53 protein-coding genes and 2 pseudogenes (2 of these 55 cut by a window edge) are annotated in these 56,490 nt (G+C 62.1%); 37 read left to right on the forward strand and 18 right to left on the reverse strand.

Annotation, left to right across the window (positions count from 1 at the left end):
* On the forward strand, positions 1-568 hold the 3' portion of the coding sequence (locus tag A9K68_RS17870) for a hypothetical protein (protein ID WP_065009566.1). Its footprint begins 11 nt before the window's first position; the window shows 568 of its 579 coding nt (coding positions 12-579); the start codon falls outside the window, past its left edge; its stop codon occupies positions 566-568.
* A complete protein-coding gene (locus A9K68_RS17875) occupies positions 568-879 on the forward strand; it encodes a DUF6105 family protein (protein WP_029352823.1) in 312 nt (103 codons plus the stop codon). The genes A9K68_RS17870 and A9K68_RS17875 overlap by 1 nt, the downstream gene beginning before the upstream one ends.
* Here the strand turns inward: A9K68_RS17875 and ruvX are convergent.
* A complete protein-coding gene (gene ruvX / locus A9K68_RS17880; RefSeq protein ID WP_065009567.1) occupies positions 846-1,331 on the reverse strand; it encodes a Holliday junction resolvase RuvX in 486 nt (161 codons plus the stop codon). The two genes, A9K68_RS17875 and ruvX, sit on opposite strands and share 34 nt — an antisense overlap.
* 101 nt (positions 1,332-1,432) lie before the next feature.
* Here ruvX and A9K68_RS17885 point away from each other — a divergent pair, with 101 nt between their 5' ends.
* The 5 genes from A9K68_RS17885 (at position 1,433) to A9K68_RS17905 (ending at position 5,630) form a co-directional block, all read left to right on the forward strand.
* Positions 1,433-2,140: a metal-dependent hydrolase gene (locus A9K68_RS17885; protein ID WP_065009645.1), complete on the forward strand. Its 708-nt coding sequence runs from the start codon at positions 1,433-1,435 to the stop codon at positions 2,138-2,140.
* 144 nt (positions 2,141-2,284) lie between these two features.
* The gene (gatC, locus tag A9K68_RS17890) at positions 2,285-2,572 is read left to right on the forward strand and encodes an Asp-tRNA(Asn)/Glu-tRNA(Gln) amidotransferase subunit GatC (RefSeq protein WP_065009568.1); all 288 of its coding nucleotides are present in this window, start codon (positions 2,285-2,287) and stop codon (positions 2,570-2,572) included.
* 7 nt (positions 2,573-2,579) lie between these two features.
* Positions 2,580-3,038: a GNAT family N-acetyltransferase gene (locus A9K68_RS17895; protein ID WP_065009569.1), complete on the forward strand. Its 459-nt coding sequence runs from the start codon at positions 2,580-2,582 to the stop codon at positions 3,036-3,038.
* Positions 3,038-4,603, forward strand: a complete 1,566-nt coding sequence (locus A9K68_RS17900; protein WP_065009570.1) for an amidase family protein — start codon at positions 3,038-3,040, stop codon at positions 4,601-4,603. Before A9K68_RS17895 ends, A9K68_RS17900 begins: the two co-directional genes overlap by 1 nt.
* A gap of 223 nt (positions 4,604-4,826) precedes the next feature.
* Positions 4,827-5,630 carry a YdcF family protein gene (locus A9K68_RS17905; protein ID WP_065009571.1) on the forward strand — a complete coding sequence of 268 codons (804 nt, stop codon included), beginning with the start codon at positions 4,827-4,829 and terminating at the stop codon, positions 5,628-5,630.
* Here the strand turns inward: A9K68_RS17905 and A9K68_RS17910 are convergent.
* The gene (locus tag A9K68_RS17910; RefSeq protein WP_065009572.1) at positions 5,567-6,322 is read right to left on the reverse strand and encodes a DUF599 domain-containing protein; all 756 of its coding nucleotides are present in this window, start codon (positions 6,320-6,322) and stop codon (positions 5,567-5,569) included. The two genes, A9K68_RS17905 and A9K68_RS17910, sit on opposite strands and share 64 nt — an antisense overlap.
* Positions 6,323-6,483: 161 nt before the next feature.
* Here A9K68_RS17910 and A9K68_RS17915 point away from each other — a divergent pair, with 161 nt between their 5' ends.
* From A9K68_RS17915 to A9K68_RS17930, 4 genes are all read left to right on the forward strand, one after another.
* Positions 6,484-7,887, forward strand: coding sequence for an L-serine ammonia-lyase (locus A9K68_RS17915; RefSeq protein ID WP_065009646.1), 1,404 nt, complete (start codon positions 6,484-6,486; stop codon positions 7,885-7,887).
* A gap of 115 nt (positions 7,888-8,002) precedes the next feature.
* Positions 8,003-8,440 (forward strand): DUF1489 family protein, encoded by a 438-nt coding sequence (locus A9K68_RS17920; RefSeq protein ID WP_065009573.1) that lies wholly within the window; start codon positions 8,003-8,005, stop codon positions 8,438-8,440.
* A 98-nt stretch (positions 8,441-8,538) separates the two neighbouring features.
* Positions 8,539-9,270 carry a hypothetical protein gene (locus tag A9K68_RS17925; RefSeq protein WP_065009647.1) on the forward strand — a complete coding sequence of 244 codons (732 nt, stop codon included), beginning with the start codon at positions 8,539-8,541 and terminating at the stop codon, positions 9,268-9,270.
* Positions 9,270-9,968, forward strand: coding sequence for a DnaJ domain-containing protein (locus A9K68_RS17930; RefSeq protein ID WP_029352799.1), 699 nt, complete (start codon positions 9,270-9,272; stop codon positions 9,966-9,968). The genes A9K68_RS17925 and A9K68_RS17930 overlap by 1 nt, the downstream gene beginning before the upstream one ends.
* Before the next feature lie 45 nt (positions 9,969-10,013).
* On the opposite strand, the gene A9K68_RS17935 is transcribed toward A9K68_RS17930, so the two are convergent.
* Positions 10,014-11,429, reverse strand: a complete 1,416-nt coding sequence (locus A9K68_RS17935) for a D-alanyl-D-alanine carboxypeptidase (RefSeq protein ID WP_065009574.1) — start codon at positions 11,427-11,429, stop codon at positions 10,014-10,016.
* A gap of 316 nt (positions 11,430-11,745) precedes the next feature.
* Between A9K68_RS17935 and A9K68_RS17940 the strand changes: the two genes are divergently transcribed.
* The 3 genes from A9K68_RS17940 to clpA all read left to right on the forward strand — a co-directional run bounded on the left by A9K68_RS17940 (position 11,746) and on the right by clpA (position 15,148).
* A complete protein-coding gene (locus A9K68_RS17940) occupies positions 11,746-12,075 on the forward strand; it encodes a phasin family protein (RefSeq protein ID WP_065009575.1) in 330 nt (109 codons plus the stop codon).
* Positions 12,076-12,346: 271 nt separating this feature from the next.
* Positions 12,347-12,673: an ATP-dependent Clp protease adapter ClpS gene (clpS, locus tag A9K68_RS17945; RefSeq protein ID WP_029352795.1), complete on the forward strand. Its 327-nt coding sequence runs from the start codon at positions 12,347-12,349 to the stop codon at positions 12,671-12,673.
* Between the two features lie 6 nt (positions 12,674-12,679).
* The gene (gene clpA, locus A9K68_RS17950; protein ID WP_029352793.1) at positions 12,680-15,148 is read left to right on the forward strand and encodes an ATP-dependent Clp protease ATP-binding subunit ClpA; all 2,469 of its coding nucleotides are present in this window, start codon (positions 12,680-12,682) and stop codon (positions 15,146-15,148) included.
* Positions 15,149-15,240: 92 nt separating this feature from the next.
* On the opposite strand, the gene A9K68_RS17955 is transcribed toward clpA, so the two are convergent.
* The 4 genes from A9K68_RS17955 to A9K68_RS17970 form a co-directional block, all read right to left on the reverse strand.
* Positions 15,241-15,672, reverse strand: a complete 432-nt coding sequence (locus tag A9K68_RS17955; protein WP_065009576.1) for an HIT family protein — start codon at positions 15,670-15,672, stop codon at positions 15,241-15,243.
* A gap of 129 nt (positions 15,673-15,801) precedes the next feature.
* Positions 15,802-17,019 (reverse strand): GNAT family N-acetyltransferase, encoded by a 1,218-nt coding sequence (locus A9K68_RS17960; RefSeq protein WP_065009577.1) that lies wholly within the window; start codon positions 17,017-17,019, stop codon positions 15,802-15,804.
* 42 nt (positions 17,020-17,061) lie between these two features.
* The gene (locus A9K68_RS17965; RefSeq protein ID WP_029352787.1) at positions 17,062-17,790 is read right to left on the reverse strand and encodes a glycerophosphodiester phosphodiesterase; all 729 of its coding nucleotides are present in this window, start codon (positions 17,788-17,790) and stop codon (positions 17,062-17,064) included.
* 7 nt (positions 17,791-17,797) lie between these two features.
* A complete protein-coding gene (locus A9K68_RS17970) occupies positions 17,798-18,262 on the reverse strand; it encodes a RidA family protein (protein ID WP_065009578.1) in 465 nt (154 codons plus the stop codon).
* 137 nt (positions 18,263-18,399) lie between these two features.
* Between A9K68_RS17970 and A9K68_RS17975 the strand changes: the two genes are divergently transcribed.
* The 16 genes from A9K68_RS17975 (at position 18,400) to lpxB (ending at position 34,832) form a co-directional block, all read left to right on the forward strand.
* The gene (locus tag A9K68_RS17975; protein WP_065009579.1) at positions 18,400-19,230 is read left to right on the forward strand and encodes a cell envelope integrity EipB family protein; all 831 of its coding nucleotides are present in this window, start codon (positions 18,400-18,402) and stop codon (positions 19,228-19,230) included.
* Between the two features lie 197 nt (positions 19,231-19,427).
* Complete coding sequence (locus A9K68_RS17980; RefSeq protein WP_065009580.1) at positions 19,428-20,726, forward strand: hypothetical protein; 1,299 nt, start codon at positions 19,428-19,430, stop codon at positions 20,724-20,726.
* A gap of 72 nt (positions 20,727-20,798) precedes the next feature.
* Positions 20,799-21,077: a DUF4031 domain-containing protein gene (locus A9K68_RS17985; protein ID WP_029352779.1), complete on the forward strand. Its 279-nt coding sequence runs from the start codon at positions 20,799-20,801 to the stop codon at positions 21,075-21,077.
* Positions 21,078-21,283: 206 nt separating this feature from the next.
* Positions 21,284-22,081: a 30S ribosomal protein S2 gene (gene rpsB, locus A9K68_RS17990; RefSeq protein ID WP_065009581.1), complete on the forward strand. Its 798-nt coding sequence runs from the start codon at positions 21,284-21,286 to the stop codon at positions 22,079-22,081.
* A 117-nt stretch (positions 22,082-22,198) separates the two neighbouring features.
* Positions 22,199-23,122, forward strand: coding sequence for a translation elongation factor Ts (tsf, locus tag A9K68_RS17995; RefSeq protein WP_065009582.1), 924 nt, complete (start codon positions 22,199-22,201; stop codon positions 23,120-23,122).
* A gap of 297 nt (positions 23,123-23,419) precedes the next feature.
* Positions 23,420-24,142: a UMP kinase gene (gene pyrH, locus A9K68_RS18000; RefSeq protein ID WP_065009583.1), complete on the forward strand. Its 723-nt coding sequence runs from the start codon at positions 23,420-23,422 to the stop codon at positions 24,140-24,142.
* Positions 24,143-24,265: 123 nt separating this feature from the next.
* Complete coding sequence (frr, locus tag A9K68_RS18005; RefSeq protein WP_036267909.1) at positions 24,266-24,820, forward strand: ribosome recycling factor; 555 nt, start codon at positions 24,266-24,268, stop codon at positions 24,818-24,820.
* Positions 24,821-24,852: 32 nt separating this feature from the next.
* A complete protein-coding gene (locus tag A9K68_RS18010; RefSeq protein ID WP_029352770.1) occupies positions 24,853-25,584 on the forward strand; it encodes an isoprenyl transferase in 732 nt (243 codons plus the stop codon).
* Positions 25,581-26,411 carry a phosphatidate cytidylyltransferase gene (locus tag A9K68_RS18015; RefSeq protein ID WP_065009584.1) on the forward strand — a complete coding sequence of 277 codons (831 nt, stop codon included), beginning with the start codon at positions 25,581-25,583 and terminating at the stop codon, positions 26,409-26,411. Before A9K68_RS18010 ends, A9K68_RS18015 begins: the two co-directional genes overlap by 4 nt.
* A 115-nt stretch (positions 26,412-26,526) precedes the next feature.
* A complete protein-coding gene (gene rseP, locus A9K68_RS18020) occupies positions 26,527-27,669 on the forward strand; it encodes an RIP metalloprotease RseP (protein WP_029352766.1) in 1,143 nt (380 codons plus the stop codon).
* A gap of 217 nt (positions 27,670-27,886) precedes the next feature.
* On the forward strand, positions 27,887-30,241 hold the full coding sequence (bamA, locus tag A9K68_RS18025; protein ID WP_065009585.1) for an outer membrane protein assembly factor BamA: 2,355 nt from the start codon (positions 27,887-27,889) through the stop codon (positions 30,239-30,241).
* Between the two features lie 180 nt (positions 30,242-30,421).
* Positions 30,422-31,480: a UDP-3-O-(3-hydroxymyristoyl)glucosamine N-acyltransferase gene (lpxD, locus tag A9K68_RS18030; protein WP_065009586.1), complete on the forward strand. Its 1,059-nt coding sequence runs from the start codon at positions 30,422-30,424 to the stop codon at positions 31,478-31,480.
* Between the two features lies 1 nt (position 31,481).
* Positions 31,482-31,940: a 3-hydroxyacyl-ACP dehydratase FabZ gene (fabZ, locus tag A9K68_RS18035; RefSeq protein ID WP_065009587.1), complete on the forward strand. Its 459-nt coding sequence runs from the start codon at positions 31,482-31,484 to the stop codon at positions 31,938-31,940.
* Positions 31,941-31,953: 13 nt separating this feature from the next.
* Positions 31,954-32,787: an acyl-ACP--UDP-N-acetylglucosamine O-acyltransferase gene (lpxA, locus tag A9K68_RS18040; RefSeq protein ID WP_065009648.1), complete on the forward strand. Its 834-nt coding sequence runs from the start codon at positions 31,954-31,956 to the stop codon at positions 32,785-32,787.
* The gene (gene lpxI / locus A9K68_RS18045; RefSeq protein WP_065009588.1) at positions 32,774-33,676 is read left to right on the forward strand and encodes a UDP-2,3-diacylglucosamine diphosphatase LpxI; all 903 of its coding nucleotides are present in this window, start codon (positions 32,774-32,776) and stop codon (positions 33,674-33,676) included. Before lpxA ends, lpxI begins: the two co-directional genes overlap by 14 nt.
* Positions 33,666-34,832 (forward strand): lipid-A-disaccharide synthase, encoded by a 1,167-nt coding sequence (gene lpxB / locus A9K68_RS18050; protein WP_065009589.1) that lies wholly within the window; start codon positions 33,666-33,668, stop codon positions 34,830-34,832. Before lpxI ends, lpxB begins: the two co-directional genes overlap by 11 nt.
* 78 nt (positions 34,833-34,910) lie before the next feature.
* On the opposite strand, the gene gltA is transcribed toward lpxB, so the two are convergent.
* Together gltA and gltX are read right to left on the reverse strand one after the other, a co-directional pair.
* Complete coding sequence (gene gltA / locus A9K68_RS18055) at positions 34,911-36,239, reverse strand: citrate synthase (RefSeq protein WP_065009590.1); 1,329 nt, start codon at positions 36,237-36,239, stop codon at positions 34,911-34,913.
* 182 nt (positions 36,240-36,421) lie between these two features.
* On the reverse strand, positions 36,422-37,846 hold the full coding sequence (gene gltX / locus A9K68_RS18060) for a glutamate--tRNA ligase (RefSeq protein ID WP_065009591.1): 1,425 nt from the start codon (positions 37,844-37,846) through the stop codon (positions 36,422-36,424).
* A 102-nt stretch (positions 37,847-37,948) separates the two neighbouring features.
* Here gltX and A9K68_RS18065 point away from each other — a divergent pair.
* Positions 37,949-40,404 (forward strand): annotated as a pseudogene (locus A9K68_RS18065) (ComEC/Rec2 family competence protein).
* Here the strand turns inward: A9K68_RS18065 and lexA are convergent.
* The 6 genes from lexA to A9K68_RS18095 form a co-directional block, all read right to left on the reverse strand.
* Positions 40,398-41,135, reverse strand: coding sequence for a transcriptional repressor LexA (lexA, locus tag A9K68_RS18070; RefSeq protein WP_065009592.1), 738 nt, complete (start codon positions 41,133-41,135; stop codon positions 40,398-40,400). The pseudogene A9K68_RS18065 and the gene lexA overlap by 7 nt on opposite strands.
* Before the next feature lie 104 nt (positions 41,136-41,239).
* On the reverse strand, positions 41,240-42,445 hold the full coding sequence (glp, locus tag A9K68_RS18075; protein ID WP_065009593.1) for a gephyrin-like molybdotransferase Glp: 1,206 nt from the start codon (positions 42,443-42,445) through the stop codon (positions 41,240-41,242).
* Positions 42,445-42,942: a cyclic pyranopterin monophosphate synthase MoaC gene (moaC, locus tag A9K68_RS18080; RefSeq protein WP_065009594.1), complete on the reverse strand. Its 498-nt coding sequence runs from the start codon at positions 42,940-42,942 to the stop codon at positions 42,445-42,447. The genes glp and moaC overlap by 1 nt, the downstream gene beginning before the upstream one ends.
* A 66-nt stretch (positions 42,943-43,008) precedes the next feature.
* Positions 43,009-43,860, reverse strand: a complete 852-nt coding sequence (gene trpC, locus A9K68_RS18085) for an indole-3-glycerol phosphate synthase TrpC (protein WP_065009650.1) — start codon at positions 43,858-43,860, stop codon at positions 43,009-43,011.
* 4 nt (positions 43,861-43,864) lie between these two features.
* On the reverse strand, positions 43,865-44,875 hold the full coding sequence (gene trpD / locus A9K68_RS18090) for an anthranilate phosphoribosyltransferase (RefSeq protein WP_065009595.1): 1,011 nt from the start codon (positions 44,873-44,875) through the stop codon (positions 43,865-43,867).
* Positions 44,872-46,764 (reverse strand): SurA N-terminal domain-containing protein, encoded by a 1,893-nt coding sequence (locus A9K68_RS18095; RefSeq protein ID WP_065009649.1) that lies wholly within the window; start codon positions 46,762-46,764, stop codon positions 44,872-44,874. Before A9K68_RS18095 ends, trpD begins: the two co-directional genes overlap by 4 nt.
* Before the next feature lie 145 nt (positions 46,765-46,909).
* On the opposite strand from A9K68_RS18095, the gene tpiA reads away from it, so the two are divergent.
* From tpiA to A9K68_RS18125, 6 genes are all read left to right on the forward strand, one after another.
* A complete protein-coding gene (tpiA, locus tag A9K68_RS18100; RefSeq protein WP_065009596.1) occupies positions 46,910-47,677 on the forward strand; it encodes a triose-phosphate isomerase in 768 nt (255 codons plus the stop codon).
* A 180-nt stretch (positions 47,678-47,857) separates the two neighbouring features.
* Positions 47,858-48,316, forward strand: coding sequence for a preprotein translocase subunit SecG (gene secG / locus A9K68_RS18105; RefSeq protein WP_065009597.1), 459 nt, complete (start codon positions 47,858-47,860; stop codon positions 48,314-48,316).
* Between the two features lie 212 nt (positions 48,317-48,528).
* Complete coding sequence (locus tag A9K68_RS18110; RefSeq protein ID WP_065009651.1) at positions 48,529-49,644, forward strand: L,D-transpeptidase; 1,116 nt, start codon at positions 48,529-48,531, stop codon at positions 49,642-49,644.
* Between the two features lie 146 nt (positions 49,645-49,790).
* On the forward strand, positions 49,791-51,419 hold the full coding sequence (locus A9K68_RS18115; protein WP_065009598.1) for a CTP synthase: 1,629 nt from the start codon (positions 49,791-49,793) through the stop codon (positions 51,417-51,419).
* Between the two features lie 16 nt (positions 51,420-51,435).
* Positions 51,436-51,975 carry a DUF1697 domain-containing protein gene (locus tag A9K68_RS18120; protein ID WP_065009599.1) on the forward strand — a complete coding sequence of 180 codons (540 nt, stop codon included), beginning with the start codon at positions 51,436-51,438 and terminating at the stop codon, positions 51,973-51,975.
* A 357-nt stretch (positions 51,976-52,332) separates the two neighbouring features.
* Positions 52,333-52,635, forward strand: a complete 303-nt coding sequence (locus A9K68_RS18125; protein WP_065009600.1) for a DUF982 domain-containing protein — start codon at positions 52,333-52,335, stop codon at positions 52,633-52,635.
* Between the two features lie 45 nt (positions 52,636-52,680).
* Here the strand turns inward: A9K68_RS18125 and A9K68_RS32320 are convergent, their stop codons facing one another.
* The 3 genes and pseudogenes from A9K68_RS32320 to A9K68_RS18140 all read right to left on the reverse strand — a co-directional run.
* Positions 52,681-52,815 (reverse strand): winged helix-turn-helix domain-containing protein, encoded by a 135-nt coding sequence (locus tag A9K68_RS32320; RefSeq protein WP_281409480.1) that lies wholly within the window; start codon positions 52,813-52,815, stop codon positions 52,681-52,683.
* A gap of 146 nt (positions 52,816-52,961) precedes the next feature.
* Positions 52,962-54,731, reverse strand: a complete 1,770-nt coding sequence (locus A9K68_RS18135) for a trehalose-6-phosphate synthase (protein WP_065009601.1) — start codon at positions 54,729-54,731, stop codon at positions 52,962-52,964.
* A 154-nt stretch (positions 54,732-54,885) separates the two neighbouring features.
* A pseudogene (locus tag A9K68_RS18140) lies at positions 54,886-56,490 on the reverse strand (amylo-alpha-1,6-glucosidase); it runs 508 nt beyond the window's last position.

Here is a 56,490-nt window from a genome sequence, read left to right on the forward strand (position 1 = left end):
ATTGAGCTCCTTTCTGGCCTTGCACTGGGCGGTCGTTTTCGCCCTGCTGGCGTTCCTCTGCATCGACGGGAATCGCGGTGTTTCGGCAGCGCTTGGCGTGCTCGGCGTCGCCGTCCAGAACACCCGCTTCGCCGACCTCGAAAGCGCCGTTGTCGTGGCACCGCTTGCTGTAGCGCTGCTGGTCGTAGCGGTGCTGTTCTGCTGGGCCTTTGTCGAGACTCTGTTTAGCGATCCGACAAATCCGGTCGCCACCGACAGCGTCGTGCGGGTCGCCTTCATCTCCGCCTCCGGCGTATTGTCGCTGATTGTCGTCGGTGGCGCCGCGCAGGGCATCAGCGGGCTGTTCATGGTTGTCGCGGTGCAACTGGCGGCGCTGCTGGCGTCCTATGTCGCCATGCTCGCAGAGTGGCGGTCGGCCCTCGCCGCAGCGGTTCCGGGCACCGGTGAAATCCGTGCCGCCGCGCATGTGATGGCGAAGGCGGCGGCGCACAACTCGGCGCTCTCGCGCATTTCCGGCCGGCTGGACACGAACTTTAGGCCGGACACGAACTTGAGGGATGGCCGCTGATGCGTACCTTGTTCGCGCTATGGGCGGCGCCGCTCGCCCTGTTCTGGGGGTGGTTCTTCCTGTCGCTCAACGACATCAATTTCGGTTATGTCATGCTGAGCCGCCAATTGCATGACCTCGTCTTCCAGCTTTATGGGGAGATGCTCGGCATTGATCCGGTGCTCATTCCCGGCATGGTGGCAAAGGCCTGCATCTTCGACAGTCTGCTGCTCATGGCATTTTGGGCGTTCCGCCGCCGCCGGGTGATCGGCGGCTGGATCAGGATAATGCGCGACCGCTATTTCGGCCAGGCATCGACGCCGAGCGCCTGAAGCCGGTCGAGAACGCCCTGCAGAATAAAGGCCGCCGCGGCCGAATCGATCTTGCCGGCGCGTTTGCGGCGCGAAAAATCCATCTCGATCAATGTCCGCTCAGCCGCCACCGTCGACAGTCGCTCGTCCCACAAAACGAAGGGCAGGTCGGTCACACCAGCCATGTTGCGGGCGAAGGCGCGGGATTTCTGGGCGCGCGGGCCTTCCGACCCGTCCATGTTGATCGGCAGGCCGAGCACCACGGCGCCGACGTTCTCTTTCTGCAGCAAGGCGAGCAGCACAGCTGCATCCAGCGAGAATTTCCTGCGCATGATGACCGGACGCGGATGGGCGAAGGCAAAGGCCCTGTCGGAAACCGCCACGCCGATGGTCTTGTCGCCGAGGTCGAGCCCGGCCAGCGTCTTGCCGCCGCTGAGCCGCGCCGGCAACTCTTCGATGGTGATGATGCTCAACGGCCTTCCTTGGACCACACGCCGCGAAGGGACGCTGTGGGACTTTAATTTCACTGCCGGCGTTCTATCCTTTGGCGAAGCAAAAATCGAGGAAGGCATTCATGAAACTGACCTGGTACGGACATTCCGCATTCCGCATCGAAACCACCGACGCGAAAATCCTCATCGATCCCTATCTGATCGGCAATCCGTCATGGACGAGCGGCTGGGAAGGACCGGCGGAAGGGGTCACGCATGTTCTTTTGACCCATGGCCATAGCGATCACATCAGCGGTGCGCTCGAAGTGCTTGGGAAAAGCGGCGCTATGCTGGTCGCCAATTTCGAGGTCTGCATGTACCTGGTCGGCAGGGGCGCCAGCGACAAGAAGATCAATCCCGGCAATATCGGCGGCACCGTGGATTGCGGCGGTTTCACCACCACCTTCGTCCAGGCGCTGCATTCATCGTCGTTGCCGGGTGACAATGGCCTGAACACCTATCTCGGCAATCCAGGCGGCCTCGTCCTGCATTTTCCGGAAGACAAGACGCTCTATCACATGGGCGACACCGACATCTTTTCCGACATGGCGCTGATCAACGAATTGCATGAACCGAAGATCGGTATTGTGCCGATTGGCGACCGCTTCACCATGGGTGGCGCGGTGGCAGCCCTTGCCTGCCGACGCTTCTTTCAGTTTGAGACGGTCATCCCCAGTCACTTCGGCACGTTCCCGATCATCGACCAGACCGCCGACAAGTTTGTCGCAGGGTTGGAGGGATCCGGCGTGAAGGTCGCGTTGCCGGAGATCGGTGGGACGATTGCGTTGTAGAGAATGCCCAAGGCGGCAGCTACCTCCGCTGCGACGGCGTGGCCTGCCAAAGACCTTCTGGGCCGGTTCTCAGCACGATGCATGTTGCGCGGCACGCGCCGCGCCGCTATAGCGCGGACTGGTTTTCCAGAGGCACAAACAACCATGTCCGTTAATCTTCAGACTGTGAAGCGCGTCGCGCGTCTCGCCCGTATTGCGGTGAGCGAGGAGGATGCCGAGCGCATGACCGGCGAGTTGAACGCCATTCTGGGCTTTGTCGAGCAATTGAACGAGGTCGACGTCTCCGGCATCGAACCGATGACTTCGGTGATTCCGATGGAAATGAAGAAGCGCCCGGACGTCGTCACCGACGGCAGCAAGGCGGCCGACATCGTCGCCAACGCACCGGCCACCGAAGAGAATTTCTTCCTCGTTCCGAAGGTGGTGGAGTAGCGGGCCGATGGCAATCGAGATCGCCATCGAAACGCCGGTGCAGGACGATGTGCGCGGGCTGGTTAAGGAGCTCAACGACACGCTGCTGGAACTGACGCCGCCGGAGCACTGCTACCACATGACGGTCGAACAAATGGCCGACAACGACACAACTGTCTTCGTCGCTCGCGACAACGGCCTTGCCGTCGGTTGCGGCGCGCTGAAGCGCCACGATGGCACCGTCGGCGAGGTCAAGCGCATGTACACGCGGCCTTCGCATCGTGGACAGAAGATCGGCGCCAGGATCGTCGAGCGGATCGAAGCGCTGGCGCGCAATGAAGGGCTGAAGCGTTTGGTGCTGGAAACCGGCGACCGCCATCCGGCAGCGTGGACCGTCTATGAAGGCGCCGGATTTTCGCGCTGCGGCCCGGTGCTGGACTATCCCGATACCGAGTGGTCGGTGTTTTACGAAAAGAGCCTTGCCTGATGAGCGACCTGACCCACCTGACGATTTCGCAGGCCCGCACCAAGCTGCGCGCCAAGGAAATCACCGCAACCGAGATCACCGAAGCCTATCTCCAGGCGATCGAGCGGGCCAATCCGACGCTCAACGCCTATGTCGTCGTTACCGACGACAAGGCGCGCGACATGGCCAAGGCCTCGGACGCGAAGCTGGCGAAGGGCGAGGGCGGGACGCTCGAAGGCATACCGCTCGGGATCAAGGACCTGTTCGGCACCGAAGGCATCCACACCCAGGCCTGCAGCCATGTGCTGGATGGGTTCAAGCCACATTACGAATCGACTGTCACTGCCAATCTGTGGGCCGACGGCGCCGTGATGCTCGGCAAGCTCAACATGGACGAGTTCGCCATGGGCTCGTCCAACGAGACCTCCCACTACGGCCCCGTCGTCAATCCGTGGCGGCGTTCGCGCCTCGACACGGTGGTGATGCCAACCACGCATCAGGGCGATGGCGGTTTCGTCTCGGCCGGCGGCACCAGGACCGCGCGCACGCTGGACAACGCCCAGCTGGTGCCGGGCGGTTCGTCAGGCGGCTCGGCCTCCGCCGTTTCAGCGCTCCTATGTGCCGGCGCCACCGCCACCGACACCGGCGGTTCGATCCGCCAGCCCGCCGCCTTCACCGGCACGGTCGGCATCAAGCCGACCTACGGCCGCTGCTCGCGCTGGGGTATCGTCGCCTTCGCTTCGTCGCTCGACCAGGCCGGACCGATCGCCCGCGATGTGCGCGACGCCGCGATCCTCTTGAAATCGATGGCCTCGGTCGATCCGAGGGACACCACCTCGGTCGACCGGCCGGTGCCGGATTACGAGGCGGCGATCGGCAAGCCGATCAAGGGCATGAAGGTCGGCATCCCCAAGGAATACCGCGTCGACGGCATGCCCGACGAGATCGAGGCGCTGTGGCAGAAAGGCATTGCCTGGCTGAAAGATGCCGGCGCCGAGATCGTCGACATTTCGCTTCCGCATACCAAATATGCGCTGCCGGCCTATTACATCGTCGCGCCCGCCGAAGCCTCTTCGAACCTCGCCCGCTATGACGGCGTCCGCTATGGGTTGCGCGTGCCGGGCAAGGACATTGTTGACATGTACGAGAAGACCCGCGCCGCCGGCTTCGGCCGCGAGGTCAAGCGCCGCATCATGATCGGCACCTATGTCCTCTCCGCAGGCTACTACGACGCTTACTATCTGCAGGCGCAGAAGGTGCGGAATCTCATCAAGCGGGATTTCGAAAACGCATTCGCCGCCGGCGTCGACGTCATCCTGACACCGGCAACGCCGTCGGCGGCCTTCGGCATCGCCGACGAGGACATGGCCGCCGATCCGGTCAAGATGTACCTCAATGACATCTTTACGGTGACCGTGAACATGGCCGGACTGCCAGGCATCGCGGTACCCGCGGGGCTTGACGCCAAGGGCCTTCCGCTCGGCCTGCAGCTCATCGGCCGGCCCTTCGACGAGGAAACTTTGTTCCAGACCGCCCATGTCATCGAACAGGCGGCGGGTACGTTCCAGCCGGAAAAGTGGTGGTAGGATCGTTTCTAATCCAAGGCGTCGCATTTGAATGATGCGAGGCACTTTAGTCCTGGCTTATGAATGTCGTTGCCCCAAAACTGTTACGCGCTTTGGAGCGGCATGCGTTAGAGCGACGAGCATCCACTTGGACGCACAAAGGACACTCTAACACTTTGAATCTACGCATCGTGCTTTCCTAAAATCGGTACCGATCTTTGGGCCGATGCGGTGAGGGTGAGGGATGTTCTTCTATCTTTCCAAATTTCTCTGGTTCTTTGTCCAGCCGTTGAATGGTGCGATCTTCCTGCTGCTGGCGGGGCTGTTGGCGTCGAGGTTCGGGTGGCAACGATTGGCGACCGCCGGCAGCTTCCTTGCCCTCGTTATTTTAGCGCTTTCGACATTGACCTCACTCGGGGCAATGATGCTCATTCCGCTGGAGCAACGCTTCCCCAGGCCGCCGCTGCCAGAAAAGGTGGACGGTATCATTGTGCTGGGCGGCGGTTTGGAGGGCGCCACCAATGCCGTGCGTGGCGGCTATGAATTGAATGGCGCCGGCGACCGGATCGTCGAGGCGGCCGTACTGGCACGGCGTTTTCCGACAGCGAAAATCGTTATCTCCGGTGGCACTGTCCAGATGCTCGCCGAAGGTGAGGGCGATGCAGATACGGGACCGCGTCTGCTCACTGCGCTTGGCGTGACGGCCGATCGGCTGGTCCTCGAGAACAAATCCCGCAACACTTACGAGAATGCAGTCTTCACCAGAGAACTGGTGACGCCAAAAGCGGGTGAGACCTGGTTGCTGGTGACATCAGCCTTCCACATGCCACGCGCCACGGCGCTGTTCGACAAGGCCGGCTTTCCGACCATTCCGTGGCCGGTCGACTACATGACCACTGGCAAGGAAAGCATCGGTGCGTTCTTCCCCTATAGCGGGTTGGAGGTCACCACCACCGCAATCCGTGAATGGATCGGGCTCGTCGCCTACTGGCTGTCGGGCCGCATCGATCGGCTCTTCCCTGGACCGGGTGTTGGTTCGGGCGGCTGACCGATCACGGCTTGCCGCGCCGCCGAGAAGAACTGGCGACGCACCAGGACCGCCACCAAAAGCAGCGTCGACAGCACGAACACTTTTGGGTCGACGAACCAGCCGAGATAACCGATCGAGAAAAACACGCCGCGAAGGCCGGAATTGAAGTGTTTCCCGGCCAGCATGTTCATGCTCGCCGCACGCCATACCGCCGTCTCGCTAACCGGGTTTCGTGAAGCCTCGCCATGCGGAATCGGCACAGCTCCGATCAGAATCGAGCAGTAGTTGAACAGCCGGTAGGCCCAGCCGAACTTGAAAAAGGAATAGGCAAGGATCAGCACCAATCCGAACACCTTCATCTGAAAGGCGGAGCGGGATGATGTCGCGCCGAGCGGCAGATCGCTCAGCATCGAAACAACCTGATCGGAGGCGCCGACCAAGGCAAAACAGCCGCCGATCGCAATCAGCGAACTGGAGGCGAAGAAGGCGGTTCCCTGTTGAAGACCTGCCATAATGGCGGTGTCGACGATGCGGATCTCGCGTTCGGCCATGGTCCGCATCCAGGCTTCGCGCTGGACGTTCATCGCTATCGTCAGCGACATGCGGCTGACCAGCTTCCCGTCGGATGCGAGCGTATGCAGCACCCATACGAAAAGGAAGAAGGCCAGCGCCACGAGGTCGGCCGTCGACAAATGAAAGGAATCGCCCATGCGACCCTTTTACCACAAGCGGTGGCGCCGCTTCGATGGCGGAACGCAACGATGTCGCTGCCGGAGCAAACAAGGTCGGCAGGTGCAGCGCCGCGATCTTCGAAAGAGCGGAAACATCACAGGAATTCCTATATGTAAATTCCAATAGGAGAGAGCGGCGCGTGTTCCTTTCGGTTTTCGACCTGTTCAAGATCGGCATTGGACCATCGAGTTCGCACACGATGGGACCGATGACGGCTGCGCGGCGTTTTCTCGACGAGATCGCGGGAGATGACTGGCCACGCCCGGCCGGCGCCAAGGTCGACCGCGTCGCCGCCAGCCTGCACGGCTCGCTTGCCTATACCGGCGTCGGCCATGGTTCAGATCGCGCCGTCGTGCTCGGGCTTGCCGGCCAGACGCCGCAGACGGTGGACCCCGATCAGGCGGACAGCATCGTCGACCGTATCGCCGCCGACAAGCGAATTTCGCCGCCCGGCCATCCGTCCTATCGCTTCGACCCGGCCACGGATCTGGTGCTGGACCGCAAAACGCCGCTACCCGGTCACGCCAACGGCATGGCTTTCTCAGCCTATGATGCCGACGACCGCCTGCTGCTCAAGCGCATCTATTATTCGATCGGCGGCGGCTTCGTGGTTTCCGAGGAAGAATTGCAGCGGATGAAGGTGAAGGGTTCGGTGACGACGGAAGGCAAGAAGGTTCCATACCCCTTCAAGAACGCCGTCGAGATGCTGTCGATGGCGGCGAAAAGCGGCCTTTCCATCGCCGACATGAAGCGCGTCAACGAAGAGACGCAGATGCCGCGCGAGGAACTCGACGCCGGCCTCGACGGCATCTGGAGCGCCATGAAGAGCTGCATCGAGCGTGGCCTGTCGCAGGACGGCATCATGCCGGGCGGGCTGAAGGTGCGCCGCCGCGCGCGGCAATTGCATGACAAGCTGCAGGACCAGTGGCGGCAGAACCGGCCCAATCCGCTGCTCGCCAACGACTGGCTGTCGATCTATGCCATGGCGGTGAATGAGGAGAACGCCGCCGGCGGGCGCGTCGTCACCGCGCCGACCAACGGTGCTGCAGGCACGCTGCCCGCGGTGCTGCGCTACTGGCTGCATTTCCATCCCGAGGCCGACCAGCCAAGCATCCGCGATTTCCTGCTGACCGCGGCAGCGATCGGCGGCATCATCAAGACCAACGCTTCGATCTCGGGCGCCGAAGTCGGCTGCCAGGGCGAGGTCGGTTCGGCCTCGGCGATGGCGGCAGCGGGGCTGTGCGCCGTGATGGGCGGCACGCCCGAGCAAGTCGAGAACGCCGCCGAGATCGCGCTTGAACATCATCTCGGCATGACCTGCGATCCGGTCGGCGGGCTGGTGCAGGTGCCTTGCATCGAGCGTAACGCACTCGGCGCCGTCAAGGCGGTGACTGCTGCTTCGCTGGCCATCAAGGGCGACGGCGTTCACTTCGTGCCGCTCGATGCCGCAATCGAGACCATGCGCCAGACCGGCCTCGACATGAACGAGAAATACAAGGAAACCAGCCTCGGCGGACTGGCCGTCAATATCGTGGAATGCTGAGCCAAACTTTGCACTGGGGATTGGCACTGTGGAGAACAGCACTGCGAAGACTGGCACTGTGGAGAAAGTCGACCAGGCCGTTGACGCCTTCGCACGCCGGACTAAACCTTAATTCATGTCTCTTAATCTGATAAAGCTCTGCGTCGGCTGCGACAGCGTTGAAGATCTCGAAGAGTGGATTGCCTTCCGCCTCGACGAACGGCGGCGCGCCGGTGAACCGGTCGAGCAATACCACACCACCCGCATGATGCCGACGCGCGGCGCCGAGGTCACCGATGGCGGTTCCCTCTACTGGGTGATCAAGGGCAATGTGCAATGCCGCCAGTTGATCACGGAAATCCGTCCTTTCACCGATGACGAGGGCATCGGCCGCTGTCATCTGATGCTCGATCCCGCGGTGGTGCGCACCGAATGGCAGCCGCGCCGCGCCTTTCAAGGCTGGCGCTACCTGAAACCGTCGGACGCACCGGCCGATCTCGGCAAGGGTAAAGCGGGATCGGTCGAGATGCCGCCGAAACTCAGGCGCGAGCTTGCCGATCTCGGCCTTCTCTAGGAAGGTCCCCCAAATTCAAAGCTGCCGTGATCGCTGGCCCTCCAGATCGCCTCATGCTGGGCTTGCAAGCTGTGCGACAACGCCACATCTTGAATGTCATGAGCGACAAGAAGCAGCCCGTGCCCGCAAAGGCCAATCCTGCGCCGGTCGAGTCCCAATCTAGCACTGGCGAGATCGACGCCTTTATCCGTCAGGCAAGGACGCTCGCTGCGTCCGCGACCGGTTCTGGCAGGCTGATACTCTCGCTCGACGCGACGATGAGCCGCCAGCCGACCTGGGACCTTGCCTGTGCGCTGCAGTGCGAGATGTTCGACGCCGTCGGCAAGGCCGGAGCGCTGAAGGTTCAATTGATTTATTTTCGTGGTCTTGGCGAGTGCCGCTCATCTGGATTCGTCACCGATACGGACGCGCTGAAGCAGCTGATGACGCGGATCGAATGCCGCAGCGGCCAAACCCAGATCGGCAAGGTTCTCACCCATGCGCTGAAACAGACGGCGGCGGCCAGGGTGAATGCGCTGGTCTATATCGGCGACGCGATGGAAGAAAACATAGACGATCTGGCCGAAAAGGCCGGCAGCCTTGGCCTGCACGGCGTTCCTGTCTTCGTCTTTCAGGAGGGCCATGATGCCGGCGCAGAAAAGGCATTTAAGGAGATTGCGCGGCTGTCCAAAGGTGCTTGGTTCCGATTTGATCGGCGGGCCGCCGCAACCTTGGCCAGCCTGCTTTCGGCGGTCGCCGTGTTTGCAACCGGCGGGCTGAAGGCACTGGAGGCCAGGGGCAGGCCGGAAGACCGGCTGATGATCGAGCATCTGCGGAGCGGCAGGAAATAATGGGCGCGATTATCGCATTCGTGGCGTTGCTTTTGGTGCTGCTCGGCGTGGCCACGATCTTTCTCCGCGCCGACCCCGCGAGACTCGCAAGCGGGATGAGGACACTTGGGCCCGTCCTGCTGGCGCTGATCGGCGTCGCCGTGCTTCTGGTCGGACGCGAAGGTATCGGCGGCTTGATCCTGTCGACGGCGCTCGCCTGGTATGGCTCCATGCGGATGAAGCGGCCGACGGCGAAACTGGAGCCGGGCAAGCATTCGACGGTGCGCACCGCGGCACTCGAAATGGAGCTTGATCACGATACCGGCAATCTGGAGGGGCTCGTGCTCGCCGGCCGCCATGAAGGCAAGATGCTTGGCACGATGAGCCTTTCGGAGTTGCAGCAACTTTATCGCGAGCTCCCCGGCGACCCGGAGAGCCGCCAGTTGCTAGAGACGTATCTTGACGGCAGATTTCCCATCTGGCGCAAAGACGCTGAGGCGAATGGTGGCGAAGGGCTGGGTGTTTCGCCAGGTTCGGGCGCCATGACTAAGGAGGAGGCCTACAAGATCCTTGGTCTTGAAGCGGGGGCCGCCGCGGCGGATGTCCGCAAGGCGCACCGCCGCCTGATGCAGCGCCTGCACCCCGATATCGGCGGCACGTCTTTTCTGGCGGCGCGGATCAATGAAGCCAAGGACGTCTTGCTCTCCAATCACAACTAGTCTCCTTCGACGCAGAATTTTTCCGGGAGATGTTTTCGACGCCGTCTACTGCTGGACGGCGTAGCACTCGATTTTCTTTTTCTTCAGGGCGTTGCAGGCTTTCCAGGCAGCAGTCTTCGAACCAAAGCCGAACCGGGCGCGGTAATAGGTCATGCCGTCCTTTTCGAAGGCGACGGTGAAACCTGTGGCATCGGCGAGGATCGAAGGCGCCTGCTTGCTCGTCTCGTCCAGGAGAGCCTGGGCTTCGGATTGTTTTGGCGAAGAGGCGACCTGGACTGCCCAGCCGGACGGCACCGATGCCGTGTTGACGGGATCGACCGCCGCCGGTTCGGCGTAGGCTGCTGCGACCCTTGCCGTCGCGACATCGTCCGCCGTGGCCGCGGCCACTGTGTCAACCTTCTTGATCTGAGAGACGGGCATGGTCTGGACGACGGGGGTGGCTTCTTCAACGGCGGGGTCGGTTTCCTCAACTAGCGAGGCAATGGCATCATCGTCCCGGGCATCGTCGTCCGGCCGGCTGTCCGGCGTCGGCGCGCCGCGCTTGGGCAGGAACACTTTTGCCAGGGCGCTGATCGGGTTGCCGCCGCCGGCCTTGGCGACCAGCATGCCGCTGCCGCGCGACGACGCCTTCGGCATGTAGGTTTTGATCAATGCGGCCATCTGGTTGTCGCGGCTGCCGCCGGATTTGCCGCCTATCACCACCGCCACGATGCGGCGATCGCCGTCGTCGACCGACGAAACGAGATTGTAGCCGGACGCGCGGGTGTAACCGGTCTTGATGCCGTCGACGCCCTTGATGCGCCCAAGCAGGCGGTTATGGCCGTTGATGCGCCTCCGGCCGTAGAGAAAGGAACGCTGCGAGAAATAGCCGTAATACTGGGGAAAATGCTCCCGCAGCGCGATGCCGAGCACCGCCATGTCGCGCGCGGTCGTGAACTGACCGGGGTTTGGCAAGCCGTGGGCGTTGCGGAAAACGGTCCCCTTCATGCCCAGCGCCCGCGCCTTGGCTGTCATCATATGGGCGAAATTGGCTTCATTGCCGCCGAGAAGCTCGCCGAGCGCCGTCGCCGAGTCGTTTGCCGACTTGGTCACCATCGACAGGATCGCGGTCTCGACCGTGATCGCGCCGCCCCGTCTGACGCCGAGTTTCGTCGGCGGTTCAGCAGCAGCATTGGCCGAAAAGACGACCCGGGAGTTCTTGCTGATCTTGCCGTTCGCCATGGCCTCGAAGGCCAGGTAAAGCGTCATCATCTTGGTGAGCGAGGCCGGATAGCGCCGACCATCGGCATTCGAAGAATAAAGCACCCTGCCGGTCTTGGCATCGATTACGATGGCCGCCGACCTCGCTGCCATGGACGAAGCAGCGTCGGCAACGACGAATGTCATCGCCAAAGCGAGGATCATGATCGTTTTTAGAGAGGACGCGGATTTGGAGAGAATGCCCGACAACGCCTGACGCACCGATAGTTCCTTTGAATTTTTTGTTGCTGGAGGCGGCAAAGGTCCTGCCTCACTTTGAGCCAAGCTATCGCGGTCAGCGTTACCAATCCGTTTATGGTAACCATCGTGTTCACCATTTTCTTCGGGCTTGAGCTTCCTTTTATTCGAATTTTAGCGATTGCCGGTGGCTGGGCCTGCACGCCGGGCCGGTCGCCTGGAACCGCGCTCGGCGAAACATTGACTTTTTGTGCAGTGCACAATATATAACTTGCATTGCACAACGCGGCCCGGACAGGGCGCGTCCACCGTTCAACGGTAACTGTCAAGGGAGCGTGAAATGACCCAGACCTATGAAGATTTCAGCAAATACGGCAAGGAGATTGCCGACACCGGCTTGAAGAGCTTCGCATCCCTTTCCAAGGGTGCGCAGGCCATCGCCACCGAGGCGGGCGAGTACACCAAGAAAAGCTTCGAGGCCGGCAGCGCAGCAGCCGAGAAACTTTTGTCGGCCAAGTCGTTGGAGAAGGCGATCGAGATCCAGTCCGATTTTGCCAAGCAGTCGTACGAAGCCTTCGTCGCCGAAGCGACCAAGATAGGCGATCTCTATGCCGAACTCGCCAAAGAAGCCTACAAGCCGTTCGAAACAATCGTCGCAAAAGCGAAATAATCTCGCTATAATGTGAAGATGGCCCTCGGGCTGAAGACAGACCCGGTCGCGAAGGCGCGGCCGGGTTTTTTCATGGCAATTTGAAATCAGGGGGCTCTGCCGCCTTCACGATTTCGAAAATCGGCCAAGTTTGGCCACCTAGCCATATTGTCAGCTAAACAGAAGGGCTTAAAATCGTTCATCGAAGACCTACATGTCGAACTCATATGGGGATTCGAAAAGGCAGGGCTACGTGACGATTGGTTTGACTGCCACGAGAGATGTGGTGCGGATGCAAAACGGCAACGACGGCAATGAGGCCGGTCGCGGCACGGCTGTCATCACGCGCACCAAAACCAAGACCAAGAAACCTAGCCTTTATCGGGTCCTCATTCTCAACGACGACTATACGCCCATGGAATTCGTGGTTCACGTACTGGAGCGTTTTTTCCAGAAGGACCGTGAAGCCGCCACACGCATCATGCTACATGTTCACAATCATGGAGTGGGCGAGTGCGGGGTCTATACATTCGAGGTGGCCGAGACCAAAGTGTCTCAGGTCATGGATTTCGCCCGACAGAATCAGCATCCGCTGCAATGCGTGATGGAGAAGAAGTGAGGTAACATGCCGGCTTTCTCCCAAGGCCTGGAAAAGGCGCTTCACCAGGCGCTGACGCTCGCCAACGAGCGGCACCACGAATACGCAACCCTTGAACATTTGCTGCTCGCTCTCATCGACGACACCGAGGCGGCCGCGGTCATGCGCGCCTGCAACGTCGATCTCGACGAGCTGAAGCACACGGTTCTCACCTATATCGACACCGAGCTCGACAATCTCGTCACCGGCTACGACGAGGATTCCAAGCCGACGGCCGGTTTCCAGCGCGTCATCCAGCGCGCGGTGATCCATGTGCAGTCGTCCGGCCGCGAGGAAGTCTCCGGCGCCAACGTGCTCGTTGCGATCTTCGCCGAGCGTGAGAGCCATGCCGCCTATTTCCTGCAGGAACAGCAGATGACCCGCTACGACGCGGTCAACTACATTTCGCATGGCATCGCCAAGCGTCCTGGCGCATCCGAGACGCGGTCGCCGCGCGGCGCCGACGACGAGCAGGGCGGCCAGAGCGGCGCCGAGCCGCAAGAGGACGGCGGCAAGAAAAAGCAGCAGCAGGACGCGCTCACCGCCTATTGCATCAATCTGAACAACAAGGCCAAGGCCGGCAAGATCGATCCGCTGATCGGCCGCGGGTCCGAGATCAACCGCACCATCCAGGTGCTGTGCCGCCGCTCCAAGAACAATCCGCTCTATGTCGGCGACCCCGGCGTCGGCAAGACGGCGATCGCCGAGGGCCTTGCCAAGCGCATCGTCGAGGGTGACGTGCCGGAAGTGCTGCACAACGCCACCATCTTTGCGCTCGACATGGGAACATTGCTGGCCGGCACCCGCTATCGCGGCGATTTCGAGGAGCGGCTGAAGCAGGTCGTCAAGGAACTCGAGGACTATCCGGGCGCGGTTCTGTTCATCGACGAGATCCACACCGTGATCGGGGCAGGGGCGACGTCGGGCGGCGCCATGGATGCGTCGAACCTGTTGAAGCCGGCGCTGTCGTCCGGAACGATCCGCTGCATCGGCTCGACCACCTACAAGGAGTTCCGCCAGTTTTTCGAGAAGGACCGCGCTTTGGTGCGGCGCTTCCAGAAGATCGACGTCAACGAGCCGACCATCGAGGACGCCATCGAGATCATGAAGGGTCTGAAGCCGTATTTCGAGGAGTTCCACAAGGTTCGCTACACGGCCGAGGCGATCAAGGCTTCGGTCGAACTGTCGGCGCGCTACATCAACGACCGCAAGCTGCCGGACAAGGCAATCGACGTGATCGACGAGACCGGCGCCTCGCAGATGCTGGTGCCGGAGGCCAAGCGAAAGAAGACTATCGGCATCAAGGAGATCGAAGCGACGATCGCCACCATCGCCCGCATTCCGCCGAAGACGGTTTCCGCCGACGACGAGAAGGTGCTGGCCGGTCTCGACGTTGAGTTGAAACGTGTCGTCTACGGTCAGGACACCGCGATCACGGCATTGACCTCGGCGATCAAACTGGCGCGGGCCGGCCTGCGCGAACCGGAGAAGCCAATCGGCTCCTACCTGTTCTCGGGACCGACCGGCGTCGGCAAGACCGAAGTGGCAAAGCAACTCGCCGCCTCGCTCGGTGTCGAGCTGATCCGCTTCGACATGTCGGAATATATGGAACGCCACACCGTCTCGCGGCTGATCGGCGCGCCTCCCGGCTATGTCGGCTTCGACCAGGGTGGCCTGTTGACCGACGGCGTCGACCAGCATCCGCATTGCGTGCTGTTGCTGGACGAGGTCGAGAAGGCGCATCCGGACCTGTTCAACATCCTGCTGCAGGTCATGGACCACGGCAAGTTGACCGACCACAACGGCAAGCAGATCGACTTCCGCAACGTCATCCTGATCATGACCACCAATGCGGGCGCCTCGGATGCGCAACGCGCGGCGATCGGGTTCGGCTCGACCAAACGCGAAGGCGACGATGTCGAGGCGATCAACCGGCTGTTCACGCCGGAATTCCGCAACCGTCTCGATGCGATCATCCCGTTCGGCTCGCTGCCGGTTCCGGTCATCCACCAGGTGGTGCAGAAGTTCGTCATGCAGCTCGAGGCCCAGCTCTCCGAGCGTGGCGTCACCTTCGACCTGTCGCAGGAAGCGATCGCCTGGCTGGCCGAGAAGGGCTACGACGAGCGCATGGGAGCACGGCCGCTCGGCCGCGTCATCCAGGAGCACATCAAAAAGCCGCTGGCCGACGAGGTGCTGTTCGGTAAGCTCAAAAAGGGCGGCACGGTGCGTGTCACCGTCGAGAAGAAGGAGACCGGCGAGACCGGCCTGAAGCTCGAGTCGCTCGCCGACGAGGCGCCGGTCAAGCCGAAGAAGGAAGAACCCGACGACACGCCGAAACTCAAGAAAGCTGCCAGCAAGAAGCCCGTCGCGAAAAAGGCGATCGCGCAGAAGGCGGAGCCCAAGGGCAAAGATGGCGGCAAGCGCAGCTTGGTGCCGCAACTGCCCCGCAAAGGGTGATGGCCTGAAAACAAAAAAAGCCCCGGAAACGGGGCTTTTTTATTGGATAAAGACGTAGTGGATGCTGGAGGCGTTGTGCGCGACGCCCGGCTTCAGCTTCCCAGCTCTGTTCGTATCTTGTCAGCGTTCTCAGTCAACACTTCCGGTTTCTCCATCTGCCCGCTATGCGGCTTCAAAGGGATTCCCTGGAAGCGCGGAATGACATGGACATGGAGGTGGTAGACGGTCTGGCCCGAAGCAGGCTCGTTGAACTGCAGGATGGTGATGCCATCGGCGCCGAAGGCCTTCTTCACCGCCAACGCCACCTTCTGCACGACGGCGAAGAGCGGGCCGAATACTGCCGGGTCCGCGTCAAGCAGGTTGCGCGACTGCGCCTTCGGCACAACCAGCGTATGACCCGGCCCTTGCGGCATTACATCCATGAAGGCAACGATCGCGTCATCTTCATAGACGCGATGCGAGGGTATTTCACCGCGCAGGATTTTCGCGAAGATATTGTTGCTGTCGTAGGTGGGGTCAGCCATGGCGTGCGCTCCGGATTGTGCCTTGCTCTACCGCATCAAACCCGAAAATCGGAATCGATTTTCGGAAAGTACGATGCGGAGATGCAAAGTGTTAGAGCATGCTTTGTGCGTCCAATTGGACGCGTCGCCCTAACCGTCCGCCAGATCCTTGCGGAACGGCGTGTGCTCTTCAAGATAGTCGCCCATCCGCTCCACTTCGCGCCGCTCGCGCCTGAGATAGTCGGCGACCGCGTTGCGCAAGCCGGGATGCGCGATGTAATGCGCCGAATGCATGGTCACCGGCCTATAGCCGCGCGCTAGCTTGTGCTCGCCTTGCGCGCCGGCTTCGACCACTTTCAGCTTACGGTCGATCGCGAAGTCGATCGCCTGGTGATAGCAGACCTCGAAATGCAGGAACCGATGGTCTTCGATGCAGCCCCAGTTGCGGCCGTAGAGCGCATCGGAACCGATGAAATTGATAGCGCCGGCAATGTAGCGTCCATGGCGCTTGGCCATCACCAGCAGGATGTCGCCGGCCATGCGCTCGCCGATCATCGAGAAAAACTCGCGGTTGAGGTAGGGCCGCCCCCATTTCCTGCTGCCGGTATCCATGTAGAAGGCAAAGAAGTCGTCCCAGATCCTTTCGGTGAGATCCCTGCCGGTCAGCCAGTCGATCGAGATGCCGTGGGCGAGCGCCTCGCGCCGCTCCTTCTTCATTGCCTTGCGCTTGCGCGACGCCAGAGTGGCGAGAAAATCGTCGTAGGTCGAAAAACCTTCGTTGAAGAAGTGGAACTGCTGGTCGGTGCGGTGCAGGAAACCCGCCGCTTCCAGCGCCCCGACATCCTTCTGCTGCGCGAAGGTTACGTGCGCGGAAGAGACGCCGAGCTTGTCCGTCACCGCCTTCAGGCCTGCTGCCAAGCCGGCTTTCACGGCGCGACTGTCCTCGCCCTTGTTGACCAGCAGGCGAGGACCGGTGACCGGCGTGAACGGCACGGCGCATTGCAGTTTTGGGTAGTAACGCCCGCCGACGCGCTCGAACGCGTCGGACCAGCCGTGATCGAAAACATACTCGCCCTGGCTGTGCGATTTCAGGTAGCAGGGAACGGCACCGAGCAGTTTTCCCTGCGCTGTCTCCAGCCTGAGATGATGGCCCCGCCAGCCGGTGCGCTGCACGGCGCAGCCCGAATCTTCAAGCGCACTCAGAAAAGCGAACGAAACTAGGGGGTTGTAGCCGTTTTCTGTATCGCCGCGTGCCGTACCGCCGAGGCCATCCCATTCCGCGCAGGTGAAGGCTCCGATGCCGGAGGCAACCCGGATCGCATACGCTCCATTCGCCGTTTGCCCGTCGCCTTCATCGCCTTGATCCATGAGGCTTATTTAAGCTCCGTACCGGTCCATGCAAGCTCGGTTTCAAGCGACCTGTACAAGATCGGGTTCGAATCCTTCGAATGTCATTTGGTCGGCATATCTAAAGGTCAGGTCGACCGCCGGTTGGTCGAGCACGGTCCAGGTGATGACCGGCATTTTGAGCCTTTCGCGCACGAAACTGACAAACCGGTTCGGCAAGTCGCCGGCGGCGTAGGAGGCGAAGGCGATGTCGTGCGCCAGCATGGCGAAATGCGCCTCGATCAGCTTGACGTCATTGCCGTAAGCGGTCAGCCCGCCCGGAATGCCGGGCGCGTGTTTCGGGAAATCGCGGATCAGCCAGTGGTCGAACGACATGATCGCCGCCTTGCCCTTGTAGTGCTTGAGCATTTCGCCGACGCTTTCCACCAGACCTTCGTCCCGGCCGGGGACCCCTTTCAGCTCGACGACCATCGGCACACGACCATCGACCAGGTCGAGTGCCTGCTGCAGAGTCGGTAGATGGTCTGATGTGCCGCCAACCCTGAGCGCCGTCATCTCCGCTGCCGTTCGCTGCCAGACGAAGCCGTCCTGGCCGGTCAGCCGCTTCAGATCGCTGTCGTGAATCACGACCGGGATGCGGTCAGACGACAGATGCACATCGCATTCGATCGCATAGCCGCGTTCGGCTGCCGCGGCAAAGGCGGAAAGCGTGTTCTCCCAACGCGTCTTGTTCATGTCGTGGAGGCCGCGATGGGCAACGGGTCGGGCGGTCAGCCAGGAAAGATCGGTCATGACTGGCTCATTCGACTTCGAAGATGGCTTCGATTTCCACTGCGGCATTAAGCGGCAGGGAGGCGGCGCCGACGGCGGAGCGGGCATGTTTGCCGTGATCGCCGAGCACTGCAACCAGAAAATCCGAGGCGCCGTTGGCAACCAGGTGCTGTTCGACAAATTCCGGTGCCGAGGCGACGAAGACGGTGATCTTCACCAGGCGGCGGATTTTCTCAAGATCGCCAAGGGCTGCCTTGGCCTGCGCCAATATGTTGATTGCGCAGTATTTTGCCGCTTCCTTGCCGCTTGCGGTGTCGACATCGCGGCCGAGCAGTCCGCTCACCTGCAGCTTGCCCTCGCTGAGCGGCAGCTGTCCGGCGGTGAACAGCAGATTGCCTGACCTGGAATAGGGCACGTAATTGGCGGCGGGCGCGGCTGCGACCGGAACCGTCACGCCGAGATCGCTTAGCCGCTTTTCGATTGTTTCGCTCATGGTATTTCCCTATTGCTTGATGACGCCGGGCAGGCCGGGCCGAAATTGCTATTTTTGCCTCGCTTCCGCCACGACTTTTTTTAAGCTGGACCCTCTTTCCTGCGGCCTGCCATCAGGCGCGATGATCGGAGCCCCTCATGCGCGCAACACGCCTCGCATTCCACGCTGTCCTGCTGCCAGCGGTGTTCTCGATGGCGCCGGCTTTTGCCGTACCGGCGCTGCAAGCGCATCGCGCGGTTTACGATCTGAGCCTGGACAAAGCCTCCGATCGCTCCGGCATTACCGGCATTTCCGGCCGCATGGTCTATGAGTTCAACGGCTCACCTTGCGAAGGCTACACGGTGAAGTTCCGCTTCGTCACCCAGATTGCCACTAACGACAATGCAACAAAGCTGACCGACCAGCAGACGACCACTTTCGAGGACGCCGAAGGCAAGACGTTCTCGTTCGTGACAAAATCCTTCGTCGACCAGAACCTCGACAAGGAGGTGAAGGGCACCGCGACGAAGGAGACGAAGGGCCTCAAGGTCGACATCGACAAGCCGGAGAAGAGCAGCCTCGAACTCGCTGCCACCCAGTTTCCGACCCAGCATCTGGCCGAACTGATCGACAAGGCCGAAAAGGGCGAAAATTTCTACGAAACCAATCTGTTCGACGGCTCGGAAGATGCCGACAAAGTGATGACCACCACCGTCGTAGTCGGCAAGAAAGCCGATGCCGACAAAGCTGATCCGGAAGCGCCGGCATTGGCGAAACTCGCCACCGACAAATACTGGCCAGTCGACATTGCCTATTTCGACGGCACCGACAAGTCAGGCGAGGAGGTGCCGGAGTACCGGATCAGCTTCAAGCTGCATGACAACGGCATCACGCGCGACCTCGTCATGGACTATGGCGAGTTCTCGATGACCGGCAAGCTGGTCAATCTGTCGTTGTTCGATCAGTCGAAAGTCTGTCCGCCGAAATAGGCTTCAGGTTAACCACGCCCGCAAGGCGGCGCCTACAGCGCCGCGCGTTCTTGGCCGCGCAAAGGACGCTGTAGCACTTTGATTTGCGCATGATCCTTTCCGAAAATCGATTCCGATTTTCGGGGTCATGCGCCATGACTTGAACACGCCGCAATTGCATCTCAACTTCTACGCCGATGGGTCGATCGGGGGGTGGGTTGAGCAGAATCGATGTGTTCGTGGCGCCGAGGCCCAATCCGGCGCTGATCAGGATCATGACTGTAGTCAACCGGGTTGTCATGCTGCATGGCATTCCCGGGTTTCGCGACCTGTTGCCGTTCAACCGCCTGGCCGGATTGCGCGGCGTCGCCAATGTCCGTCATATCGACTTTCCCGACGACGACCGGCAGCGGCTGAAGGCCTGTTGCGGCGCCGGCAAGGCGACGTTCATCACGCCCAACCATCCGGAATTCTTTACCGACTGGATGATCGACAAGGAGATCGTCTCGCAGGTCAGCCCGCTCGCGGCATCCTGGGCCACGCATGGCGTCGTCAACGGCCTCGGCCGGATCATGCAGAAATTCTGGCTGGCCAACAATCTGATCGCCCAGATTCCTGGCAACAGTGGGGCCGCCAAGGAACACTCGATCGCCTGGGCGCTGAAAGGGCATGGTGTTCTCTTGCATCCCGAAGGCGGCGTCGGCTGGCATGCAAATGTCGTCGGTTCGCTCCTTCCGGGGGCGGTCGAGATGGGGTTCGAAGCGCTTAAGCGCGGTCGCGCCACGGATCAGGATTGTAGGATTTGGATCGCGCCGGTTGTCTGGAAGCTCGCCTTCACCAAAAATGTCGAGCCGGCGCTGGCGCAGGAATGCGCGTATGTCGAGAAGAGCCTGAAGATCGAACGCCGTGCCGCCGATACGCTGCCGGAGCGCGTCCACCATGTCTATGCGACGTTGCTGTCGCGCGATGAGATTGCCTGTGGCATGGCGCCCGACGAACGGGCTTCGTATGCAGCGCGTCAGACGCAACTGCTGCTCGAATTGAGTCGGCGCCTGGGGGAGGGCATTTCGTTCGATCCCGGCGCCAACGAGATCGCCGAGCTTTTGCGCCGGTCGCGCCGCTGGCTGCGGGAAAACACCGGCGACGCTGAGAGACAAAAACAGGTCCGCACGCTGGCGGACACCATCCAGCGTCTCCAGCGCGTCGGACCGTGGGCCTCAGTTAACTCGCGCATCACGCAAGAGGAGATCGCCGAGCATCTGAAGCGCGTCCGCAACGACTATTGCAAGGGCACGCTGCGCGACACGATCAACCGCTTCGTGCCGCAGCCGGCCGGGCCGCGCTGCGCGCATATCCGGGTGCCGGAACCGTTGGGATTGCATGCCTTTCGGGGCTCGATCGACGATGCGCTCGCCGAACTTCACAGCCGTATGCAGGCGGCTGTCACCACGTCAGTAGCCGAACTCGAAGCCGCCGGCGGCTTCATTTTCTATCCGAATCCCTTCTATCATCGCTAACGTTTGGATCTTGGCCCCAGGTGAACTGCGGCTCCGCTGGTCGGCGCAAGATGAAGGAGTGCGGCAAACCTCATGGCGGTGTATGTCGACGCGGCGATCTGGAAATGGGTCGGCCACCGCTGGTGTCATCTGCTGGCCGACGACACCGACGAGCTGCATCGTTTTGCAGCACAGCTCGGCGTCAAGCGCTCGTCCTATCAGGGGCCGCCGAAGACATCGGCGCCGCATTATGACATCACCGGCTTCGAGCGCGACCGCGCGGTGCGGCTAGGCGCCATCGAATGCAGCCGCGAAGAGATCGTTGCTGTTTTCCGGCGTGTCCGCGTGCCGAAGGGGAAGATACGACCATAGCCCGGGTGCGCTGATCGCCGCATGCTGAGCCGCAAGACACCGCAGCGCTTGCGTTTGTCGCGCATCCCCTCTATATGCGCGCTCATTCCACACACGGACTTTGGTGTCTGCCCGGGAGAAATCCGGCTGAAACCTCCGGTGGCGTTCGAGGACAAAGTCCAGAAATGCCTGTGTCCGTGGAGGCTAACCGGAAAGGATACTCAAGAATGGCTCTGCCTGATTTCAGCATGCGCCAGCTTTTGGAAGCTGGCATTCACTTCGGCCACCAGACTCACCGCTGGAACCCGAAGATGGCGCCCTATATCTATGGCGCCCGCAACAACATCCACATCATCGACCTCTCGCAGACGGTGCCGCTGCTGCACCAGGCGCTGAAGCAGGTTTCCGACACCGTCGCCAAGGGTGGCCGCGTACTGTTCGTCGGCACCAAGCGCCAGGCGTCCGACATCGTCGCCGACGCCGCGCAGCGCTCGGCCCAGTACTATGTCAACTCCCGCTGGCTCGGCGGCATGATGACCAACTGGAAGACGATCTCGAATTCCATCCAGCGCCTGCGCAAGCTCGACGAGATGCTGGCTGGCGAGGCCCAGGGGCTCACCAAGAAGGAGCGCCTCAACCTCGATCGCGAGCGCGAGAAGCTCGACAAGGCGCTGGGCGGCATCAAGGACATGGGCTCGACGCCCGACCTGATGTTCGTGATCGACACCAACAAGGAAGCGATCGCCATCCTCGAGGCCAAGCGCCTCGGCATCCCGGTCGTCGCCATCATCGATTCCAACTGCGACCCGGACAAGATCGATTTCCCGATCCCTGGCAATGATGACGCGGCCCGCGCCATCCAGCTCTATTGCGATCTGATCGCCAAGGCTGCAATCGACGGCATTGCTCGCCAGCAGGGCGCGCTTGGCGTCGACGTTGGCGCTTTGGCCGAGGCCCCGATCGAGCCGGCACTCGAGCCGACGCAGACCGCCGAGACACCGGCTGCCCGGACACCGGAAGCATAACAGGGAAGGCCGGTTTCGGCCTTCATCTTTCTCATATTCTGGCGCGCTAAGCGCTGGCGTCAGGCGCATCATCGAGGACCGGTGGTGCGTCGGTGCATTTTAAACAAAGAGGCGACAATGAGTATTTCGGCTGCACAGGTCAAAGAACTCCGCGACTTGACCGGCGCGGGCATGATGGACTGCAAGGCGGCGTTGAACGAGACCAACGGCAACATGGAAGAGGCCGTCGACTGGCTGCGCAAGAAGGGCATTTCCAAGGCCGACAAGAAGGCCGGCCGTACCGCGGCCGAAGGCCTGATCGGCGTCGATTCCGGTATCCGCGAGGCGGCGGTCGTCGAGGTCAATTCTGAGACCGATTTCGTTGCCCGCAACGCCGCCTTCCAGGAGATCGTCGCCAAGGTCGCCAAGGTCGCGCTCGCCTATGGCGGCAAGACCGAGGCCGTCGCAGCCGCCCCCTATCCGGGTTCCGACAAGTCGGTTGCCGACACCATCAAGGACGCTGTCGGCACTATCGGTGAGAATCTTGGCTTCCGCCGTTCGGCCAAGCTCACGGTCGAGCACGGCGCTGTCGCGACCTACGTCCACAATGCGGTTGCCGACGGCCTTGGCAAGCTCGGCGTGCTGGTCGCCATCGAGACGACAGGCAACGCGCAGGCCGCCAACGCCTTTGCCCGTCAGGTCGCCATGCATGTCGCCGCCACCAACCCGATGGCGCTGACGACGGAGCAGCTCGATGCGGCCGCGGTCGAGCGCGAGAAGGCGATCTTTGCCGACCAGGCGCGCCAGTCCGGCAAGCCGGAGGCGATCATCGAGAAGATGGTCGAGGGCCGTCTGCGCAAGTTCTACGAAGAGGTCGTGCTGCTCAAGCAGGCTTTCGTGCTCAATCCCGACATCACCGTCGAGAAGGCGCTGCAGGATGCCGAGAAGGAAATCGGCGCACCGGCCAAGATCACTGCCTATCTGCGCTTCGCGCTCGGCGAGGGCATCGAGAAGGAAGAGACCGATTTTGCGGCGGAAGTCGCGGCGGCGGTCAAGAAGTAAACCGCACCCTATCTTTCTGAAATGGCTTTATGGCCGGGTGTCCGCGAGGATGCCCGGCCGATTTCTTGCGCGGTGCGGCCGGCGACAGGCCGGTTGGCTATCTGCCGGATCTGCTCATGCCCGGATCTGCTCATGCAAGGTGCATTTGCCGGCGTAAGCTAAGGCTGGAAGAGAGTTTTCCGGTTCGGGCGCCGCGTGACATCGCGGCGCCCTTCGTGTATCGGAACCCAATGTTTCGGGGCAGCGCCTGCGCGGCGGCAGCCCGCGGCGCGTCACACGCATGATAATGAGGACCAGATGACGGTGAAGCCCCTCTACCAACGTGTCTTGCTGAAAGCATCTGGCGAAGCGTTGATGGGCGAGCAGCATTTCGGCATCGACGTGTCGGTAGTCGATCGCATCGCCGCCGACATCGCCGAGGCCCGCGCCCTGGGCATCGAGGTCGGCATCGTCATCGGCGGCGGCAACATCTTTCGCGGCGTCGCAGTTGCGTCCAAGGGCGGTGACCGGGTCACCGGCGACCACATGGGCATGCTCGCCACCGTCATCAACTCGCTGGCGCTGCGCACTTCGCTGAACAAGATCGGCGTCGACGCGGTGGTGCTGTCGGCAATCGCTATGCCTGAGCTTTGCGAGAGCTTTTCGCAGCGCCAAGCGACCGCCTACATGAACCAGGGCAAGGTCGTCATTTTCGCCGGCGGCACCGGCAATCCTTTCTTCACCACCGATTCGGCCGCGGCGCTGCGCGCGGCGGAAATCGGCGCCGATGCGCTGTTCAAGGGTACCCAGGTCGACGGCGTCTATTCGGCAGATCCCAAGAAGGACCCGAATGCGACCCGCTTCGAGCGCATCAGCCATGGCGAAGTCATAAGACGTGGGCTTTCGATCATGGATACGGCCGCGATTGCACTTGCGCGCGAAAACAACATTCCGATAATCGTCTATTCGATCCACGAGAAGGGTGGTTTCGGTGATATTCTGAGGGGCGGCGGCCGTTGCACGGTCGTCACGGACGACTGATCGGGAGCCCGATCCCGAACCGAAGGTTTCCCGTAGGCGAAAAGCGGGAACCGGTTTTCGGATTGAGGCTTGAATACGGGATTACCCTGAAGTGAACCCGGCTAACGGGTCGAGGAGACGATGATGAGTGGCGAATACGATGATCTCAAACGGCGCATGGACGGGGCGATCGCTGCGTTCAAGCACGATCTGGCTTCGCTGCGGACCGGCCGCGCTTCGAGCAACCTGCTCGACGCGATCCAGGTGCAGGCCTACGGCACCACCATGCCGATCAACCAAGTGGCAAACGTGTCGGTGCCGGAGCCGCGCATGATTTCGGTTTCGGTCTGGGATAAGTCGATGGTCGGCGCGGTCGATCGCGCCATCCGTGAATCCAATCTCGGCTTCAATCCGATCGTCGATGGCACCAATCTCAGAATTCCGCTGCCCGAGCTCAATGAACAGCGCCGCAAGGAACTGGTCAAGATCTCGCACGGTTATGCAGAGAATGCCCGTATAGCCGTGCGCCACGTGCGCCGGGACGGCATGGAGTTTCTCAAAAAGGCGGAAAAGGACGGCGATATCAGCGAAGACGATCATCGCAAGCGGTCCGACCAGGTTCAGAAACTCACCGACGAGACGATCAGCACCATCGACCATCTGCTTTCCGATAAGGAAGCTGAAATCATGCAGGTTTAGGGTCTGGCCACTGCTGGCTCGAAAGCGAGAACATGACAAGCCCCGCGCATGTCGCGATCATCATGGACGGAAACGGACGCTGGGCCAAGGCGCGTGGCTTGCCACGGCTTGCTGGGCATCGTGCCGGCGTCGAGGCGCTGCGCAACACGGTGCGCGCCGCTCCTGGCCTTGGCATCTCGTTCCTGACCGTCTACGCCTTCTCGTCGGAAAACTGGTCGCGGCCGAAGTCCGAAGTCAGCGACCTGATGGGCCTGTTGAAAATCTTCATTCGCCGCGATCTCGCCGAACTGCACCAAAACGGCGTGCGGGTCAGGATCATCGGCGACAGGGCAGGGCTGCAGCCTGACATCAGGACCCTGCTTGAAGAGGCCGAAACCCTGACCGTCCACAACGACGCGCTGACCCTGGTCATCGCTTTCAACTATGGCGGACGCGACGAAATCGTGCGCACAGCGCGCAAGCTTGCCTCGGCGGTGGCGCGCGGCGAGCTCGACAGCGAGGCGATCACGGCCGAATCCTTTGCCGGCTCTCTCGACACCCAGGGTATTCCAGATCCGGAACTGGTCATCCGTACTAGCGGCGAGCTCAGGCTGTCGAATTTCCTTCTGTGGCAAGCGGCCTATAGTGAGCTTGTCTTCCTGCCTTGCTACTGGCCCGATTTCAGCCGCGAGCATTTGGCCGACGCATTGCGCGACTTTGCCAGTCGCGAGCGCCGTTTCGGCGGTCTGGGCGCTCAAGACGTCGCCGTGACGGCCAAGGGATGAGCAACCTCCAGCTTCGGGTTATTTCTGCCGTCGTGCTTGCGGTCGTCACACTCAGCCTGACCTGGCTGGGCGGACTGCCCTTCCGGTTGCTTTGCGCGGCCATGACGATTCTGATCTTCTACGAATGGTCACGAATGTGCCGCCCGGTTGCCGCCACGCGTCTTGGTTTTCTGCCGGAAGCGCTGCTTCTGGTTTTCGTCGGCGGTTTGGTCGCCGGCTTGCCTGCGTCATGGCTTCTGCTTCTTGTGGCAGTGATGGTCGTTGTCACCGTGGTCGTGGGTTCGATGCGCCAGACTTCGATGCGCCAGGCGGGTCAGTGGGACGCGTCCGGCCTTGCCTATGCCGCCATTTCCGGACTGTCACTTGCTCTTTTGCGTGACGGCGATCATCCCGGCCTCGTCGCCATTCTCTTCCTGTTCGCGGTGGTTTGGGCGACCGACATATCAGCCTATTTCGTCGGCCGCGCTGTCGGCGGTCCGAAGCTGGCGCCGTCGATTTCACCAGGCAAGACTCAGAGCGGGGCACTCGGCGGCGCCGTCGGCGGCGTGGTTGCCGGGCTGCTTCTGGCGGCCGCGGCCGGAGGCGGAAATCTCGCAGTGCTCGGCGTCGTCGCCCTCGTGCTTTCGCTCGTCTCCCAGGCCGGCGACCTTTTCGAATCATGGGTGAAGCGCCGCCACAACCGCAAGGATTCGGGCACGCTGATACCGGGCCATGGCGGCGTCATGGACCGGGTCGACGGGCTTGTCGCGGCGGCTTTCGCCCTGTACGTCATCGGCTGGATTTCGGCGACCGCCGACCATCCGGCACAGGGGCTGTTTCCAGCTTGACCAGCATTGATTCCCGGCCTGGTTTTTTGACCTGCGCAGGATGCGCCACGGATTCGCCTGGATTGATGCCACAGTCGCGGTACGACCGTGCTGCGGACGAATTTGAGGACATGAGTTGAACGAGATTCTTCACGCGGTTTTCAGCACGGAAGGCTTTGTCCTCGGCACGCTGGTGCCGTTCCTGTTCGTGCTGACCGTAGTCGTGTTCGTCCACGAGATGGGCCATTATCTCGTCGGCCGCTGGTGCGGCATCGGCGTGAAAGTCTTTTCGATCGGCTTCGGCCCGGAACTCTTCGGCTTCAATGACAGCCATGGCACGCGCTGGAAACTCTGCGCCATACCACTCGGCGGCTACGTCAAATTCGTCGGCGACATGAACGCCACATCGAGCCAGCCCAGCTCGGAGGAGATCGAAACGCTGACCGATGCCGAGCGCAAGATCGCGTTTCACACGCAGCCGGTCTGGAAGCGCGCCGCGACTGTGGTGGCCGGTCCGCTGTTCAATTTCCTGCTGACGATCGCCGTCTTCGCGGTGCTATTTACCGCCTATGGCCGCCCTGTGATGGAGCCGATGGTGGCTGAAGTCACCGCCGACAGTCCGGCGGCGCAGGCCGGGATCCTGCCCGGGGACCGGTTCGTCAGCGTCGACGGCAGCAAGGTCCAGACCTTCGCCGACGTCCAGCGCCGGGTCTCGGGCCGCGGCGGCGACGCCATCACGTTCGTCATGCTGCGCGACGGCAAGGAGATCACCGTTACGGCGACGCCACGGTTGATGGAACAGGAAGACGCGCTGGGCAACAAGGTCAAGGTGGCCGTGATCGGCGTCGTCAACAACCAGGAATTCGGCCAACCGCGCCTGATCACCTATAGCCCGGCTGGCGCACTGGCTGCCGCGGTCGAGGAAACCGGCCACATCATCCAGGGTACCGGCCAGTTCCTGCAGCGTTTCGTCGTCGGTCGCGAAGACAAATGCCAGCTGGGCGGTCCAATCAAGATCGCAAAGATGTCGGGGCAGGCGGCAAAACTGGGCTTCGACTGGCTTGTGCAACTTGTTGCGCTGTTGTCGGTCGGGATCGGTATTCTCAACCTTTTGCCGATTCCCCCCCTCGACGGCGGCCATCTCCTGTTCTACGGCGTGGAGGCCGTCATTCGGCGACCGGTGTCGGAACGGATGATGGAAATGGGTTACAGGGCCGGCCTGCTTCTCGTCTTGGGCTTCATGGGGTTCGTTTTCTGGAACGACCTGTTTGGATGCTGAAATCATGAAGAAATTTGGCTTCGGCACAGCCAATGTTGAGACGCCGTTTACCATGCATGGGGATATGCGTGACGCGAAAGCCACGCAACAGGGTTAAGTAAATACAAATTAACCAGGAGCCTTGCGTGTAGGGAAAATCCGGTTAATACGGTAGGGGAAATTACCGCACGTCCGGTTTTCTCGCCGTGGGGACTTCGAGAAAAGGTACAAAAGCCCGATGAAGGCAGCATCCAAGTTTCTGAGCGCCGCGTCCGCGGTGGCCCTGTCCGCCGCCCTGGTCGTACCAGGTGCGCTCACAGTGCAGTTCGTTGCCACATCGGCGGCCGAGGCCGCTGTTGTTTCAAGAGTTGAAGTCAGCGGCAATCAGCGTGTCGACGCCGACACGATCCGCAACTACGTCACGATCAAGCCCGGCAAGCCCTTTTCCAGTTCCGATATCGACGATGCGGTCAAGGCGCTGTTCGGCACCGGGCTGTTCTCGGACGTCCAGATCAACCAGGTCGGTTCGTCGCTGGTCATCAAGGTTTCCGAATATCAGGTCGTGAACCAGGTGCTGTTCCAGGGCAACAAAAAACTCAAGGACAACGCCCTTGCGACGGCGGTCCAGTTGAAGCCGCGTGGAACGTTCTCGCAGCAGGCGCTCGATGCCGACGTCGAGGCGGTCAAGGCTGCCTACAGGCGTATCGGCCGCGACGACGCCGCCGTGACCACCCAGATCATGGATCTTGGCGACAACCGCGTGAACGTGGTCTTCAACATCAACGAAGGCGGCCGCACGCAGATCGCCGCGATCAATTTCGTCGGCAACAGTGCCTATTCGAGCCGTCGCCTGTCCGACGTCATCTCCACCAAGCGCTCGACCATCCTTTCGTTCGTGCTGCGCGACGACGTCTATGACGAAGATAAGCTGCGCGCCGACGAGGAGCTGCTGCGCCGTTTTTATTACAATCACGGATATGCGGACTTCCAGGTGATTTCCGCGGTCGGCGAACTCGACGAAACCACCAACAAGTACACGGTGACCATCACCGTGCAGGAGGGCGACCGCTACACCTTCGGCGACGTCAGCGTCGAGAGCACGATTCCCGAGGTCGACGCTGCATCGCTGCAGTCGGCGGTCGAAACCCACAAGGGCGACGTCTACAACGCTGAGAACGTCGAAGACACCATCATTGCGTTGACCGAGAGGGTCGCCGGTTCCGGCTATCCCTTCGCCCAGGTGACGCCGCGCGGCGACCGCAATTTCGAGAACCACACCATTTCAGTGGTCTATACGATCGACCAGGGTACCAAGGCCTATGTCGAGCGCATCGACATTCGCGGCAACGACCGGACACGCGACTATGTCATCCGCCGCGAATTTGACGTGAGTGAGGGCGATGCCTTCAACCAGGTTCTCATCCAGCGCGCGAAGAAGCGGCTGGAAGCGCTCGATTATTTTGAAAAAGTCGAAGTTTCCACCGTTCCCGGCTCTGAGCCAGACCAGGTGGTGCTCGTGGTCGACGTGGTCGAAAAATCGACCGGCGAGTTCTCGATTGGCGCTGGCTATTCGACAGGCGGCGACACGTCAGGCCCGTCCGTCGAGGGATCGATCACCGAGCGCAACTTCCTCGGACGCGGCCAGTTCATCAAACTATCGGCGGGCGGCGGCAAGAATTCGCGCGACTACAGCTTCTCCTTCACCGAGCCCTATTTCCTCGGGCGGCGCATTGCCGCCGGTTTCGATATCTTCAACCGGACCAGGGAATACGACGACTATAAGAGCGAGACGCTAGGCGCGACAGTGCGCTTCGGCCTGCCGATCACCGACAACATCTCGACGCAGCTGGCGTACAATATCTCGCAGGAAAAGTATAAGCTCGACGATGACTGCGATCCACTGGCTGGCTGCGACATCTCTCAGGCTGTCCTAAACGGCATTGAGGAAAGCCCATGGCTCAAGTCGTCGGTCAGTCTCGCCCTGGTCTACAACACCATCGACGACATGAAGAACCCGCATGAAGGCATCTTCGCCAACGTCACCACGGAATTCGCCGGTCTCGGCGGCGACGCCAAATTCGTCAAGGTGACCGCGCGCGGCAGCGTCTATCAGACATTGTCGGAGCAGCTTGATCTGGTGGGGGTGATTTCGGGCGGGGCCGGCCATATCCAGGGCTTCGGCAACGACGACCTGCGCATCTTCGATCATTTCCAGAGCAGCGACCGCATGATCCGCGGCTTCGCCTATGGCGGCATCGGTCCGGCGGCCCCAGCACCCAGCGACGACCATCTCGGTGGCACCACCTATTTCAATGCCTCTGCGGAAGCCCAGTTCCCGATGCCGGTCATTCCGGAAAGCTTCGGCCTGCGCGGCGCGGTGTTCGCCGATGCGGCGACGCTCTATGGCAGCCAGATCGAGACTGCACTGGTCGATCAGTCGACGGTCGACATGCAGTGGCGCGCCTCTGTCGGCGTCGGTCTTATGTGGGCGTCGCCCTTTGGCCCGATCCGCATCGACTATGCGATTCCGGTCCTCAAGGAGGACACCGACGAGGTACAGGAATTCAACTTCGGTATATCGACCCGCTTCTGATCGGCGGGCAACGATGCTTCCGGGCCGTTGGCGTCCGGAAGAGAGTGATCCGACACTACAGCGCCGCGCGTCCTCTTGGACGCGCAAAGGACGCTGTAGAACTTTGATTTTGCGCATGATCGTTTCCGAAAATCGATTCCGATTTTCGGGGTCATGCGCTAGCTGGATATAGCTTCTGGAATGACCGATCCGGTGTTCTTCGCGCCATCACGCCGGTATACGGCTGGCGAAGTCGCGAATCTGACCGGCTCGGTGCTTGTTGATTCCGACCTCTCCGATATATCGATCGAAGCCTTGGCGCCGGCAAGCGAAGGCGGCGAGCACGCTCTTGTCTTCGTCGATGGCAGGCGCAACTTCGCGCTGATGCAATCGCTGCGGGCAGCGGCGGTTCTCTGTCCCGCCGAATTTGCCGGCAAAGCGCCGGCGGGCATCGCGGTTTTGGTCCATCCACGCCCGCAACAGGCTTTCGCGATGGTCGGACGCCTTCTTTTTCCGGCGGCTGCGACACCGGCGCCGATGACCGGCGAAACCGGTATCTCGCCGCATGCCCATGTCGATTCATCGGCGCATGTCGAGGCCGGCGCGATCGTCGAGGCCGGCGCGATCATCGGCCCCCGCGCATCTATCGGCAGCGGAACCGTTATCGCTCCTCATGCCGTCATCGGTCCCTCCTGCCAGTTCGGCCGCGACGGCTATGTCGGTCCAGGCGCCAGCATCCAGTACGCGCTTATCGGCAACCGCGTCATCATTCATGGCGGCGCCCGCATCGGCCAGGACGGTTTTGGCTTCGTGGCCGGCGCCAAGGGCCCGGAGCGCGTCCCGCAAATCGGCCGGGTCATTATCCAGGATGACGTCGAGATCGGCTCGAACACCACGGTCGATCGTGGCGCCATGTCCGACACGATCATCGGTCAAGGCACCAAGATCGACAATCTGGTGCAGATCGCTCACAACGTCCGTATCGGCCGCAACTGCATAATCGCCGGCCTTTCGGGTATTTCCGGTTCCGTAACGGTGGGCGACAACGTCACCATGGGTGGCGGTGTCGGCCTTGCAGATCACCTGACCATAGGAACAGGAGCCAAGCTTGCTGCAAGAAGCGGGTTCATGAGCAACGTCCCTGCGGGCGAGATTTGGGGTGGGTACCCAGCGCAGCCCATGGCGGAAGCCATGCGGGAGATCGCGGCTCTGCGAAGACTGGCCAGGGCGCGCAAATCCGGCGACGGAGGGAAGAACTGAGATGGTGGCGGCGACGACGCTCGAGGCGGTCGACATATTGGGGTTGATGAAGCTCCTGCCGCATCGCTATCCGTTCCTGATGATCGACCGCATCATCGACATCGATGGCGACGAGTCCGCTATAGGCATCAAGAACGTGACCATAAACGAGCCGCATTTCCAGGGTCATTTCCCGGATCAGCCGGTCATGCCGGGCGTGCTGATCGTCGAGGCGATGGCGCAGACGGCCGGCGCCATCTGCATCCGCAGCCATGGCACCGAAAAACCGTCGCTGGTCTATTTCCTGACCATCGACAATGCCAAATTCCGTAAACCGGTCGTTCCCGGCGACCAGTTGAAGATCCATGTGAAGAAAATCAAGAAACGTGGCAACCTTCTCAAATTCGCCTGCGAGGCTCTGGTCGACGGCGTCAAGGCCGCCGAAGCCGAGATCTCGGCGATGATGGTTACGAGCGACTGACGATCGAATGCTTATGAAAATCCAGACAGTCATCCATCCATCGTCGGTCATCGAGGCCGGCGCAAAAATCGGCGAAGGCGTCCGCGTCGGGCCATTCTGCCACATCAGCGCCGACGCGGTGATCGGCGACCGCGTCGAACTGGTCAGCCACGTCTCGGTGATGGGCGCGACCATCATCGGTGCGTCGACCAAAGTGTATCCGATGGCGACACTGGGCGCGCCGCCGCAGAACACCAAGCACAAGGGCGGCCGCACCACGCTGGTCATCGGCGAGAACTGCACGATCCGCGAAGGCGTGACCATGCACCTCGGCACCGATTCCAGCCGCGGCGAGACGACGATTGGCGACAACGGCAACTTCCTTGCCTACGCCCACATCGCCCATGACTGCATCGTCGGCAAGAATGCCACCTTCGCCAATCAGGCGACGCTGGGCGGCCATTGCGAGATCGGCGACAACGTCTATATCGGTGGCCTCACCGCTGTTCATCAGTTTGTCCGCGTCGGCGACAACGCCTTTCTCGGCGGTTGCTCGGCAATCGTCGGGGATGTCATTCCCTACGCCATCGCCGTCGGCAATCGCGCCAGCCTTCGCGGCCTCAACATCATCGGCCTGAAGCGCGCGGGCCTGCCGCGCTCCGAGATCCATACGCTGCGCAAGGCCTACAGGACGATCTTCGATCGCTCCCGAACCGTCGGCGAAAACGTCGAGTTCGCCAAGGCGGAATTCGCCTCGTCACCGACCGCCATGAAAATCATCGATTTCATCGCCAGTCGCGGCAAGCGGCATTATGCCGTCCCGTCGCTCAAGGCTGGCGACGGCGACGATGCAGATGACGAAGATTGAGGCCACTCGGACGGGCCTTGATCTCGCGCCAGACTCCAAGGTCGGCATCATTGCCGGCGGCGGCAGTCTGCCGGTCGAAGTCGCCAGGGCGCTTGGTGGGCAAGGTAAGTCTCCCTTCGTGGTAATCGTGGCGGGCGAGGTCGACCGCATATCCGATTTCGACGCCTACGAGCAGGCGACGTTGAGGCTGGAGGATGTCGGCTCACTGCTGCCGACGCTCAAAAATCATCATGTTACCCATTTGGTGACAGCGGGCCATATCACGCGCCGTCCCCGGCTGAGCGCCATGCGCCTCAATCTCGGCCTGCTCGCCTGGGTGCCCAGCCTTCTTATCGGTGTAACCCAAGGCGACGACACGGTGCTGAAACTGTTCGTGCGGAGGATCGAGCGCAGCGGCATCAACGTTGTCGGCGCCCATGAGATCGTGCCGGAATTGGTCGCTGCCGAAGGCGCGCTGACCAAGGCTATGCCGCGGAAATCCGATTGGCGCGACATCGAAGCGGCGCATACGGCGGCAAAGGCCATCGGCGCGCTGGATATCGGCCAGGCGGCTGTTGCGATCGGCGGCCGCGCCATCGCGCTGGAGGGCGTCGAGGGCACTGACGGATTGCTCGATCGAACAAGGCAGTTGCGCGACCATGGCAGGCTGGCCGGCAGAACGCGCGGCGTCCTGGTCAAATGCGCCAAGCCCGGCCAGGAGTTGCGCGCCGACCTGCCCTCCATCGGCCCGCAGACGGTCGAGGCGGCGCATGCCGCCGGACTTGCCGGCATTGCCATCGAAGCCGGCCGCTCGCTGGTTCTGGAAGGCCCTACCGTCGTTGCCCGCGCCAATGCGCTCGGCCTATTCGTGATCGGCCTGCCTGCTGCGGAGCCGATGCATGGCGACTAAGAAACCGCTGAAGATCGCCATCGTCGCCGGCGAGGAATCCGGCGACCTGCTTGGCGCCGACATCGTAGCGTCGCTCAAGCGCGCGACTGGCCGCGAGGTCCGGCTCGTCGGCATCGGCGGCCGGCATTTGCAGGCGCTCGGCCTCACGCCGCTCTTCGACGGCGGGGAGATCGCGCTGATGGGCCTGAGCGCCATCCTGCGCGACCTGCCGCGCCTGATGCGACGGATCAGCCAGACGGCCGACGCGGTCGCCGGTGAAAAGCCCGACTGCCTCATCACCATCGACAGCCCAGATTTTTCGCTGCGCGTGGCGAAGAAGGTGCGTGCCGCGGATACGGCAATCCCGATCATCCACTATGTCTGCCCGAGCGTCTGGGCGTGGCGGCCGGGCAGGGCGGAAGCGATGAAACCGTATGTCGATCATATCCTCTGCATCCTGCCTTTCGAGGTGAAGGAGCTCGCCCGCCTCGGCGGCCCGCCCGGCACCTATGTCGGCCATCGCCTTATGCACGATCCGGGCGTGCTCGGCGCTGCCAAGGCGCAAAGCCTGCCGCGCGACCTGTCCGAGGATCGTGTGAAGACACTGCTTGTGCTGCCCGGCTCGCGTCGCGGTGAGGTGCGACGGCTGGTTGGCCCGTTCGGCAAGACGATCTCGATCCTACGCGCACGCGGACACCGCTTGCGCCTGCTGTTGCCGACGGTGCCGCATGTCGCCGACCTAGTCAGGGCTTCGGTGGCAAGCTGGGACGAGAAGCCGGAGATCATCCTTGATACCGAACGCAAATGGCAGGCCTTCGGCAAGGCCGATGCAGCGCTGATCGCATCGGGAACGGTGTCGCTGGAACTGGCGCTGTCGGGCGTGCCGATGATCTCCTGCTACCGGCTCGATCCGGTCATGCGGATTGCCCAGCGCCTGATCACCGTATGGAGCGCCGCCTTGCCCAATCTCATCGCCGATCGCCCGATCGTGCCGGAAAGCTACAACGAATATGTGCGGCCGCACTATCTGGCGCGGCAGTTGGAGGCGCTTTTTTCCGACACCCCCTATCGCGCATGGCAGAAGGACGGTTTTGCCGAGGTGGCCAGACGCATGGCCGTTGATGAACCTTCCGGCGATATCGCTGCGGGGGTCGTGATGAAATACATCAAAGGGTGAGTAGTGAGTAGTGAAGATAGCAGAGCACCGCTCGGCGTCTAGAATTCCTATTTACTAATCACTACTCACTTCTTCTATTCACCGTTTAGCAATCGGCACGTAGTCGCGTTCCGGCGCACCTGTATAGAGCTGGCGCGGGCGACCGATCTTCTGGTGCGGATCCTCGATCATCTCTTTCCACTGCGCGATCCAGCCGACGGTACGGGCGACCGCGAACAGCACGGTGAACATGGTGGTGGGGAAGCCCAGCGCCTTCAGCGTGATGCCGGAATAGAAATCGACGTTCGGATAAAGCTTCTTCTCGATGAAATAGGAGTCGGTCAGCGCGATCTTTTCCAGTTCCATGGCGATGTCGAGCAGCGGATCATCCTTGATGCCGAGTTCGCCCAAAACCTCATGTGCGGTCTTCTGCATGATCTTGGCGCGCGGATCGTAGTTCTTGTAGACGCGGTGGCCAAAGCCCATCAACCGGAACGGATCGTTCTTGTCCTTGGCGCGGGCGATGAATTCCGGGATGTGGTCGACATGGCCGATCTCGCCCAGCATGTTCAAGGCCGCCTCGTTGGCGCCGCCATGAGCCGGTCCCCACAGGCAGGCGATGCCGGCGGCGATGCAGGCAAACGGGTTGGCGCCCGACGAGCCGGCGAGGCGAACGGTCGAGGTCGAGGCGTTCTGCTCGTGATCGGCATGCAGGATGAAGATGCGCTCCATCGCACGCGCCAGCACCGGATTGATCTTGTATTCCTCACACGGCACGGCAAAGCACATATGTAGGAAGTTGGCCGCGAAATTCAGCTCGTTCTTCGGGTAAATGAAGGGCTGGCCGATGTGGTACTTATAAGCCATCGCCGCGATCGTCGGCATCTTGGCGATCAGCCGCATCGACGCGACCATGCGCTGGTAGGGGTCCGAGATGTCGGTGGAATCGTGATAGAAGGCTGACAGCGCGCCGACCACGCCGCACATCACCGCCATCGGGTGCGCGTCGCGGCGAAAGCCGGTGAAGAAGCGCGACATCTGCTCGTGCACCATGGTGTGGCGCGTCACCCGGTAGTCGAAATCGTCCTTCTGCGCCTTGGTCGGCAATTCGCCGTAGAGCAAGAGGTAGCAGACTTCGAGGAAGTCGCCATGCTCGGCCAACTGGTCGATCGGATAGCCGCGATGCAAAAGGATGCCGGCATCGCCATCGATGAAGGTGATTTCCGACTCGCAGCTTGCCGTCGAAGTGAAGCCGGGATCATAAGTGAACGCCCCGGTGGTGCTGTAAAGCGAGCCGATATCGATGACGTCCGGTCCGACCGAGCCGCTTCGCACCTTGAGCTCGTGAGTTTTGCCGCCGAATTCAAGTTTCGCAGTCGACGCGTGGGTTTTGCCGCCAAATTCCATTTTTGTCGCAGCTTCGGACATTGCAAACTCCTTTAGGTTTTCTCAGTGCCGGCAAAGGCGAAATATCTGCAACGCAACACGTCGAAAGCACCGGAGTTCGCGCGTTTGCGCCCGCAATTGGATTTGCGTGCCAAATTGGGCCAAGATCTAATGTTGCACTGCGAAACCCACCTTTCAATGCCAATCTTCTTGGGCCAGTTTTGCTAATCGATTTGATCCGCGACGCGCGCCAGGCTTTCCTCGCGGCCAAGTACGGCAAGCACGTCGAACACGCCCGGCGAGGTGCTTTTGCCGGTGAGCGCGGCGCGCAAGGGTTGGGCCACAGCGCCGAGCTTATGGCCGCCGGCCACCGCATATTCCCGGATCGCAGCCTCCGCTGCTTGGGCCGTCCAGTCGCCTGAAATCGCCTTCAGCGCCGCATGAGCACCCCGCAGGATCTCGCGCGCATCACCGCCGAGCAGCGCCGCCGCCTTCTCGTCGATCCGCAGCGGCCGCTCGGCAAACAGGAAGGCGGCACCGTCGGCCAGCTCGACCAGTGTCTTGGCTCGCTCCTTTAAGCCGGGCAGGGCGGCGAGCAACTGCGCCTTGCGCGTGTCGTCGAGGCGCGCTGCGATCGCCGGGCCGCCTTCCAGATAGGGCAAAGTGGCGATGAAGATATCGAGCAATTCGGCGTCGTTCATGCGGCGCATATGCACGCCGTTCAGCGCCTCGAGCTTGGCGAAGTCGAAGCGGGCGGCCCCCTTGTTGACGTCGCCGATGTCGAACCAGGCAATCATGGCGGCGATCGACATGACCTCGTCGTCGCCGTGGCTCCAGCCAAGGCGCGCCAGGTAGTTGAGCAGTGCCTCAGGCAGGTAGCCCATGGCACGATAGGCTTCGACGCCTAGCGCACCGTGCCGCTTGGACAGCTTGGCGCCGTCGGCGCCATGGATCAGCGGGATATGCGACATCGACGGCACGTCCCAGTCCATGGCTCGATAGATCACCATCTGGCGGGCGGCATTGGTCAGATGGTCGTCGCCGCGGATGATGTGGGTGATGCCCATGTCATGGTCGTCGACGACGACGGCATGCATATAGGTCGGATTGCCGTCCGAGCGCAGGATGATGAAATCGTCGAGATCCTTGTTGGGGAAGCGGACTTCGCCCTGCACGCGGTCATGCACCACCGTCTCGCCGCCGGCCGGCGCCTTGATGCGGATCGCGCCCTTGGCGCCGGCCGGCGCCTCCGACGGGTCGCGGTTGCGCCAGCGGCCGTCATAGCGAGGAGGCAGCCCCTTGGCACGCGCGCTCTCGCGCATCGCCTCCAGCTCGGCCGGCGTCGCATAGCAGTAATAGGCTTTGCCGAGCCGCACCAGCTCCTCGGCGACCGCGCGGTGGCGCGGCGCGCGCTCGAGCTGCGATACCGGCTCGCCATCCCAGGTGAGGCCGAGCCAGGCGAGCCCATCGAGAATGGCAGCGGTTGCCGCATCGGTCGAACGCTCGCGATCGGTGTCCTCGATGCGCAGCAGCATCTTGCCGCTAGTGTGTTTCGCATAGAGCCAGTTGAACAGCGCCGTGCGCGCCCCGCCAATATGCAGGAAGCCGGTGGGCGAGGGGGCAAAACGGGTGACGACCTTGTCGGACATGGAACTCTCAGGCAAGCGCAGGAAACGGATGTGGTTGCACGGACTTTCGCGCGTCGCGCGTTCATGTAGCATAGGAGGTCAAGGGCGCAAGGGGCAGACCCGATGGCTGGACCAGGCCGGGGCGTGGACGAGAGCGAGGGCGCGATCGCAAGCGTCAGCGAACGATCGCTGTTTGCCGACGTTCCTCATGCCGAGCCGCTACCCGCTTTGCTGCCTGCATCGCACCCGGTTGCCCAGCCTCTTTCGCCGGACCGCTCCGCGCCAATACCGGCTCCACAACCGGGGCCCGTCATTCGTTTCCGCCGACAGCTCAGCCATCTTTCACCATCCGGTATCCGCAACAGCGTGGCCTCGGCAGCCGGCCTGGAACTCGACCGCGGCGTCGCCTTCCTGCTGGTGCCGGTTTTTCTGGCGTGCGGGGTGATCGTCTATTTTTCGCTTACTGTCGAACCGGACTTTCCGCAGCCCATTGCCGTCGTGGTCCTCACGGCATTGTGTGCGGCTGTCACCCGCTCATGGCGCAAGACGCATCTGTGCTTCATGGCAGCGTTGCTGTGCGCACTCGGTGTTCTCGCCGCCAAGGTTGAAACCTGGCGCGCGGGAACGCAGATGCTCGGTTCGGAAATCCAGACCCAGCTCACCGGCCGTGTCGTTAGGCTCGATCAGATGGCGAACGGCCGGATCAGGCTGACCATCGACGTGATGTCGACCGCCCGGCCGACACTGCGTTATGCACCGGGACGTGTCAGGGTTTCGGCACGCAAAATTCCCGCTGAGATGACTGCAGGCTCGGTGGCAACCGGTTATGTGCGGCTTTTGCCTCCGACTGGCCCAGTTAGGCCGGACAGTTATGACTTCTCCTTTGACAGCTATTTCGCCGGTATCGGTGCCAGTGGCTTTTTCCTCGGCGATCCGAAGATCGTCGTTTCCGAGGATGTGCCGTTCGCCGCGCGCCTTTCTTCCTCGATCGAAAAGGCGCGCGAAAACATTGCCGACCATATCAGGGACAGCATTGGTGGCGCCGAGGGGGAGATTGCCGCCGCACTGATCATCGGCGTGCGTGCCGGCATTCCCGAAGAGATAAACGAATCGATGCGGCGCACCGGCATCTACCACATCATCTCGATTTCCGGCCTGCACATGGCGCTTGTCGCCGGCACGATTATGGGATTGCTGCGCGGCGCCTTTGCGCTGTTTCCCGATTTTTCGTCACGCCGGCCGGTCAAGAAATATGCGGCTGCTGCCGCACTCCTTTCCATCGCTGCCTATCTCATTTTTTCCGGTATCGTGGTCGCGGCTGAACGCAGCTTCATCATGCTGGCGGTAATGCTTGTCGCCGTGCTGTTCGACCGAGCGGCACTTACCATGCGCAATCTGACGATTTCTGCCATCGCCGTCATCGTCGTGGCGCCGCACGAGGTGGTCGGCCCAAGCTTCCAGATGTCCTTCGCCGCGACTGCTGCTCTCGTGGGCGCCTATGCCGGCTGGTCCGACTATCGTGCCGACAGGGCCACGGCGCCGCCACAGCGACGGTCGCCGGTCGCTTTCGTCACGCGAAAACTCGCAGCTGGGACAGGTACCATCGCAATGACCTCCATCATTGCCGGCAGCGCCACTGCGCTCTTCGCCATCTGGCACTTCCAGCGCGTATCGCCGCTTAGCCTGTTCGCCAATCTGGCGGTCATGCCAATCGTCACGGTCGTCATGTTCCTGGCCGTCCTCAGCGCTCTGGCAATGCCTTTCGGCTTCGACGGACCTTTCCTCTACATGATGGGCAAGGGACTGACGGCCATGATCGCAATATCGGGATGGATTTCCGAGCGGTCGCCGGTCGATGCAGTCGGGCTGATCTCGTTGCAGTCGGTTCTGCTGGTGACGGTCGCCCTGGTCATCGCTACGATGGCGACGACATGGTTGCGGCTTGCGGCACTTCCCTTTGCGCTCGCCGGCCTGCTGACGATTTCCGACACGCGCGCCCCCGATGTGCTGATTTCGGAAGATGCGCATCTGGTGGCGCTGCCGATCGGCGGCGGCGAACTTGCCGTCAACCGGGTGCGTTCGAACGAATTCACCACCGACAACTGGAAACATGCGCTGGTTTCAGCGACCATTGTCGAGCCGGAGACATTCGAAAAAGGAGACGTGCGGTTCGACATCGCCGACCCGGCCGACCTGCCGCCTGGAGCGCCCTTCTACTGCACTGCCGGCCTGTGCCTCGCCCGGCACCCGTCCGGCGCGATCATCGCACTCGCCGACGACCGCAAAACCGCACGGCCAGCCTGTGCCTTGCGGATTTGATCGTCATCGACGATGCCACAGCCTATTATAATCCCTGCCGCAATCCGCTGGTTCTCGTCGTCACCAAACGGCAGCTCGCTCGCATGGGCAGTGCCGCCGTCTTCTTCGATCCGCTATCAGCGACGACGCGCGCAGAAATCCGTTTTGCCGTCAGACAGCCATATAGGCCCTGGCACGAGCAGCGGAGATTTTCGCGCGAGGCGAGGGGCTTGCCGCCATACCGCAGGGCCGAGAAACCCAAGAAGCCTGCCGCTCAGTAACGCCGGATCAGTCCGACGAGCTTGCCTTGCACCTTGACCCGGTCCGGCCCGAAGATGCGCGTCTCATAGGCCGGATTGGCGGCTTCCAGTGCAATCGAGGCGCCCTTGCGGCGGAACCGCTTCAGCGTCGCTTCCTCCTCGTCGACCAAGGCAACGATGATCTCGCCAGGCTGGGCGGTGTCGGCGTTGCGGATGATGACCGTGTCGCCGTCGAAAATGCCGGCCTCGATCATCGAATCACCCTTGACCTCCAGTGCGTAGTGCGTGCCGCCGGTGATCATGTCCGGTGGTACCGAGATCGAATGCGTCTGGTGCTGGATGGCGTCGATCGGCACACCGGCAGCGATGCGGCCCATCACCGGTATGGAGATGGTGGCAACGACGTCGTCGTCATTGCCGGCCGCGGGCAGGCGCGAAGGCGCCGGTTTGATCTGTCGTCCGAGGCTGCCCTGCCCAAGGCTGCCCTGAATGACGCTTGGCGAGAATTTGCGCGCCGCATTGAGGCCGGGCGCGATCGAATCGGGCAGGCGCAGCACCTCCAGCGCGCGGGCCCGGTTGGGCAGGCGGCGAATGAAACCGCGCTCCTCCAGCGCCGTGATCAGCCGATGGATTCCCGACTTCGAGGCGAGGTCGAGCGCTTCCTTCATCTCGTCGAACGAGGGCGGAATGCCGCTTTCCTTCAGCCGCTCGTGGATGAACATCAGCAGTTCATGTTGTTTGCGTGTCAGCATCGCGACCCCCAACAGAATCAGAAAAACAAAACCAGAACAAACACTATCTGTTCCAGTTGTGTTCCGCAACCGTTTAAAGTTCAATGAATGTGTTGACGTTTTGTTCAGCGTAGCATCAGCACGCTGCATGCGGCGCCCGTCGCGGCTGGGGGAGCGAATGGCTCGCGCACAATCAGCCCGTTGGCGTCGGCCAGCATTTTGAGCATCGAGGAATCCTGGACGCCGAACGGGGTCGCCAGTGGCGTGCCGGCTTCTTCCTTCACCACCGCGCGTACATAGTCCTGCCTGAGATCGTTGGCCGGCATGGTGGCGCCGAGCCGCGCCTGACGCATGTCCTGCCGGAAGGCGCGGCCGCCGAGCCGCGCAAGCAGCGGCTTCAGAAAGAGCTGCGTGCAGACCAGGCTCGCCACCGGATTGCCAGGCAGGCCGATGCAGCGGGTGTCGCCCAGCCGCCCGAACATCAACGGCTTGCCGGGCCGCATGGCGATTTTCCAGAAATCGAGCGTCATGCCTTCACCGGTCAGCACGTCATGGACCAGGTCATGGTCGCCGACCGAGGCGCCGCCCAGCGTGACAATGACATCGGCGCCTGCGTCGACCGCTTGTTTCACCAGCGTGGCGATCGCCTCCTTGCGGTCGGGGGCGATGCCGAGATCGAGCGCGCTGGCGCCGACCGAGCGGGCCGCGGCGGCGACGCCATAGGCATTGGACGAGATGATCTGGTCGGGGCCAAGGTCGCTGCCCGGCGGCAGCAATTCGTCGCCGGTGGCGATGATGGCGATCAGCGGCCGTTTCACCACGCTGACCTGCGGGTGGTTGGCCGAAGCCGCCAGCGACAATGCCGCCGGATCAAGCGGGCGGCCTTTCTCCAGCAGGACGTCGCCCTTCGAGAAATCGAGCCCGAGGCGGCGGATGTTGCGGCCTTCAACCGTCGACGCGGTCACTTCGACGCTGCCGCCGCCGAGATCCCTGGCATTCTCCTGGATAACGATGGTGTCGGCGCCTGCAGGAAGCGGCGCGCCGGTGAAGATGCGCACGGCCTGCGCCCGGCCGACTGTTCCGGCAAAGCCGCGTCCGGCCGGCGCCATGCCGATCACCGAAAGTCTTGCAGGCACGGACGCGACGTCCTCGGCCCGCACGGCATAGCCGTCCATGGCGGACGCGTTGAACGGCGGCTGGGTGCGGAGCGCCAGAAGCGGCTCCGCCAGCACGCGGTCGGCGGCGTCCATCAGGGCGACGCATTCAGCCTGCAAGGGCGCAGCATCCTCAAGCAGGCGCTCGAGCGCCTCGGCGACCGGAAGCAGTGCCATTATTGGCCTGCCCCCTTGGCGTCCGCCTTGTAGTCGCCGGATTTGCCGCCGGTCTTTTCCACCAGCCTGATGCCCGAGATCACCATGGCGCGGTCAACCGCCTTGGCCATGTCATAGATGGTCAGGCAGGCGACCGAGACGGCGGTCAGCGCTTCCATCTCGACGCCGGTCTTACCTGCGACGCGGGCCAGCGCCGTGACCTTCAGGCCTGGCAGCGTCGCGTCCGGTTCGATGTCAACGGATATCTTGGTCAACAGCAGCGGATGGCAGAGCGGGATCAGCTCATGCGTCCTCTTGGCCGCCATGATGCCGGCGATGCGCCCCGTGCCCAGCACGTCGCCCTTCTTGGCATCGCCGTCGAGAATCATCTTCAGCGTTTCGGGCCGCATCGCGACAAGACCTTCGGCGATTGCCGTGCGCGTCGTCTCCGCCTTGTCGCCGACATCGACCATATTGGCTTCGCCTTTCGGGCCAAGATGGGTGAGGGCGGCCGTCATCGTCAGTCAGTCTTAGAGCGACGTGCGTCCGTTTGGACGCGCAAAGTACGCTCTAGCACTTTGAATCTATGCATCGTGCTCTCCGAAAATCGATTCCGATTTTCGGGCCGATGCAATGGCGGGAACCTTGCCCGTCAAAAGCAGGCGCGTCGCAGTGGCCACATTCTGTTGCCGCATCAAGCTCTCGCCGACGAGGAACGTATCGATGTCGCTCAGTTCCAGCCTGCGGCAGTCTTCGTGCGAGAAAATACCGCTCTCGCTGACCAGCAGGCGGTCTGCCGGCACCATCTTCGCGAGCCGCTCCGAGGTCTCGATGCTGGTTTCGAACGTCCGGAGATTGCGGTTGTTGATGCCGATCAGCCGCGACGACAGTTTCAGCGCGCGTTCCGTCTCGGCCTCGTCATGCACTTCGACCAGTGCGTCCATGCCGAGTTCGAACGCTGTCGTTTCGAGTTCGCTGGCCACGGCGTCATCGACGCTCGCCATGATGATCAGGATGGCATCCGCGCCCCACGCACGGGCTTCGAACACCTGATACGGCTCGAACAGAAAATCCTTCCGCAAAGCGGGCAATGTCACGGCGTTGCGCGCATCGGTGAGGAATTCAGGCGCGCCCTGGAAGGACGGCGCGTCGGTCAGCACCGAAAGGCAGGCAGCACCACCTTTCGCATAGGCCCTGGCCAATGCCGGCGGATCGAAATCGGCGCGGATCAGGCCCTTGGACGGGCTCGCCTTCTTGATCTCGGCGATCAGCGCGAAGCTGCCGGATTTGCGCTTGGCTTCAAGAGCCGAGAGAAAGCCGCGCGCTGCATCGGTGTCCTTCGCCCGCGCCTTGATCTCGGCAAGCGGCACGCGCGCCTTCGCCGCAGCGATCTCGTCGCGCTTGTAGGCTTCGATCTTGCGCAGGATATCAGACACGGCTCTATCCATTCGAAATCTCGACCAGCCGGTCGAGCACTTTCAGCGACCGGCCGCTGTCGATGGATTGCGCTGCCGTCGCCATGCCGTCGGCAAGCGTCGTCGCCTTGCCCGCCACCACCAGTCCGGCGCCGGCGTTCATCAGCACTGTATCACGAAAGGCGCCGGCAGCGCCGCCCAGCATATCGCGCAGCGCCTGGGCGTTGTAGGCGGCGTCGCCGCCGCGCAACTCGTCCTTGGTGTGCCGCTTCAGCCCGACCGCTTCCGGGGTCAGTGAAAAGCTGCGGATTTCGCCGCCGACCAGTTCGGCCACTTGGGTCTCACCGGTGGTGGTGATCTCGTCATAGCCGTCGCCATGGGCGACCCAGGCGTGGTCGGCGCCCAGCGCCTTCAGCGTCTCGGCCACCGGCATGATCCATTCAGGCAAGAAGACGCCGACCATCTGCCGGCTCACACTGGCCGGATTGGAGAGCGGGCCAAGCAGGTTGAAGATGGTGCGGGTGCCGAGCTCGACGCGGATCGGGCCGACATGCTTCATCGCCGGATGATGCGCCGGCGCGAACATGAAGCCGACGCCTGTGTCGTGGATACAGCGGCCGATCGTTTCCGGCGGGATATCGATCTTGACGCCGAGCGCGGTCAGCACGTCGGCGGCGCCGGTCTGCGAGGATAGTCCGCGATTGCCGTGCTTGGCCACCGGCACGCCGCAGGCGGCGATGACGAAGGCGGATGCGGTCGATATGTTGACGCTGTGCGAATTGTCGCCGCCGGTGCCGACGATGTCGATCGCGTCAGCGGGCGCGTCGACGCGCAGCATCTTGGCGCGCATGGTGGCGACGGCGCCGGAAATCTCGCTCACCGTCTCGCCGCGCACGCGCAGCGCCATCAGGAAGCCGCCGATCTGGCCGGGCGTAGCGTCGCCCGACATGATGATGTCGAAGGCCTCGCGCGCCTCCTCGAAGGAAAGGGAGTTGCCGGTCGCGACCTTGGCGATATGGGTCTTGAGCGCGCTCATCTGGTCAGGGCTTGGGCAACGGCGGTTTGATCGATGCGAACGTCGTACTGCGTCTGCAGCTGCGCCACCAGCTGGTCGAGCAGGTCGTCGGACATGCCGGCGGTGAACGATTTCTGCGCGTCGTCCGGCACCGAGCTGGCGTCGGCTCCGGCAGGTTCGAAGACTTCGGCGATCTTGAACAGGATCTGTCCGTCGCCGGTGGGCGAAGGGATCAATCCGGTCCCGCCTTCGCCTTCGCCGAACATCGCAGCCGCCCCTTCCTTGCCGAAATCGACGTCGTCCGCCTCGCGCTTGACGCCGCGCTTGGTCTGCTTCTCAAGCTTGAGCTCGCTCGCGATCACGTCGAGCGTGGCGCCGGCCTTGAGACGCTTTTCGAGCTCGTCCGCTTTTGCAGTGAGCCGCTTGGTCGTTTCCGCCGCCGTCCAGTCGGCTACCGCCTTCTGTCGGACTTCATCCAGCGTGCGGTCGCGGGCCGGCGTGATCGACTCCACCTCGTAGAACACGAAGCCGTTGTCGGCGGTGGTGAGGTCGGGATTCTCGGTGCCCGGTTCGGCGTCGAACACCGCCTTGATGAGTTCCGGCGATTCCGGCAGGTCCTTGACGATGGTGCCGTCCGGCCTCAGGCCGGTGCGATCGATCGCGTCGATGGTGACGACCTTCAGCTTCAGTTTTTCGGCCGCTTGCTTGAGCGTGCTGCCCGAAGCGCGGATATCTTCGTAATTGTCGTGCACATCCAACAGAATGCGGCTTGCCTCGCCCAGCGCCAGATCCCTGCGGATATCTGCGGACACTTCGGCCAGCGGCTTCACCACTTCGGGCTTGATGTCGGTGACGCGCAGCAGCACCGGACCGAAGGCGCCCTGAACGACCGGACTTACTTCGTTGACATTAAGCGCAAACGCCGCATCCGCCACTGCCTTGTCGGCGATCTTGTCCTTGGACAGCGTGCCGAGCAGCGTGTCGGCTTGCGTCTTGCCCTCGGCGACGACGATCTTGTCGAAGGTAGCGCCGGTCTTGAGTGAATCGAGCGCGGCCTTCGCGGCATCAGGCGTTTTGAACACGAGCTGTTCGATGGTGCGCGTTTCGGGCGTGGTGTAGCGCCCCTTGTTCTTGTTGTAGTCGTCGCTGACCTGTTGGTCGGTCACGGCACTCGGATCCATGATGTCTTGCGGCTCGAGCCTGACATAGGAGAATTTTCGGTATTCGGGCGCCGCATAGGTCTTCTTGCTTTCCTCGAAATAGGCCGAAAGCGCAGTGTCGGATGGCGCTTCAATCGGCTCGACCAGCGATTTCGGCAAGGTCACATACTCGATGGTGCGGTCTTCGCCACGATAGAGCGCGACTGCCTTCAAGAAAGTATCCGGAGCCTTGAGGCCGTCCGAAACCGCGTCGACAATCTGCTGGCGCACAGCCACCTGGGCGCGATTCCTCAGATAGTCTTCCGGCCGCATGCCGACCTGTTGCAGTATGTATTCGAACGTCCTCCGGTCGAAGGTGCCGCCAGGACCCTTGAAAGCTGGGTCTTCATGCGTGAGTTGGGCCAGCCGGTCCTTGGACAACCCAAGCCCGAGCTTGCGCGCCTGCTCATCGAGGACTGCACCCGACACGAGTTGCGCCAGCACCTGGTTATCGAGGCCGAGCGCCGTCGCCTGCTCGCGGCTGATGCGCTGGCCGAATTGCTGCGACATCACGCTGATCTGGCGATCATAGGCGAGGCGATACTCGTTGATTGACACTTTGGTGCCTCCGGCCGTGATAACGGCATCGTGGCCCGCAAAACCACCGACCATCTGGCCGGAAATGCCCCAGACGGCAAAGCTCAACACCAACAATATCAGCAGCGCCTTCGCGACCCAGGTCCCGGCCGCGTTTCTCAAGATACTAAGCATGGTCACTTCCGATTTTTGGCGCATTTTCGCATGCGCCGAGTTTGAAACAAGCGCAATAGCGTCCTTCCGGCCCACTGTCGATTGCTTTGTGGGCTGAGTTTGGTAGTGAGGACGCAGCCGAATATTGCCCGGAGAAGCAAATCCCATGACGCTAGGAATCCGCCCGCTGGTCGCAGGCAACTGGAAAATGAACGGCACCAGCGCCTCGCTCAACGAACTCAGGATGATCGGCAACGGCTTCATGAGCGGGCTCGATGCGGAGACCGAAGCGCTGGTCTGTGTTCCGGCGACGCTACTCGCGCACGCCGCAGAGATTTTGTCGCGCACGCCGGTCCGGGCCGGGGGCGAGGATTGCCACACGAAGGAGAGCGGCGCCCATACCGGCTGCATTTCGGCCGAGATGCTGAAGGATGCGGGCGCTAGCTACGTCATCGTCGGCCATTCCGAACGTCGCGCCGATCACTATGAGGACGACGCCATTGTTCAGGCCAAGGCGTCCGCCGCGTGGCGCGCCGGGCTGATAGCCATCATCTGCATCGGCGAGACGAGAGCCGAGCGCGAGGCGGGCGCGACGCTCGATGTGCTGTCGCGCCAGGTCGCCGGCTCGGTGCCGCCCAACGCCACGGCGTCGAACACCGTTATAGCCTATGAGCCGGTATGGGCGATCGGCACAGGACTGACGCCGACCGCCGCCGACGTTGCTGAGGCGCATGCGCATATTCGCGAAAAACTGTCGGAAAAGCTTGGCAGCGCGGCGGCGAAGATGCGCATCCTCTATGGCGGCTCGGTCAAGCCGTCGAACGCGGTCGAACTGCTCGGCGTGAAAAATGTCGACGGCGCGCTGGTCGGCGGCGCCAGTCTGAAAGCGGCGGACTTTCTCGGTATCGCCGAAGCCTATCGAAATATCTCGTAGCATCGAAAGGCTATCGGGGCACTTTGGATAGGCTGTGCCGCAGCGGGAAATCGTTGCAAAGGGCGCACTGCTTCCCATATTCCGGCCACGGGCTTGGAAATGCCATCAAAGCATTGTATTGACCCGCCTCCAAATCACCGGCCGTATCCGCGGCCGCGCAAGGCTTTGCCAGGGTAAGCTATGGAAACCGTTCTGATCGTCGTCCACCTCATGGTCGTGCTCGCTCTTGTCGGCGTGGTGCTGCTGCAGCGCTCCGAAGGCGGCGGCCTCGGCATTGGCGGCGGCTCGGGCTTCATGACCGCGCGCGGCGCGGCCAACGCGCTGACGCGGGCGACGGCGATCCTGGCGGCGGCTTTCTTCGCCACCTCGCTGACATTGTCGATCGTCGCGCGTTATGGCGAGAAGCCAATCGATATTCTCGATCGTGTGCCTGTGACTAACGGCGGGGGCGGCGTGCTCAACCAGTTGCCTGGCACCACGGCGCCGACACCACCTTCCGGCAATACAGCGCCAACGCCGCCTTCCGGCAATGATGCTGCAGCCCCGGCTCCCGCTGCACCGCCTGCGGCGGATTCGACCACGCCGCCGGCCACAAACGGCGTCACCCAGCCAGTAACGCCGCAGGTTCCGAACCAGTAACCAGCAGACGTCCGGCGCCGCGATCTGTTGTTGTTTGAACACAGTCGCGGCAAATGCCGCACGATCCCGAGGATTCGACCGGGCACGGCACGACAGGGCGCTTGAGGCGTCTTCGATTAATCGATTATAGATTGCGCGCGGCACTTTCGGCGTCCTTGGGGGACGCCGGGCGACGCCGTGGGCAACAAGCATTGAACGATCGGATCTTCGCCATGCAGCTTCGCAGCTTCATATTAGCCGGCCTTTGTGCCGTGCTCAGCCTTGGTGGGCCCGCTTACGCGGCCATGCCGGCGGGTAATTCGGCCTCTAAAACCGCAGTAACAACTGACGTCGTCAACGTCGCCGCCAAAAGCGATACGGCGCAGCTAAGGCTCCTCAAGAAGAAGAAAAATCCGACCGCGGACGATCTGGCCCAAATCGGCAAGATCGAAGCCAAGATTGCGGCCGACAAAGAGGCCGCTCGAGCCAAGGCGCTCGAGGCCAGGAAGCTGGCGATGCGCGAGGCGGCCAAAGCCAAGGCCGACGCGGAACGGCAGGCGTTCCTTGCCAAGAAGAGCCTTGCCAAGAAGGATAAGTCCGCTGCCCAGCTGGCCGACGGAAAGCCGGCTAAGAAGACCGTCAAGATCATCGAACCCATTGCACTGATCCAGTCGGCCGAGCCGGTTTCCGCCGAGGCCATGAACGTCGCGTTGACCGGCAACAACGGTGAATTGCGCAGCGAGCCGGTTGGACAGAAGCCGCAGAGCGTCGGGCTGTTCGCCGGTCTGTTCGGCGGCACGTCCTCGTCGATGTCGCTGCTCCCCGAGACCCGCGCTCTCGATGCCGCACTCGCCAGGAAGGAAGCCAAGAAGCAGTTCAAGGTGAAGCCGGAGTTCGTGCCGCAAGAGGTCGAATTCACCGGCTACAGTCCCGGCACCATCGTTATCGATACCAGCGCGCGCCGCCTCTATCTCGTCGAATCCTCATGGACCGCCCGCCGTTATGCGATCGCGGTCGGTCGTGACGGCCTGCAGTTCAAGGGCACGGTCGCGGTCGGCGACAAGCAGGAATGGCCGCGCTGGATCCCGACACTCGAGATGCAGAAGCGTGAACCGAAGAATTATGGCCGGTACAAGGACGGGATGCCCGGCGGCGGCGAAAATCCGCTCGGCGCGCGCGCCATCTATCTCTACGACGGCAAGAAAGACACCCATCTGCGCATTCACGGCACCATCGCGCCGCAGTCGATCGGAACGAGCGCCTCCAATGGCTGCTTCCGCATGATCAACGAGCACGTCATGGACCTTTACCGCCGGGTGAAAGTGGGCACCAAGGTAGTCATCATCTGACGACTTAACGGACTATTCCAAAGGGCCGGTCTCGCCGGCCCTTTTGTTTTGGTTCGAGCATCAGCAGGGCGCCTTCTTGGGAAAAAGCCTTCGCGGCGGTTTTTTCTCTGGCGGAATCAATTCGGCCGCGTTAAGCGATGACTCCCATGGCGCGATATGTATTTATCACAGGCGGCGTGGTTTCCTCACTCGGAAAAGGCATCGCTGCAGCGGCCCTTGGGGCTCTCTTGCAGGCGCGAGGCTATCGCGCGCGCATAAAGAAGCTCGATCCCTATCTCAATGTCGATCCCGGCACGATGTCGCCATACCAGCATGGCGAAGTCTTCGTGACCGACGACGGCGCCGAGACCGATCTCGATCTTGGCCATTATGAGCGCTTCACCGGCCGCTCGGCCAACCAGCAGGACAACATCACCACAGGCCGCATCTACAAGAACATCATCGAGCGGGAGCGGCGCGGCGACTATCTTGGCGCCACCGTGCAAGTGATTCCGCACGTCACCGACGAGATCAAGAACTTCATTCTCAACGGCAATGACGACTATGACTTCGTGCTGTGCGAGATCGGCGGTACGGTCGGCGACATCGAGGCGATGCCGTTCCTGGAGGCGATCCGCCAGCTCGGCAACGATCTGCCGCGCAACAACGCCGTCTACGTGCACCTGACGCTGATGCCCTACATTCCAACGGCGGGCGAATTGAAGACCAAGCCGACCCAGCATTCGGTCAAGGAATTGCGCGGCATCGGCATTGCGCCCGACATTCTGCTGGTCCGCGCCGACCGCCCCATCCCCAGGGAAGAGCGCCGCAAACTGTCGCTGTTCTGCAATGTCCGCGAGAGCGCGGTCATTCAGGCACTCGACGTCCCGCACATCTATGACGTGCCGATGGCCTATCACAATGAAGGGCTGGATTCGGAGGTGCTGGCCGCTTTCGGCATCGATCCGGCGCCGAAGCCGCGCATGGAGCGCTGGCAAGCGGTGTCCAACCGCATTCACAATCCGGAAGGCGAGGTGACCATCGCCGTCGTCGGCAAGTATACCGGCCTCAAGGACGCGTACAAATCGCTGATCGAGGCGCTGTCGCATGGCGGCCTCGCCAACCACGTCAAGGTCAAGCTCGACTGGATTGAGAGCGAGATTTTCGAGAAGGAAGATCCGGCGCCGTGGCTGGAAAAGGTCCACGGGATTCTGGTCCCCGGCGGCTTTGGCGAGCGCGGCGCTGAAGGCAAGATCCTGGCGGCGAAGTTCGCCCGCGAGCGAAAAGTGCCATATTTCGGCATCTGCTTCGGCATGCAGATGGCTTGCATCGAAGCAGCGCGCTCGCTGGCCGGCGTCGAGCATGCCTCGTCGACCGAATTCGGTCCGACCGAGGAACCGGTCGTCGGCCTGATGACCGAATGGCTGAAAGGCAACATGCTGGAGAAGCGCAGGGAAACTGGCGACCTCGGCGGCACCATGCGGCTCGGCGCCTATCGGGCTGACCTCACCAGGGGTTCGAAAATCGCCGACATCTACGGTGACACGCAGATTTCCGAGCGCCACCGCCACCGCTATGAGGTTAATGTCGACTACAAGGAGCGGCTCGAGGATTGCGGCCTGGTCTTTGCCGGCATGTCGCCCGACGGCGTGCTGCCGGAAACGGTCGAATACCCCGACCATCCCTGGTTCATCGGCGTGCAGTATCATCCCGAGCTGAAAAGCCGGCCACTCGACCCGCACCCGCTGTTTGCCAGCTTCATAGAGGCCGCGGTGGAACAGTCGCGGCTGGTCTAGGCTGCCACCGGCCGTCATGCAAACTTACGTCGCTCTGCTTTACAGCATCGTTCTGGGCGAGGGGCGACGTCTCGTCATGTCCGATCTCAGGGCCATGACAGAAGGCTTGGGGCTGTACAACCCGCGCACGCTGGTGGCCACCGGCAATCTGGTCTTCGAGACGAAAGAGACAGAAATTGCCGCGCTGGAGCGCCGGTTGGAGACGACGTTCGAAAAGACCTTCGGCCGCCATGTCGACATCATCGTGCGCCGCGCGGATGACTGGTTGAAGCTTGCGGCCGGCAATCCGTTTCCCGCCGAATCGGCTGCCGCGGCGGATCAGGTAGCGGTGCGCGTGATGCGCAAGCCCGTTCCCGCTGAGGCCCTCGCGGCGCTGGAGGCCTATGTCGGCAACGATGAGCGAATGCAGGCCGTCGGCGGCGACATCTGGATCTTCTTTTCCCGCGAGACGCCAAGTTCGCGGTTGCTTGCGGCGACAAGCCATAAACGTCTCGGTGTCGGCACATCCCGCAACTGGAACACAGTGCGCAAATTGGCGGAGATGGTCGGCGGGTAGGCTTCTCCTTCCCACAAGCTAGGGGAGGAGGGGACAATTATGTCATGCCTTCGCCGTCCCGACTCCGGCGGAACTCGCCGTTTCCCTGTAGAGAGCCTCGACGCGAGGGAACCGGCAACCGCTTGGTTTGCCGGCTTTGGCCTATAGGCATTCGATGAAAGCCGCGCTTATCGGCGCACAACGGTTCGTCGCACCCTTGTCACGTTTGGTGATTCGATTTCGGTCGAACGATATGAGAGACTTCGTCTTGGCCCGGCCTCATTTTTTAGCATCGGGCCCTGTTTGCCGGAACCAAGTGGTCAGCCGTAAATTCAACAAGGTTCGATCAGGCACGTAGCGATCGACCGGGAGGAAACGATGGATCGCCTGCAATTCTTTACGCCTGTGCGGATTTCGCGCGGGCAGGAAAGCCCTGCCGAAGAAATTTATAGTGTAGCCGAAGCGATGGGGTTCTTGCGTAAATGGCCAATAGGCCGGCGTGGGCCAGTCTACCAGTGCGCGGTGAATTGCTGCTCTGCGGCTCTGGCGGGCCGGATGTCGGCAGAAGAAGCAAGGAAGGCTTTTGCGGGCTTCGCCCGAATCACACGCTTGCTCGACGACGACATGACACTGCCGATGGGCGGCGAAAATGTTGATAGCGTGCATGCGCTGAGGCGATGAACGTTCATATTGCACCCCGCCATGAACGCGGTGCCTGCGGCAACGTCACAGCACCTCGACTGAGGCAGCGAACACGCAGCCAGCGCCGCGCTCGGTGACAACGAGCTTCGGCTCGCTCGGGTTGACCTCAAGCTTGCGGCGCAGTCGCAATATCTGCACGTCGATACTGCGGTCGAACACCTCTTCGTCGAGAATCCTGCTGGCGGCGAGCAGCTCCTCGCGGCTCAGGATCTGCTACGGCGATTGCAGGAATGCTGCCAGCACGTCGACGATCATCAGGTCCACCGGTCTTTGTTGAGGACGCGCGACAAGGGCCGGCATGCTCGTCACGAGACTGCCTTTCTTGTCCGCTCGAACATGGAAATGACATTGTTGTTCGATGGCCGCTCGCCGTTGCCCGTCACCCGGTCGAGGTCGCCACGCTTGCGAAGGCGGGCCGCATCCAGAAGCATGCTGCCGGCCCAGCGATAGACGTTATTGTCGCGGACCATCTCGCGCATGGGCCGCATACGCTCGCGCTGTTCCTCCGGCGTCATGGTCAGCGCCTGCAGCAGCGCTTCGCTCGTCATGGCCGTATCGTAGGGATTGACGATCAATGCCTCCAGAAGTTCGCGCGAAGCGCCGGCAAAGGTGCTGAGCAACAGCACGCCCTGTTCGTCGTCGCGCGCCGCGACGAATTCCTTGGCCACCAAGTTCATGCCGTCATGCAGGCTGGTGACCATACAAATGTCGGCCGCCCGATAGATCTCGTAGACCTGTTCCTGCGAGTGATGTTCGGCCACCATCAGGAGAGGACTGTAGTCGTTGGTGCCATAGCGCTGGTTTAGCTCTTCGGCATACCGAAGGCATTCGTCATGAAGTTGCTGGTAGGCCGGCAATGAGCCCCGGCTGGGCGCCGCGACCTGCAGGAAAACCACTTTGCCTACCCATTCGGGATATCGCGTGAACAATTCGTCCAAGGCATGGAAGCGATCGAGAATGCCTTTGGTGTAGTCGAGGCGCTCGACGCCGACGCACAGTTTGACGTTCGCAGGCAGCCCGAATCTGTCGCGGACACGGGCACGGCATTCCTCGACGGCCGGCAATCTTGCCAGCAGTTCGGCCGGCCATTCTATTGAAATGGGGTAAGCGTGGACCAGAGTCGTTTGCCCGCCATAGGAGATCGCCGCGTCCGCCCGTTCTATGCGGCTTTCCAGGAAGCGATCGACGCTTTCGGTGAAATTGTTGGCGTGGAACTGAGTATGGAAGCCGATGATGGAGCTGCCCAGCAAGCCTTCCAGGATCCGTTCACGCCATGGACAGATGCTGTACACTTCCGAATTGGGCCACGGGATATGCCAGAAAGTGATGACGATTGCCTCGGGCAGGCGCTCGCGGATCATGCGCGGCAAGAGCGCGAAGTGGTAGTCCTGGACCAGCACAATCGGCTGCTCGTTGCGCGCCTCGGCAACCACTGTATCGGCGAACTTCCGGTTGACGGCCTCATAGGCCTCCCAATCCGACGCGCGAAAAATCGGGCGGGTGAAGGCGATATGGCAAAGCGGCCACAGACCTTCATTGGCGAAGCCCAGATAATAGGCCTGGTATTCTTCCTCCGTCAGCCAGACCCTGCGCAGCGTGTAGGACGGATTGCCAGGCGGCACCTCAACCCGGTCGTTCTCGTCGACGGTGAGACGGTCCGCTGTTCCGCCGCCGTAGGCGATCCAGGTGCCGGCACAGGCTCGGGTGATCGGCTCGAGCGCCGAAACCAGCCCGCTGGCCGGTACCAAGAGTTCGACGCCATCATCGTTGACGTTGTGGATGTAGGGTTCGCGGTTGGATACCACGATCACCTGCGTCTCCGGCAGATCCTCGGCCAGGATCTTGCGCAAGGTGTCGGGCGACCATGTGATCAGCGCTGCATCGGCCGAGTGGCCGTTCTTTTCAAACTCCCGCAGCACTGTGCGAGCCGCTTCCGATATCACGTCCTCGCCTGCGGTGGATGCGGCCACTGGTATGTGGCGTCGGTGGGATATCGAGAACACCAGGGCAACAGCGGAAAGGCCAAGGCTTGCAATGATTAGAACCCAGAGTACCTCTATGCCATAGTCCGACATTGGAATAACGATTCTCAGGCCGATCAGTGGCCATGTTGGTGTGTTTTTCGAATTCGCAGCCGGCCAATCGTGACAAGCTGCCGTGCGTCGGAACGTTCAGACGGGCCATCGGTTCCGCTAATCGCAGCGCAGCGGTCGGTTCCGAAAAGCCAAACTAGGTCCGCACGATGAGCGGCACCAAGCCCTCATGCCGGTCGGCGAGAAAGGCGACGACCTTATCGCCGACACGCTGGAAGGTGAGATCCACCTTCCTGGTGCTAACGCCCAGATGCCTCAGCGTGAGCGTGTCGATACCAATCGGCAGCCTGGGACCGGTGACGTGGATTTGGCCGTCCCAGCCGTCGATCTCCAGGCCGAGGCAGGCCTGCATCAGCATGAAGGCAGACCCGGCCGACCAGGCCTGCGGCAGGCACGCGATGGGATAGGCGATCGGCGCTTCGCCCGGCGCGCGGGTAAAGCCGCAGAACAGTTCGGGCAACCGCATGTTGAAATGGACAGCCGATTCGAAGGTACTGCTCATCAGCCGGACCACCCTTCACGCTCTCGCCAAAGCGTGCCAGACCGGCGCCGCACATGGCGGTGTCATGCGGCCAGATCGAGCCATTGTGGTATGACATCGGGTTGAAGAACACAGCATCGTCGGCGAGCGTCCTCAGCCCCCAGCCCGAATGGAAGGAAGCCGAAAGCAGCTGGTCGGCGACCAGCTTCGCCCGCGTCGGCTCGAGGAGCCCGACATAGAGAAGATGCCCGACATTAGACGTCCGCACCTTGCAGGGCTCGCCGGCGCCATCAATCGCCAAGGCATAGAAGCCGAGATCGTCCAGCCAGAAATGGCGTTCCACAGCGGCACGCATGGCCTCGGCGCGGCTGTCCCAATGATCGGCCCTGTCACCTTCGCTGCGGCGGCGGGCGAGCGCCGCCAGCCCCCGGAAGGCGGCAAAGACATAGCCTTGCACCTCCACCAGAGCGATCGGTCCCTTTGGGATGCGGCCATCTGCATGGAAGACGGAATCAATGCTGTCCTTCCATCCCTGGTTGGAGAGGCCGGACTCGGCGGCACGCTGATAGGTTACGAAGCCGGTCGGCCGGCTCGCCTCCTCGGTCCACTCGGCCGCAGCGCAGAGCGACGGCCACAGGCTGTCGACGAACGCCATGTCGCCGGTACGGTCCGCATAGGCGCAGGCGAGATGGATGAAGAGCGGCGTCGTGTCGACACCGCCATAGTAGCGGCCGAAGGGGAGCTCCCGCAGCGCCGCCATTTCGCCTTTGCGGGTCTCGTGCATGATCTTACCCGGCTGAGAATCGCTGAACGGCGATGTCTCCGTAGCCTGGTGCTGGGCAAGGAAGGCCAGCACGCCTCGCGCCAAACCCGGGTTGAGCCACAGCATCTGCAACGCGGAGATCACGCCGTCACGGCCGAACGCCGTAGAAAACCAGGGGATACCCGCATATGGGTAGGGTCCGGTCGTAAGCTCCGTGGTCAGCAGCGCCACATCCGCGCGAGCGCGCTCGACCCAATCGTTGAAGACGCGGCCGGAACTGTGCACAGTGGCACCATGGCGGCGCTTGGCCCGCATGCCGAAGCGAGCGCGGGCCGCGGCGGCGCGGTAGCGATCGCGGTTCGGCGTTTTCGCCCCTCCGGGACCGACCTCGACATACAGCACCTTGCTGCTGCGCCTCGTCACGGCAATCAGGAAGTCCGCACGGTCGGCCGTCAGCTGGTCCGGCGCCTGCGAGAACGATATCGCCGACCTCCGCG

It is taken from the genome of Mesorhizobium sp. AA22 (assembly GCF_001672375.2).
Taxonomy (GTDB): domain Bacteria; phylum Pseudomonadota; class Alphaproteobacteria; order Rhizobiales; family Rhizobiaceae; genus Mesorhizobium; species Mesorhizobium wenxiniae.

Bases quoted from the DNA above. Each gene is read 5' to 3' on its own strand.
- A9K68_RS17875 (WP_029352823.1), top strand. From the start codon at position 568: ATGCGTACCTTGTTCGCGCTATGGGCGGCGCCGCTCGCCCTGTTCTGG.
- A9K68_RS17885 (WP_065009645.1), top strand. From the start codon at position 1,433: ATGAAACTGACCTGGTACGGACATTCCGCATTCCGCATCGAAACCACC.
- gatC (WP_065009568.1), top strand. From the start codon at position 2,285: ATGTCCGTTAATCTTCAGACTGTGAAGCGCGTCGCGCGTCTCGCCCGT.
- A9K68_RS17895 (WP_065009569.1), top strand. From the start codon at position 2,580: ATGGCAATCGAGATCGCCATCGAAACGCCGGTGCAGGACGATGTGCGC.
- A9K68_RS17900 (WP_065009570.1), top strand. From the start codon at position 3,038: ATGAGCGACCTGACCCACCTGACGATTTCGCAGGCCCGCACCAAGCTG.
- A9K68_RS17905 (WP_065009571.1), top strand. From the start codon at position 4,827: ATGTTCTTCTATCTTTCCAAATTTCTCTGGTTCTTTGTCCAGCCGTTG.
- A9K68_RS17910 (WP_065009572.1), bottom strand. From the start codon at position 6,322: ATGGGCGATTCCTTTCATTTGTCGACGGCCGACCTCGTGGCGCTGGCC.
- A9K68_RS17920 (WP_065009573.1), top strand. From the start codon at position 8,003: ATGTCTCTTAATCTGATAAAGCTCTGCGTCGGCTGCGACAGCGTTGAA.
- A9K68_RS17925 (WP_065009647.1), top strand. From the start codon at position 8,539: ATGAGCGACAAGAAGCAGCCCGTGCCCGCAAAGGCCAATCCTGCGCCG.
- A9K68_RS17930 (WP_029352799.1), top strand. From the start codon at position 9,270: ATGGGCGCGATTATCGCATTCGTGGCGTTGCTTTTGGTGCTGCTCGGC.
- A9K68_RS17940 (WP_065009575.1), top strand. From the start codon at position 11,746: ATGACCCAGACCTATGAAGATTTCAGCAAATACGGCAAGGAGATTGCC.
- clpS (WP_029352795.1), top strand. From the start codon at position 12,347: ATGCAAAACGGCAACGACGGCAATGAGGCCGGTCGCGGCACGGCTGTC.
- clpA (WP_029352793.1), top strand. From the start codon at position 12,680: ATGCCGGCTTTCTCCCAAGGCCTGGAAAAGGCGCTTCACCAGGCGCTG.
- A9K68_RS17955 (WP_065009576.1), bottom strand. From the start codon at position 15,672: ATGGCTGACCCCACCTACGACAGCAACAATATCTTCGCGAAAATCCTG.
- A9K68_RS17960 (WP_065009577.1), bottom strand. From the start codon at position 17,019: ATGGATCAAGGCGATGAAGGCGACGGGCAAACGGCGAATGGAGCGTAT.
- A9K68_RS17965 (WP_029352787.1), bottom strand. From the start codon at position 17,790: ATGACCGATCTTTCCTGGCTGACCGCCCGACCCGTTGCCCATCGCGGC.
- A9K68_RS17970 (WP_065009578.1), bottom strand. From the start codon at position 18,262: ATGAGCGAAACAATCGAAAAGCGGCTAAGCGATCTCGGCGTGACGGTT.
- A9K68_RS17975 (WP_065009579.1), top strand. From the start codon at position 18,400: ATGCGCGCAACACGCCTCGCATTCCACGCTGTCCTGCTGCCAGCGGTG.
- A9K68_RS17985 (WP_029352779.1), top strand. From the start codon at position 20,799: ATGGCGGTGTATGTCGACGCGGCGATCTGGAAATGGGTCGGCCACCGC.
- rpsB (WP_065009581.1), top strand. From the start codon at position 21,284: ATGGCTCTGCCTGATTTCAGCATGCGCCAGCTTTTGGAAGCTGGCATT.
- tsf (WP_065009582.1), top strand. From the start codon at position 22,199: ATGAGTATTTCGGCTGCACAGGTCAAAGAACTCCGCGACTTGACCGGC.
- pyrH (WP_065009583.1), top strand. From the start codon at position 23,420: ATGACGGTGAAGCCCCTCTACCAACGTGTCTTGCTGAAAGCATCTGGC.
- frr (WP_036267909.1), top strand. From the start codon at position 24,266: ATGAGTGGCGAATACGATGATCTCAAACGGCGCATGGACGGGGCGATC.
- A9K68_RS18010 (WP_029352770.1), top strand. From the start codon at position 24,853: ATGACAAGCCCCGCGCATGTCGCGATCATCATGGACGGAAACGGACGC.
- A9K68_RS18015 (WP_065009584.1), top strand. From the start codon at position 25,581: ATGAGCAACCTCCAGCTTCGGGTTATTTCTGCCGTCGTGCTTGCGGTC.
- bamA (WP_065009585.1), top strand. From the start codon at position 27,887: ATGAAGGCAGCATCCAAGTTTCTGAGCGCCGCGTCCGCGGTGGCCCTG.
- lpxD (WP_065009586.1), top strand. From the start codon at position 30,422: ATGACCGATCCGGTGTTCTTCGCGCCATCACGCCGGTATACGGCTGGC.
- fabZ (WP_065009587.1), top strand. From the start codon at position 31,482: ATGGTGGCGGCGACGACGCTCGAGGCGGTCGACATATTGGGGTTGATG.
- lpxA (WP_065009648.1), top strand. From the start codon at position 31,954: ATGAAAATCCAGACAGTCATCCATCCATCGTCGGTCATCGAGGCCGGC.
- lpxI (WP_065009588.1), top strand. From the start codon at position 32,774: ATGACGAAGATTGAGGCCACTCGGACGGGCCTTGATCTCGCGCCAGAC.
- lpxB (WP_065009589.1), top strand. From the start codon at position 33,666: ATGGCGACTAAGAAACCGCTGAAGATCGCCATCGTCGCCGGCGAGGAA.
- gltA (WP_065009590.1), bottom strand. From the start codon at position 36,239: ATGTCCGAAGCTGCGACAAAAATGGAATTTGGCGGCAAAACCCACGCG.
- gltX (WP_065009591.1), bottom strand. From the start codon at position 37,846: ATGTCCGACAAGGTCGTCACCCGTTTTGCCCCCTCGCCCACCGGCTTC.
- lexA (WP_065009592.1), bottom strand. From the start codon at position 41,135: ATGCTGACACGCAAACAACATGAACTGCTGATGTTCATCCACGAGCGG.
- glp (WP_065009593.1), bottom strand. From the start codon at position 42,445: ATGGCACTGCTTCCGGTCGCCGAGGCGCTCGAGCGCCTGCTTGAGGAT.
- moaC (WP_065009594.1), bottom strand. From the start codon at position 42,942: ATGACGGCCGCCCTCACCCATCTTGGCCCGAAAGGCGAAGCCAATATG.
- trpD (WP_065009595.1), bottom strand. From the start codon at position 44,875: ATGAGCGCGCTCAAGACCCATATCGCCAAGGTCGCGACCGGCAACTCC.
- A9K68_RS18095 (WP_065009649.1), bottom strand. From the start codon at position 46,764: ATGCTTAGTATCTTGAGAAACGCGGCCGGGACCTGGGTCGCGAAGGCG.
- tpiA (WP_065009596.1), top strand. From the start codon at position 46,910: ATGACGCTAGGAATCCGCCCGCTGGTCGCAGGCAACTGGAAAATGAAC.
- secG (WP_065009597.1), top strand. From the start codon at position 47,858: ATGGAAACCGTTCTGATCGTCGTCCACCTCATGGTCGTGCTCGCTCTT.
- A9K68_RS18110 (WP_065009651.1), top strand. From the start codon at position 48,529: ATGCAGCTTCGCAGCTTCATATTAGCCGGCCTTTGTGCCGTGCTCAGC.
- A9K68_RS18115 (WP_065009598.1), top strand. From the start codon at position 49,791: ATGGCGCGATATGTATTTATCACAGGCGGCGTGGTTTCCTCACTCGGA.
- A9K68_RS18120 (WP_065009599.1), top strand. From the start codon at position 51,436: ATGCAAACTTACGTCGCTCTGCTTTACAGCATCGTTCTGGGCGAGGGG.
- A9K68_RS18125 (WP_065009600.1), top strand. From the start codon at position 52,333: ATGGATCGCCTGCAATTCTTTACGCCTGTGCGGATTTCGCGCGGGCAG.
- A9K68_RS18135 (WP_065009601.1), bottom strand. From the start codon at position 54,731: ATGTCGGACTATGGCATAGAGGTACTCTGGGTTCTAATCATTGCAAGC.